The sequence below is a fragment of the Variovorax sp. Varisp41 genome (assembly GCF_047325085.1).
Classification (GTDB): domain Bacteria; phylum Pseudomonadota; class Gammaproteobacteria; order Burkholderiales; family Burkholderiaceae_C; genus Variovorax.
The window spans coordinates 6,399,881-6,454,523 of the sequence record NZ_CP168540.1 but is presented as its reverse complement, the minus strand read 5'-3'; the positions used below and the strand labels follow the sequence as shown (position 1 = coordinate 6,454,523).

At 71.2% G+C, this 54,643-nt stretch carries 54 protein-coding genes (2 of these 54 cut by a window edge); 26 read left to right on the top strand and 28 right to left on the bottom strand.

The window, feature by feature from the left end:
* The 4 genes from ACEN9J_RS29870 to ACEN9J_RS29855 all read right to left on the bottom strand — a co-directional run.
* On the bottom strand, positions 1-110 hold the beginning of the coding sequence (locus ACEN9J_RS29870; protein ID WP_057595625.1) for an SDR family oxidoreductase. It extends 598 nt beyond the left edge of the window; only the first 110 of its 708 coding nucleotides appear in the window; its start codon is at positions 108-110; its stop codon lies off the left edge, out of view.
* 37 nt (positions 111-147) lie between these two features.
* Complete coding sequence (locus ACEN9J_RS29865; protein ID WP_413762805.1) at positions 148-1,563, bottom strand: MATE family efflux transporter; 1,416 nt, start codon at positions 1,561-1,563, stop codon at positions 148-150.
* Between the two features lie 28 nt (positions 1,564-1,591).
* Complete coding sequence (locus tag ACEN9J_RS29860; protein ID WP_057595623.1) at positions 1,592-2,914, bottom strand: MFS transporter; 1,323 nt, start codon at positions 2,912-2,914, stop codon at positions 1,592-1,594.
* A 109-nt stretch (positions 2,915-3,023) separates the two neighbouring features.
* Positions 3,024-3,479: a MarR family winged helix-turn-helix transcriptional regulator gene (locus ACEN9J_RS29855; protein ID WP_057595622.1), complete on the bottom strand. Its 456-nt coding sequence runs from the start codon at positions 3,477-3,479 to the stop codon at positions 3,024-3,026.
* 56 nt (positions 3,480-3,535) lie between these two features.
* On the opposite strand from ACEN9J_RS29855, the gene ACEN9J_RS29850 reads away from it, so the two are divergent.
* The gene (locus ACEN9J_RS29850) at positions 3,536-4,084 is read left to right on the top strand and encodes a PaaI family thioesterase (RefSeq protein ID WP_413762804.1); all 549 of its coding nucleotides are present in this window, start codon (positions 3,536-3,538) and stop codon (positions 4,082-4,084) included.
* Between the two features lie 27 nt (positions 4,085-4,111).
* Here ACEN9J_RS29850 and argC read toward each other — a convergent pair whose 3' ends face one another.
* The gene (gene argC, locus ACEN9J_RS29845; RefSeq protein ID WP_413762803.1) at positions 4,112-5,041 is read right to left on the bottom strand and encodes an N-acetyl-gamma-glutamyl-phosphate reductase; all 930 of its coding nucleotides are present in this window, start codon (positions 5,039-5,041) and stop codon (positions 4,112-4,114) included.
* Positions 5,042-5,123: 82 nt separating this feature from the next.
* Here argC and ACEN9J_RS29840 point away from each other — a divergent pair, with 82 nt between their 5' ends.
* The 8 genes from ACEN9J_RS29840 to ACEN9J_RS29805 all read left to right on the top strand — a co-directional run bounded on the left by ACEN9J_RS29840 (position 5,124) and on the right by ACEN9J_RS29805 (position 13,791).
* Positions 5,124-6,023, top strand: a complete 900-nt coding sequence (locus ACEN9J_RS29840; protein WP_413762802.1) for a LysR family transcriptional regulator — start codon at positions 5,124-5,126, stop codon at positions 6,021-6,023.
* A 124-nt stretch (positions 6,024-6,147) separates the two neighbouring features.
* Positions 6,148-7,194: a Fe(3+) ABC transporter substrate-binding protein gene (locus ACEN9J_RS29835; protein WP_413762801.1), complete on the top strand. Its 1,047-nt coding sequence runs from the start codon at positions 6,148-6,150 to the stop codon at positions 7,192-7,194.
* A 37-nt stretch (positions 7,195-7,231) separates the two neighbouring features.
* Complete coding sequence (locus ACEN9J_RS29830; protein ID WP_413762800.1) at positions 7,232-8,944, top strand: ABC transporter permease; 1,713 nt, start codon at positions 7,232-7,234, stop codon at positions 8,942-8,944.
* Positions 8,941-9,627 (top strand): ABC transporter ATP-binding protein, encoded by a 687-nt coding sequence (locus tag ACEN9J_RS29825; RefSeq protein WP_261214428.1) that lies wholly within the window; start codon positions 8,941-8,943, stop codon positions 9,625-9,627. Before ACEN9J_RS29830 ends, ACEN9J_RS29825 begins: the two co-directional genes overlap by 4 nt.
* Before the next feature lie 97 nt (positions 9,628-9,724).
* Positions 9,725-10,420, top strand: a complete 696-nt coding sequence (locus tag ACEN9J_RS29820; protein ID WP_413762799.1) for a glutathione S-transferase family protein — start codon at positions 9,725-9,727, stop codon at positions 10,418-10,420.
* Between the two features lie 62 nt (positions 10,421-10,482).
* Positions 10,483-10,896, top strand: a complete 414-nt coding sequence (gene gloA, locus ACEN9J_RS29815; protein WP_093340085.1) for a lactoylglutathione lyase — start codon at positions 10,483-10,485, stop codon at positions 10,894-10,896.
* A 6-nt stretch (positions 10,897-10,902) separates the two neighbouring features.
* Positions 10,903-11,487 (top strand): DUF1697 domain-containing protein, encoded by a 585-nt coding sequence (locus tag ACEN9J_RS29810; protein ID WP_413762798.1) that lies wholly within the window; start codon positions 10,903-10,905, stop codon positions 11,485-11,487.
* 108 nt (positions 11,488-11,595) lie between these two features.
* Positions 11,596-13,791 carry a gamma-glutamyltransferase family protein gene (locus tag ACEN9J_RS29805; protein ID WP_413762797.1) on the top strand — a complete coding sequence of 732 codons (2,196 nt, stop codon included), beginning with the start codon at positions 11,596-11,598 and terminating at the stop codon, positions 13,789-13,791.
* Positions 13,792-13,851: 60 nt separating this feature from the next.
* Here ACEN9J_RS29805 and ACEN9J_RS29800 read toward each other — a convergent pair whose 3' ends face one another.
* From ACEN9J_RS29800 to ACEN9J_RS29785, 4 genes are all read right to left on the bottom strand, one after another.
* Positions 13,852-14,583, bottom strand: a complete 732-nt coding sequence (locus ACEN9J_RS29800) for a haloacid dehalogenase type II (protein ID WP_057597172.1) — start codon at positions 14,581-14,583, stop codon at positions 13,852-13,854.
* A gap of 7 nt (positions 14,584-14,590) precedes the next feature.
* Complete coding sequence (eda, locus tag ACEN9J_RS29795; protein WP_057597173.1) at positions 14,591-15,238, bottom strand: bifunctional 4-hydroxy-2-oxoglutarate aldolase/2-dehydro-3-deoxy-phosphogluconate aldolase; 648 nt, start codon at positions 15,236-15,238, stop codon at positions 14,591-14,593.
* A complete protein-coding gene (gene edd / locus ACEN9J_RS29790) occupies positions 15,229-17,067 on the bottom strand; it encodes a phosphogluconate dehydratase (RefSeq protein ID WP_057597174.1) in 1,839 nt (612 codons plus the stop codon). The genes eda and edd overlap by 10 nt, the downstream gene beginning before the upstream one ends.
* A 218-nt stretch (positions 17,068-17,285) precedes the next feature.
* Positions 17,286-17,840, bottom strand: coding sequence for an OmpA family protein (locus ACEN9J_RS29785; protein ID WP_261214419.1), 555 nt, complete (start codon positions 17,838-17,840; stop codon positions 17,286-17,288).
* 69 nt (positions 17,841-17,909) lie between these two features.
* On the opposite strand from ACEN9J_RS29785, the gene ACEN9J_RS29780 reads away from it, so the two are divergent.
* Together ACEN9J_RS29780 and ACEN9J_RS29775 are read left to right on the top strand one after the other, a co-directional pair.
* A complete protein-coding gene (locus ACEN9J_RS29780; RefSeq protein ID WP_413762796.1) occupies positions 17,910-18,722 on the top strand; it encodes a gamma-glutamylcyclotransferase in 813 nt (270 codons plus the stop codon).
* A complete protein-coding gene (locus ACEN9J_RS29775) occupies positions 18,719-19,261 on the top strand; it encodes a superoxide dismutase family protein (protein WP_057597176.1) in 543 nt (180 codons plus the stop codon). The genes ACEN9J_RS29780 and ACEN9J_RS29775 overlap by 4 nt, the downstream gene beginning before the upstream one ends.
* Before the next feature lie 7 nt (positions 19,262-19,268).
* Here the strand turns inward: ACEN9J_RS29775 and ACEN9J_RS29770 are convergent, their stop codons facing one another.
* Positions 19,269-19,853, bottom strand: a complete 585-nt coding sequence (locus ACEN9J_RS29770; RefSeq protein ID WP_296733785.1) for an NTP transferase domain-containing protein — start codon at positions 19,851-19,853, stop codon at positions 19,269-19,271.
* A gap of 32 nt (positions 19,854-19,885) precedes the next feature.
* Here ACEN9J_RS29770 and pdxH point away from each other — a divergent pair, with 32 nt between their 5' ends.
* Positions 19,886-20,539 carry a pyridoxamine 5'-phosphate oxidase gene (pdxH, locus tag ACEN9J_RS29765; RefSeq protein WP_057598633.1) on the top strand — a complete coding sequence of 218 codons (654 nt, stop codon included), beginning with the start codon at positions 19,886-19,888 and terminating at the stop codon, positions 20,537-20,539.
* A 4-nt stretch (positions 20,540-20,543) separates the two neighbouring features.
* Here the strand turns inward: pdxH and ACEN9J_RS29760 are convergent, their stop codons facing one another.
* The 6 genes from ACEN9J_RS29760 to msrA all read right to left on the bottom strand — a co-directional run bounded on the left by ACEN9J_RS29760 (position 20,544) and on the right by msrA (position 26,477).
* A complete protein-coding gene (locus ACEN9J_RS29760; RefSeq protein WP_413762795.1) occupies positions 20,544-21,752 on the bottom strand; it encodes an OmpA family protein in 1,209 nt (402 codons plus the stop codon).
* Positions 21,752-22,138, bottom strand: coding sequence for a hypothetical protein (locus tag ACEN9J_RS29755; protein WP_413762794.1), 387 nt, complete (start codon positions 22,136-22,138; stop codon positions 21,752-21,754). Before ACEN9J_RS29755 ends, ACEN9J_RS29760 begins: the two co-directional genes overlap by 1 nt.
* A 152-nt stretch (positions 22,139-22,290) precedes the next feature.
* A complete protein-coding gene (locus ACEN9J_RS29750) occupies positions 22,291-23,241 on the bottom strand; it encodes an AEC family transporter (protein WP_057596280.1) in 951 nt (316 codons plus the stop codon).
* A gap of 61 nt (positions 23,242-23,302) precedes the next feature.
* Positions 23,303-25,402 carry a TonB-dependent receptor gene (locus ACEN9J_RS29745; protein WP_261214407.1) on the bottom strand — a complete coding sequence of 700 codons (2,100 nt, stop codon included), beginning with the start codon at positions 25,400-25,402 and terminating at the stop codon, positions 23,303-23,305.
* Between the two features lie 79 nt (positions 25,403-25,481).
* Positions 25,482-25,823 (bottom strand): hypothetical protein, encoded by a 342-nt coding sequence (locus ACEN9J_RS29740; RefSeq protein WP_057596282.1) that lies wholly within the window; start codon positions 25,821-25,823, stop codon positions 25,482-25,484.
* 102 nt (positions 25,824-25,925) lie between these two features.
* A complete protein-coding gene (gene msrA / locus ACEN9J_RS29735) occupies positions 25,926-26,477 on the bottom strand; it encodes a peptide-methionine (S)-S-oxide reductase MsrA (RefSeq protein ID WP_057596283.1) in 552 nt (183 codons plus the stop codon).
* Between the two features lie 99 nt (positions 26,478-26,576).
* Here msrA and ACEN9J_RS29730 point away from each other — a divergent pair, with 99 nt between their 5' ends.
* From ACEN9J_RS29730 to ACEN9J_RS29715, 4 genes are read left to right on the top strand one after another with little or no spacing between them, the layout of a single operon-like run.
* Complete coding sequence (locus ACEN9J_RS29730; protein ID WP_057596284.1) at positions 26,577-27,290, top strand: TetR/AcrR family transcriptional regulator; 714 nt, start codon at positions 26,577-26,579, stop codon at positions 27,288-27,290.
* Between the two features lie 42 nt (positions 27,291-27,332).
* Positions 27,333-28,010 carry a protein-L-isoaspartate O-methyltransferase family protein gene (locus ACEN9J_RS29725; protein WP_057596285.1) on the top strand — a complete coding sequence of 226 codons (678 nt, stop codon included), beginning with the start codon at positions 27,333-27,335 and terminating at the stop codon, positions 28,008-28,010.
* Between the two features lie 14 nt (positions 28,011-28,024).
* Positions 28,025-28,363: a rhodanese-like domain-containing protein gene (locus ACEN9J_RS29720; RefSeq protein ID WP_057596286.1), complete on the top strand. Its 339-nt coding sequence runs from the start codon at positions 28,025-28,027 to the stop codon at positions 28,361-28,363.
* Positions 28,364-28,387: 24 nt separating this feature from the next.
* Positions 28,388-29,926 (top strand): TolC family outer membrane protein, encoded by a 1,539-nt coding sequence (locus ACEN9J_RS29715; protein ID WP_057596287.1) that lies wholly within the window; start codon positions 28,388-28,390, stop codon positions 29,924-29,926.
* Between the two features lie 4 nt (positions 29,927-29,930).
* On the opposite strand, the gene ACEN9J_RS29710 is transcribed toward ACEN9J_RS29715, so the two are convergent.
* A complete protein-coding gene (locus tag ACEN9J_RS29710) occupies positions 29,931-31,361 on the bottom strand; it encodes a 3-deoxy-D-manno-octulosonic acid transferase (RefSeq protein ID WP_261214398.1) in 1,431 nt (476 codons plus the stop codon).
* Between the two features lie 9 nt (positions 31,362-31,370).
* Entirely contained in the window at positions 31,371-32,753 is a 1,383-nt protein-coding gene (locus tag ACEN9J_RS29705; RefSeq protein ID WP_413762793.1) for a phosphomannomutase/phosphoglucomutase, read from the bottom strand.
* 111 nt (positions 32,754-32,864) lie between these two features.
* Here ACEN9J_RS29705 and ACEN9J_RS29700 point away from each other — a divergent pair, with 111 nt between their 5' ends.
* The 3 genes from ACEN9J_RS29700 (at position 32,865) to ACEN9J_RS29690 (ending at position 35,985) form a co-directional block, all read left to right on the top strand.
* Positions 32,865-34,472 (top strand): DNA-3-methyladenine glycosylase 2 family protein, encoded by a 1,608-nt coding sequence (locus tag ACEN9J_RS29700; protein ID WP_413762792.1) that lies wholly within the window; start codon positions 32,865-32,867, stop codon positions 34,470-34,472.
* Positions 34,473-34,478: 6 nt separating this feature from the next.
* On the top strand, positions 34,479-34,976 hold the full coding sequence (locus tag ACEN9J_RS29695; protein WP_057596290.1) for a methylated-DNA--[protein]-cysteine S-methyltransferase: 498 nt from the start codon (positions 34,479-34,481) through the stop codon (positions 34,974-34,976).
* 76 nt (positions 34,977-35,052) lie between these two features.
* Complete coding sequence (locus tag ACEN9J_RS29690; RefSeq protein WP_413762791.1) at positions 35,053-35,985, top strand: DMT family transporter; 933 nt, start codon at positions 35,053-35,055, stop codon at positions 35,983-35,985.
* Positions 35,986-35,992: 7 nt separating this feature from the next.
* Here the strand turns inward: ACEN9J_RS29690 and ACEN9J_RS29685 are convergent, their stop codons facing one another.
* Entirely contained in the window at positions 35,993-36,655 is a 663-nt protein-coding gene (locus ACEN9J_RS29685; RefSeq protein WP_057596292.1) for a DUF1345 domain-containing protein, read from the bottom strand.
* A 190-nt stretch (positions 36,656-36,845) separates the two neighbouring features.
* On the opposite strand from ACEN9J_RS29685, the gene ACEN9J_RS29680 reads away from it, so the two are divergent.
* The 3 genes from ACEN9J_RS29680 to ACEN9J_RS29670 all read left to right on the top strand — a co-directional run bounded on the left by ACEN9J_RS29680 (position 36,846) and on the right by ACEN9J_RS29670 (position 39,992).
* Positions 36,846-37,595 carry a c-type cytochrome gene (locus ACEN9J_RS29680; protein WP_057596303.1) on the top strand — a complete coding sequence of 250 codons (750 nt, stop codon included), beginning with the start codon at positions 36,846-36,848 and terminating at the stop codon, positions 37,593-37,595.
* A 10-nt stretch (positions 37,596-37,605) separates the two neighbouring features.
* Complete coding sequence (locus ACEN9J_RS29675; protein WP_057596293.1) at positions 37,606-38,898, top strand: c-type cytochrome; 1,293 nt, start codon at positions 37,606-37,608, stop codon at positions 38,896-38,898.
* A 263-nt stretch (positions 38,899-39,161) separates the two neighbouring features.
* The gene (locus ACEN9J_RS29670) at positions 39,162-39,992 is read left to right on the top strand and encodes a hypothetical protein (RefSeq protein WP_261214386.1); all 831 of its coding nucleotides are present in this window, start codon (positions 39,162-39,164) and stop codon (positions 39,990-39,992) included.
* Between the two features lie 45 nt (positions 39,993-40,037).
* Here the strand turns inward: ACEN9J_RS29670 and ACEN9J_RS29665 are convergent, their stop codons facing one another.
* Genes ACEN9J_RS29665 through ACEN9J_RS29655 form a run of 3 tightly spaced genes read right to left on the bottom strand, consistent with a single transcriptional unit; the run spans position 40,038 to position 43,592 of the window.
* Positions 40,038-41,591: an AMP-binding protein gene (locus ACEN9J_RS29665; RefSeq protein ID WP_413762790.1), complete on the bottom strand. Its 1,554-nt coding sequence runs from the start codon at positions 41,589-41,591 to the stop codon at positions 40,038-40,040.
* 5 nt (positions 41,592-41,596) lie between these two features.
* Positions 41,597-42,733 carry a DUF5938 domain-containing protein gene (locus tag ACEN9J_RS29660; RefSeq protein ID WP_413762789.1) on the bottom strand — a complete coding sequence of 379 codons (1,137 nt, stop codon included), beginning with the start codon at positions 42,731-42,733 and terminating at the stop codon, positions 41,597-41,599.
* Positions 42,734-42,788: 55 nt separating this feature from the next.
* On the bottom strand, positions 42,789-43,592 hold the full coding sequence (locus tag ACEN9J_RS29655) for an SDR family NAD(P)-dependent oxidoreductase (RefSeq protein WP_093340144.1): 804 nt from the start codon (positions 43,590-43,592) through the stop codon (positions 42,789-42,791).
* A gap of 213 nt (positions 43,593-43,805) precedes the next feature.
* Between ACEN9J_RS29655 and ACEN9J_RS29650 the strand changes: the two genes are divergently transcribed.
* Positions 43,806-44,489: a TetR/AcrR family transcriptional regulator gene (locus ACEN9J_RS29650; protein ID WP_413762788.1), complete on the top strand. Its 684-nt coding sequence runs from the start codon at positions 43,806-43,808 to the stop codon at positions 44,487-44,489.
* Between the two features lies 1 nt (position 44,490).
* Here the strand turns inward: ACEN9J_RS29650 and ACEN9J_RS29645 are convergent, their stop codons facing one another.
* From ACEN9J_RS29645 to ACEN9J_RS29630, 4 genes are all read right to left on the bottom strand, one after another.
* Positions 44,491-45,453, bottom strand: coding sequence for a LysR substrate-binding domain-containing protein (locus ACEN9J_RS29645; protein ID WP_057596299.1), 963 nt, complete (start codon positions 45,451-45,453; stop codon positions 44,491-44,493).
* 92 nt (positions 45,454-45,545) lie between these two features.
* Positions 45,546-47,165 (bottom strand): tannase/feruloyl esterase family alpha/beta hydrolase, encoded by a 1,620-nt coding sequence (locus ACEN9J_RS29640; RefSeq protein WP_413762787.1) that lies wholly within the window; start codon positions 47,163-47,165, stop codon positions 45,546-45,548.
* Positions 47,166-47,200: 35 nt separating this feature from the next.
* Entirely contained in the window at positions 47,201-48,616 is a 1,416-nt protein-coding gene (locus tag ACEN9J_RS29635; protein ID WP_413762786.1) for an FAD-binding oxidoreductase, read from the bottom strand.
* Positions 48,617-48,690: 74 nt separating this feature from the next.
* Positions 48,691-50,007 carry an MFS transporter gene (locus ACEN9J_RS29630; RefSeq protein ID WP_413762785.1) on the bottom strand — a complete coding sequence of 439 codons (1,317 nt, stop codon included), beginning with the start codon at positions 50,005-50,007 and terminating at the stop codon, positions 48,691-48,693.
* A 197-nt stretch (positions 50,008-50,204) separates the two neighbouring features.
* Between ACEN9J_RS29630 and ACEN9J_RS29625 the strand changes: the two genes are divergently transcribed.
* Positions 50,205-51,161 carry a TIGR03571 family LLM class oxidoreductase gene (locus ACEN9J_RS29625; RefSeq protein WP_413762784.1) on the top strand — a complete coding sequence of 319 codons (957 nt, stop codon included), beginning with the start codon at positions 50,205-50,207 and terminating at the stop codon, positions 51,159-51,161.
* Between the two features lie 3 nt (positions 51,162-51,164).
* On the opposite strand, the gene ACEN9J_RS29620 is transcribed toward ACEN9J_RS29625, so the two are convergent.
* Together ACEN9J_RS29620 and ACEN9J_RS29615 are read right to left on the bottom strand one after the other, a co-directional pair.
* On the bottom strand, positions 51,165-52,418 hold the full coding sequence (locus tag ACEN9J_RS29620) for a M20/M25/M40 family metallo-hydrolase (protein ID WP_413762783.1): 1,254 nt from the start codon (positions 52,416-52,418) through the stop codon (positions 51,165-51,167).
* A 112-nt stretch (positions 52,419-52,530) separates the two neighbouring features.
* Positions 52,531-53,379, bottom strand: coding sequence for an IclR family transcriptional regulator (locus tag ACEN9J_RS29615; protein WP_413762782.1), 849 nt, complete (start codon positions 53,377-53,379; stop codon positions 52,531-52,533).
* A gap of 171 nt (positions 53,380-53,550) precedes the next feature.
* Here ACEN9J_RS29615 and ACEN9J_RS29610 point away from each other — a divergent pair, with 171 nt between their 5' ends.
* Entirely contained in the window at positions 53,551-54,540 is a 990-nt protein-coding gene (locus ACEN9J_RS29610) for a Bug family tripartite tricarboxylate transporter substrate binding protein (RefSeq protein WP_413762781.1), read from the top strand.
* A 26-nt stretch (positions 54,541-54,566) separates the two neighbouring features.
* Positions 54,567-54,643: the start of a cytochrome P450/oxidoreductase gene (locus ACEN9J_RS29605; protein WP_413762780.1), read on the top strand. Its footprint extends 2,281 nt past the window's final position; only the first 77 of its 2,358 coding nucleotides appear in the window; it begins with the start codon at positions 54,567-54,569; the stop codon falls past the right edge of the window.

Here is a 54,643-nt window from a genome sequence, read left to right as displayed (position 1 = left end):
GCGGCGCCGTAGACCTTGCGCGCGCCGGCCGCGAGCGCGGCCTTCGCGAAGGCGAGCCCCAGGCCGCGGTTGGCACCGGTGATGAAGACGACGGAATCCTTGAGGTTCATGGCAGAGCTTTCGAGGGTGTGAACGAAGAAAAACGCTTCAGGCCTGCGCCATGCGCCGCAGCAGCCCGCTGGTGGTGCGCGGCCAGCCGACACGGCCGAACCAGGCACCGCCCGCGATCGCCGAGCCGATGACCAGGCCGTAGACCACGAGCGCGATGCCCTGGGCCGCGAACACGCCCGTGAGCCCCGCGCCCCAGCGCAGCGCCAGCCAGCCGCCGATGCCCGCCACGGCCAGCCGCGCGAGGTTGCCGATCACCGGCCACAGCAAGCGGCCCGCGCCCTGCGAGGCGAAGTACAGCACCAGGCCGACGCCGAAGAAGCCGTAGAGCGGACCGACCACGCGCAGGTAGTGGATGCCGGTGTCGAGCATCGCGGCGTCGTGGCCGAACAGCATCAGCCACGGCCGCGGGAACAGCGCGGCCAGCAGGCCGATGGTCTCGGCCAGCGCGAAGGCCAGTGCGGCGCCGATCCAGGTGGCGCGCAGCGCGCGCTCGCGCTGGCCCGCGCCCATGCAGGTGCCGACCATCGCGACCAGCGGCGCGCCCAGGCCGAACACCAGCGGCACCAGCAGGTACTCGAGTCGCGAGGCCGTGCCGTAGCCGGCCAGGGCCTCGGGACCGAAGTGACCGGTGAGCGCGGTGGCGATGCCGATCGAGAGGTTGGTGGCCACGGTCGACACCGTGCCCACCAGGCCCACGCGCAGGATGTCGCGGAAGAAGGGCCAGCGCAGCTTGAGCGCGGCCAGCGAGGGCTTGAGCAGGCTGCGCGACGAGCGCAGGTAGACGATCAGCGCGATCGAGCCCAGCAGGTAATACAGCAGCAGCGCCATCGCGCCGCCCGCGATGCCCATGCCCGGCAGCGGGCCCCAGCCGAAGATGAGCAGCGGCGAGGCGGGGATCAGGAACACCACGCCCACCACCGTGACGTTGGCCGGCACCGCCATGTTGCCGGTGCCGCGCAGGATCGCCGACAGCGAATTGAACAGCCACACCAGCACCGCGCCCGAGAACACCCAGTTGGAATAGGTCAGGGCCGCCTCGAGCGCCGCGCCGCTGCCGCCCATGATCCCGTAGAGCCAGCGGCCGCCGAACAGCAGCGCGAGCGAGAACAGCACGCCGAAGCCCAGCGCGATGACGATCGCATGCCATACCAGCGAGTCGGCATCGGCGCGGCGGCGCGCGCCGAGCGCGCGCGCGATGGCCGACGAGATGCCGCCGCCCATGGCGCCGCTCGAGGTCATCTGCATCAGCATCACGATCGGGAACACCAGCGCCATGCCGGCCAGTGCGTCGGTGCCGAGCTTGCCGACGAAGTAGGTCTCGATCAGGCCGACCGAGGCCTGCGCCACCATCACGAGGACGTTGGGCGCCGCGAGCCGCAGCAATGTGGGAACGATGGGCGCCTCGAGCAGGCGGCGGGTGCGCGGATCGAGATCGGCGGCGGAAGCGGTCATGGCCTTCGTACTCCGTGGCGTGGGGCGATCAGGCGCGGGCCGCGGCGGCGCCGCCCGTGGCGGGCGCGGCATGGCCCTTGGGCGCGGTGGGGCGGCGGATCGCCATCACGATCGCGGCCGCCAGCAGGCAGGCGCCGCCGGCCACGTAGAGCGCGGGCGTGTAGGTCAGCAGCAGCGTGCGCGCGAAGCCCGCGCCATAGGCCGCGGTGGCGGCGCCGAGCTGGTGGGCGGCGAACACCCAGCCGAACACCATGCCGACCTTGGCCGGTCCGAAGGCGGCGCCCGCGAGCTTGACCGTGGGCGGCACGGTCGCGATCCAGTCGAGGCCGTAGAACATCGCGAACAGGCCGAGGCCGTAGATGGTGAATTCCGAATGCGGCAGCCAGAACAGCGAGAGCCCGCGCAGGCCGTAGTACCAGAAGAGCAGCTTGCGGTTGTCGTAGCGGTCCGACAGCCAGCCCGAGAGGATCGTGCCCACGAAGTCGAAGGCGCCCATCATCGCGAGCACCGAGGCCGCGGGCACCGGGCCCATGCCGTTGTCGCCGCACAGCGAGATGAAGTGGGTCTGCACCAGGCCGTTGGTGCTCAGGCCGCAGATGAAGAAGGTGGCGGCGAGGATCAGGAAGGTGCGGTTGGTCGCGACCTCCTTGAGCACGCGGAACGGCGTGGCGAAGTTGATCGCCGCGGCGGGCGCGGCCGGCGCCTGCGGCGCATCGGGGGCTTCGCCGAAGGGGCGCAGGCCGAGGTCGGACGGCCGGTTGCGCATCAGGCACAGCGCCAGCACGCCGATCAGCAGGCTGCCGATCACGATCGGCACGATGGCCGAGCGCCAGCCCCAGTGCTCGATCATCCAGGCCGCGACCGGCAGGAAGGCCAGCTGGCCGGTGGCCGAGCTCGCCGTGAGCATGCCCACCACCAGCCCGCGGCGCGCCACGAACCAGCGGTTGGCCACCACCGCGCCGAGCACCAGTGCCGTCATGCCGGTGCCCAGGCCCAGCATCAGGCTCCACAGCACGAACAGCTGCCACAGCTGCGAGGCCATCGTCACCAGCGCCATGCCCAGGCCGACCAGCGCGAGCCCGGTGCAGATCACCGCGCGCAGGCCCCAGCGCTCCATCAGCACCGCGGCGAACGGACCCATCAGGCCGAACAGCGCGAAGCGCAGCGCGAGCGAGGACGAGATCTGCTCGGTGCTCCAGCCGAACTCCTTGCCGAGCGGCTGCAGCATCGCGCCGGGCAGGCCCAGCGCGGCCGACATCGTCAGCATGGTCAGGAAGGTGATGGCGGCGACGATCCATCCGTAATGGATGCCGCGGCGCTGCAGCCATGCGGAGACTTGGGTGGCGAACATGGGACCTCTGGAGGAATGGGAATGGAGGAATCGGAGAAAAGAGGGGACTGGACCGCGGGGTCTGCGGGCGTGGAAGGTGCGGGGAAAGGGAAGCCGGTGCGGATGGACGTCAGTCCAGATCGCAGGCCTGGTCGTCCGCGCCGAGCAGCTCGAGCGATTCGTCGATCAGCACATGCAGCGCGAGCACGCGCTCCACGCCCAGCAGCGCATTGAGCTTCTGCTGCGCCGTCTTCCAGTGGGCCTGCGCCTCGCGGCGCTTGGCCTCGCCGCTGTCGGTGAGCTGCACCAGGCGGCTGCGCGCATCGGCGCCGGCGCCCTGCGCGATCCAGCCCGCGGCGATCAGCGGCTGCAGGTTGCGGCTCAGGGTCGAGGGCGTCATCTTGAGTTCGCCCGCCAGGTCGACCGGGCGCGAGGGACCGAGCCGCGCCAGATGCGACAACAGCGAGTACTGCGTAGTCTTGAGTCCGCTGCGCGACACCTCCGCGTCGTAGTGCTGCGAGAGGCGGCGCGAGAGCTGGCGCACCTTGAAACTGGTGCAGCCGCGGGGCTTGGTGGGGGCGTCCATGGGATATTATTGTAGCTGCAACTATTGCATATGCAACCAATTGAAGGAATGACCGCATGACCGAATCCCAGAACCTGCTCGAGACCTGGCTTGCCGAGGAGCGGGACATCATCACGAGGCTCGAAGCCGGCCCGGGCCCCGGCGTGGCCCGCCCCGAGCAAGTGAGCGGCAAGACCGGCCTGGAAATCATGCAGGCCATGCTGCGCGGCGACATCCCCTATGCCGCCATCGCCAAGACGCTGGACTTCACCGTCATCTCGGTCAGCCCCGGCGTCGCGATCTTCCAGGGCACCCCGTTGCCGCAGCACCTGAACCCGCTGGGCACCATCCACGGCGGCTGGGTCGCCACCCTGCTCGACTCGGCACTGGGCTGCTCGGTCCACACGATGATGCCGCCCGGGCGCAGCTACACCACGGCCGAGCTCGGCGTGAACTACGTGAAGGGCCTCACGCCCAAGGTGCAGCGCGTGCGCGCCGAGGGCAAGGTGATCCACTGCGGGCGACAGCTCGCGACGGCGGAAGCGCGGCTGGTGGGCGCCGATGGCACGCTGTACGCGCATGCCACGACGACCTGCTTCGTGTTCGAGATTCCCGCGGGACGCTGAGCTTCGGGGCCCGGGCGGTCGCCGGCCCTACAGCGCGGGCGCCAGCGCCCCCGCCATCAACCGCAGGTTCTGCACGGCCGCCCCCGCGGCCCCCTTGCCCAGGTTGTCGAGCACCGCGCTCAACACGACCTGCCCCGTGCGCTCGTTGAAAGCCACCGCGAGGCTCATGTCGTTCGTGCCGTTGTGGATCCGCGGATCCAGCTCGGTCAAGGGTGCATCGGTAGACAGCGGCAGCACCCGCACATGCGCCGCGTCCAGATAGCGCTCGGCCAGGCACTCATGGATGCGCGCACCCGACACGCCGGCGGGAAGCAGCCGCGCATGCAGCCCGATCGTCAGCACGATCCCCTGCCGATAGCTGCCATAGGCCGGCACGAAGAGGGGCCGCTGCGACAGGCCGGCGTAGGCCTCGATCTCCGGCACGTGCTTGTGTTCGAGCCCCAACCCATAGACCGTCAATGAATGCGCGCCAGCGCCGGCCTCGTGCGCTTCGGCACCCGCCCTGCCCTGGCCCGAATAGCCCGAGACGGCGTGGATGACCAGCGGATAGTCGGCGGGCAGCAGACCCGCGTCCGTCAGCGGCCGCAGCAGCGCGATCGCGGCCGTGGGATAGCAGCCGGGATTCGTGACCCGCGATGCCGAGGCGATGCGTTCGCCCTGCCCCGCGGCCAGCTCCGGCAAGCCGTAGACCCAGCCGGGGCTGGTGCGATGCGCCGAGCTCGCATCGATGACGCGCACCGACGGGTTCTCGATCATCGCCACCGCGTCGCGCGCCGCGGCATCGGGCAGGCACAGGATCGCGATGTCGGCCTCGTTGAGCGCGGCACGGCGCGCGGCCGGGTCCTTGCGCAGGTGGGTGGGCAGGGTGCGGATGCGGAATTCCCCGCCGCGCAGCCGGTTCTGCAGATCGAGGCCGGTGGTGCCCTGATCGCCGTCGATGAAGAGGTGGAGGTCCATGGAGCACGATCGTAGGGAGGGAGCCGCGATGGCTCCAGCTAAATATATGGAACTCCGGATTCAAAAAAGATAAATTGGCGCGATGCGGGAACTGAGCCTCGACCATCTGCGCACCCTGGTCGCCATCGCCGATCTCGGGTCGCTGGCCAATGCGGCGCGCGCGCTGCACCTGGCGGCCCCCACCGTCACGGTGCAGATCGCGGAACTCGAATCGCGCCTCGGCGGCCAGCTGCTGGTTCGCGGGCGCGGGCCCGCGCAGCCGACGGCCCTGGGCGAGCGCTTCATCGCGCGCGCCCGCCGGCTGCTGGCCGATGCCGACGACGCCGTGGAGGACGTGCGGCGCCAGCTCGCGGGGCAGACGGGCCGCGTGCGCGTGGGCGCCTCGACGGGCGCGATCGCGCACCTGCTGCCGCCCGCGCTCGAACGACTGGCGCGCGACCATCCGGGCATCGAGGTCAACGTGCAGGTGCTGACCTCCAACGACAGCATGGCGCGGCTCGCCGCGGGCAGCCTCGACCTCGCGGTGGTGGCACTGCCGCAGCCGCCGGTGCGCGGCGTGCATGTCACGCCGCTGCGGCGCGAGGCCGTGCTCGCTTTCCTGCCGGCGGCCTGGAAGGCGCCGAAGCGCCTCACGCCGCAGTGGCTGGCCGATCGGCCGCTGATCATGAACGACGCCTCCACGCGGCTCTACCGGCAGACGGCCGAATGGTTCTCGGCGGCCGGCGTGCATTGCCGGCCGCGCATCGAGCTCAACTACAACGATGCGATCCGCACGCTGGTGGCCGCGGGCTATGGCGCGGCCCTGCTGCCCGAGGAAGCGGACGGGCGCGCGCCCGATCCGCGCGTCGCGGTCCGGCCGCTGAGCCCGGCGCTGTGGCGGCAGTTGGGCCTCGCGGTCGGCGACCGCGACGTCGGTGGCCCGACGCGCTTCGTGCTCGAGGTCCTGCAGGCGTCGAAGGGTCGCGGCGGCCCGGGCGAGTAGGCCTGCGGCTTGTAAGTCCAAACGACGCGCGCCCACCCTCTCTGTTGATAATCGTTCGCATCGGCGCCGCAGGCCGGCCGCCGCATCGCCCCGAGAACACATCACCGACCTGGAGGATCCCCTCATGACCCAACGCATCGGCGCGCGCGCAGCACACGCCCTGATCGGCGCCACCGGCGCCTGGCTCGCCCTCGCCGCCCTGCCCGCGCATGCGGCGGAAGAGCTCACGCTCTACACCACGCGCGAGCCGGCGCTGATCCAGCCGCTGATCGCGGCCTTCAGCGCGCAGAGCAATATCAAGGTCAACACGGTGTTCGTGAAGGACGGCCTGCTCGAGCGCGTGAAGGCCGAGGGCGCGCGCTCGCCGGCCGACGTGCTGATGACGGTGGACATCGGCAACCTGGTCGACCTGGTCGACGGCGGCGTCACGCAGCCCGTGAAGTCGGCCGCGCTCGAATCGGCGATTCCCGCCAACCTGCGCGGCGCCGACGGCCAGTGGTTCGCGCTCTCGATGCGCGCACGCGTGCTCTACGCCGACAAGGCGCAGCCGCTCACCAATTTCCGCTACGAGGACCTCGCCAATCCCAAGTGGAAGGGCAAGGTCTGCATCCGCGCCGGCCAGCATCCCTACAACACCGCGCTGGTGGCCTCGCTGATCGCGCACGACGGCGAAGCCAAGGCCGAGCAGTGGCTGCGCGGCGTGAAGGCCAACCTGGCGCGCAAGGCCACCGGCGGCGACCGCGACGTGGCGCGCGACATCCTCGGCGGCATCTGCGACGTGGGCCTGGCCAACTCCTACTACGTGGGCCAGATGAAGAGCGCCAAGGAAGGCACCGACGCGCGCAAGTGGGGCGATGCCATCAAGGTGGTGCGCCCGACCTTCGCCAAGAGCGGCGGCACGCACGTCAACATCAGCGGCGCGGCTGTGGCGAAGAACGCGCCGCAGCGCGCCAACGCGGTCAAGCTGCTCGAATTCCTGGTGTCCGAGCCGGCGCAGGCCCTCTATGCCGACGCCAACTACGAATACCCGGTGCGCAAGGGCGTCGCGCTCGACCCGATCATCGGCCAGACCATCGGCGAGCTGAAGGTCGATCCGCTGCCGCTGACCGAGATCGCCAAATACCGCAAGCAGGCCAGCGCGCTGGTCGACAAGGTCGGCTTCGACCAGTGAGGTGCACCGCCGGGTGCCCTGAGTCCAGGGCATCCGCATGCTGATGAGGGCCTCGCGCGGCCCCCGGACGCTGCAGGCGGTGGGCCCGCTGTGGCGCGGGGCCGCGTTCCTCGTGGCGGCCGGCGTGCTCGCGCCGGTGCTCGCCTTGCTGTGGCTCGCGCTCGGGCCCGGCGCCCAGGGCTTCGCGCACTGGCAATCGCTGTTCGCCCATGTGCTGCCGCAGGCCACGCTCAACACGGCCATGCTGCTGGCGGGCGTCGGCCTGCTGGTGCTGATCGTGGGCACCGGTTGCGCCTGGCTGGTCACGGCCTGCGACTTCCCGGGCCGGCGCGTGCTGCACTGGGCGCTGCTGCTGCCGCTGGCGATGCCGACCTACATCGTCGCCTTCGCCTACCTCGACCTGCTGCATCCCATCGGCCCGGTGCAGGGCGCGATCCGCTGGCTGCTGGGCTACGACAGCCCGCGCCAGTTCCGCCTGCCCGACCTGCGCTCGATGGGCGGCGCGGTCTTCGTGCTGGGCTTCGTGCTCTATCCCTACGTCTACATGACGGCGCGCGCGATGTTCATGAGCCAGCCCGCGCACCTGATGGAGGCCGCGCGCATGCTCGGCGAGAACCGGCGCGGCGCCTTCTTCCGCGTCGCGCTGCCGCTGGCGCGCCCGGCGCTGGCCGTGGGCCTGAGCCTGGCGCTGCTCGAGACGCTCAACGACATCGGGGCTTCCGAATTCCTCGGCGTGCAGACGCTCACCGTGGCCGTCTACACGACCTGGATCACGCGCTCCGACCTCGCGGGCGCGGCGCAGATCGCCTGCGCCATGCTCGCCATGGTGATCGCGCTGGTCTGGCTCGAACGCAACGGCCGGCGCCATCAGCGCTACGGCTCGGCGCAGCGCATGCGCGCGCTGCAGCCGCGGCCGCTGCGCGGCGCCATGGCCTGGGCCGCCACGGCGGCGGCCTCGCTGCCGGTGCTGATCGGCTTCGTCGCGCCGGCGCTCTACCTGGTCTGGGAAAGCGCCAAGCGGCTGCGCCAGGGTGGCGGCATCTCGCACGGGCTGCTCGCCAGCCTGGCCAACACCATCGCGCTGGCGGCCGGCGTCACGGCGGCCGCGGTGGCGGCCGGGCTGCTGGTGGCCTGGGCCGCGCGCAACCCGGGCGGCCAGGGCGGCGCCGCGCGGCGCGGCCGCTGGCCCGCGCGCGTGGCCACGCTGGGCTATGCGGTGCCGGGCACCGTGCTGGCCATCGGCCTGCTCACGCCGGCGCTGGCCTTCGATGCCGCGCTCGCCACCGCGTTCGGCTGGCAGGGCCTGCCGCTGATGGGCGCGGGCGTGGTGCTGGTGGTGGCCTGCACCATCCGCTTCCTCGCGATGCCGATCGGCAGCATCGAGGCCGGCCTGGCGCGCATTCCGCCGGCCATCGAGCAGGCCGCGCGCCTGCTCGGCGAGACCGCCCTCGGCGCGCTGCGGCGCGTGCACCTGCCGCTGCTGCAGCCCTCGATCGCCGCCGGCGCGCTGCTGGTCTTCGTCGACGCGATGAAGGAACTGCCCGCCACCCTGCTGCTGCGGCCCGCCAACTTCGACACCCTCGCGACCTGGCTCTATGCCGAGGCCGCGCGCGGCACCTACGAGGAAGGCGCGATCGCGGCGCTGCTGATCGTGGCGGCCGGCCTGCTGCCCGTGATGCTGCTGGCGCGCAGCCAGCTCGCGGCCGCGCACGCGGCCGATCCCCTGCCCGTATCCTCCGCCACGCCATGAGCGCCAACCTGCACATCGACGCCCTCCGCCTCGCCTACGACACGCCGCGCGGCCCGCACGTCGTGGTCGACGGCTTCTCGCTCGCGCTCGCGGCCGGCGAGATCGCCTGCTTGTTCGGGCCCTCGGGCTGCGGCAAGACCACGGTGTTGCGCGCCATCGCAGGCTTCGAGCCGCTGCGCGCGGGCGAGATCCGGCTCGGCGAGCGCACGCTGTCCTCGGCGCGGCAGCACCTGCCGCCCGAGGCGCGGCGCGTGGGCATGATGTTCCAGGAGTACGCGCTGTTCCCGCACCTCGACGCGGCGCGCAACATCGCCTTCGGCCTGCGCCGGCTGCCGCGCGCTCGACAGCAGTCGCGCGTGGCCGAGATGCTGGCGCTGGTCGGGCTGGCCGAGGCCGGGGAGCGCTATCCGCACGAGCTCTCGGGCGGCCAGCAGCAGCGCATCGCGCTGGCCCGCGCGCTCGCGCCCGCGCCGGCGCTGCTGCTGCTCGACGAGCCCTTCTCCAACCTCGACGGCGCCACGCGCGAACGGCTCACGGTGGAGGTACGCGCGATCCTGCGCCAGGCCGGCCAGACCGCGATCCTCGTGACCCACAACGAGGCCGAGGCGCAGGCCATGGCCGACCGCATCGGCGTGATGCATGGGGGCCGCATCACGCGCTGGATCGAGACCTCGGCCCGCTGAGGCTTAGCACAAGACGCGCTTTTGCCGAATGGGCTTTTCGGGAAAAGGTTGTTCGCCCCCGGAAGAATCCGGCCCCACCGATTCATCCGGAGCGCCCATGTCCCAGCCCCTCACCCTCGTCAGCCACCTGCTGTGCCCCTACGTGCAACGCGCCGCGATCGCGCTGCACGAAAAGGGCGTCGCCTTCGAGCGCGTCGTGATCGACCTCTCGGCCAAGCCCGACTGGTTCCTCGCGATCTCGCCGCTGGGCAAGGTGCCGCTGCTGCGCGTGCAACGGCCCGACGGCGGCGAGACCGTGCTGTTCGAGAGCAACGTGATCTGCGAATACCTCGAGGAGACCCAGCCCGGCGCGCGGCTGCATCCCGAGGATCCGCTCGCACGCGCCGAGCACCGCGCCTGGATGGAGTTCGGCTCGGCCATCCTGGCCGACCTCTGGGGCTACGAGACCACCAAGGACGCCGAGGTGTTCGCGCAGAAGCGCCAGGCCCTGGCCGACAAGTTCGCGCGCGTCGAGGCGGCGCTCGGCGCCGGCCCCTTCTTCGCGGGCGAGCGCTTCAGCCTGGTCGACGCGGTGTTCGCGCCGGTGTTCCGCTACTTCGAGGTGTTCGACCGCCTCGTCGACTCGAAGCTCTTCGACGCCCTGCCACGCGTCGATGCCTGGCGCCGGGCGCTGGCCGCGCGGCCCAGCGTGCGCGCGGCGGTGGTGCCCGAGTACCCCGAGCACCTGATGGACTTCCTGCGCAAGCACGAATCGCTGCTGCTCACGCGCGCCGAGGAAGTCCGAGCGGCTTGATCGGGGCGCCGGGAGACCGACAATAGCGGGCTCCCCACGACAACACCCACGGACTCCACGCGATGAGACTCCTCCACACCATGCTGCGCGTCGGCAACCTGCAGCGCTCGATCGACTTCTACACGAAGGTGCTGGGCATGAACCTGCTGCGCACCTCCGAGAACCCCGAGTACAAGTACAGCCTGGCATTCGTCGGCTACGACGAGGGCAACCCCGGCCAGGCCGAGATCGAGCTCACCTACAACTGGGGCACCGAGAGCTACGAGCTCGGCACCGCCTACGGCCACATCGCGCTCGGCGTGCCCGATGCCTACGCCGCCTGCGAGAAGATCAAGGCCGCGGGCGGCAACGTCACGCGCGAAGCCGGCCCCGTGAAGGGCGGCACCACGGTGATCGCGTTCGTGACCGATCCCGACGGCTACAAGATCGAATTGATCCAGCGCGCCGAACAGGCGGCCGGCGGCGGATTGCGCTGATCGGCGATGGCCACGGGTGCCGCGAAGAAGAAGCCGGCCGCGAAAAAGGCCGGTGCCAAGGCCGTGCGCCACGTCGCGCTGCTGCGCGGCGTCAACGTCAACGGCATCACGATCCGCAGCGCCGAGCTGCAAGCGCTGTTCGTCGAGCTCGGCTTCGGCGCGGTGCGCACCGTGCTCGCGAGCGGCAACGTGCTGTTCGACACCGAGGAGACCGACACCGCCGCGCTGCGCCAGCGCATCGAGCAGGCGCTGCGCGAGCGCTTCGGCTACGAGGCCTGGATCGTGTTGCTCGCACAGGCCACGGTGGCGCGCATGGCCGCGGGCTATCCCTTCGAGCGCGTCGACGAGGAGCGCCATCCGTACATCGTGTTCGGCTCCGATCCGGCGATGCTCGACGAGGTGATGGCCAAGGCCGAGGAACTCGAGACGTACACCGACCGGCTGCAGCGCGGCGACGGCGTGCTCTATTGGGAGCTGCCGCGCGGCGAAAGCACCGACACGCCGGTGGCGAAGCTGCTCGCGAAGACGCGCTACAAGTCGAGCACCACCACGCGCAACCTGCGCACGGTCGAGAAGCTGCTGGCAGCTTGAGCCGGCCGGGGCCGCCGCATGCGGGGAACTGCCCCTGCGCAAGGCACGGGATTTGCAATAGATTGAAAGGCCGACCGACGCGTCGGCCTTTTTCATTCGAGCGCCACGATGCACATCTCCAGAATCATTCCAACAGCCATGCTCGCCGTGACCGCGGCAGCGCTTTCCGCCTGCGGCGGCGGCTCCGGCGGCGGCTTCGCCCCGCTTCCCATCGGCAGCGCACCACCGCCGCCGGCGGCGCCACCACCGGCCCCGCCCGGCGCGCGCTTCGATCCCGCGCTGTGCGTGCAGCAGGCCGGCACGCCGCACGGCCAGACGGCCGGCATCAGCGGCACCAGCCTGATGGTGACCTCGGCCCACTACGAAGCCTCGAAGGCCGGCTGCAAGGTGCTGGCGACCGGCGGCAGCGCGATCGACGCGGCCATCGCGGTGCAGGCGGTGCTCGGCACGGCCGAGCCCTTCGCCTCGGGCCTCGGCGGCGGCACCCTGGTCACCTACTACGACGCGGCCACCCGGGCCGTGCGCACCTTCGACGGCCTCTCGGCCGCGCCCGCGGCCACCGGCGGCGCGACCACGCTCTACCAGGCCGTGGCGCAGGACGTGTCGAGCGCCGCGCCCTACAACGTCTGCAAGAGCGGCCTCGCGGCCGGCGCGAGCATCTCCTCGCAGCAGGGCAACACCAACATCTCGGCGCGCGCGGTCGGCATTCCCGGCACGGTGGCGGTGCTCGACCTGGTGCACCGCGCGTACGGTCGCAAGGCCTGGAACGCCCTGTGGGACGACGCGATCGCGCTGGCCGAGAACGGCTTCCCGATGACGAAGTACATGTACGCCACGCTCTACGCCGACAGCGCCGAGTTCGACGACGACGGCAACCCGGTGGCCGCCGGCAGCGGCGTCCCGGCCTGGGTCAACTCGGCCGGCACGGTGCGCGGCGCCGCGCGCTGCAAGTACCCCGACATCGCGAAGCGCTACTGCGACCCGGCCGATGCCACGATGCAGAAGCCGCTGCCGATCGGCACGCTCATCAGGAATCCCGAGCTCGCGCAGACCATGAAGCTGGTGCGCGACGGCGGCGCCGCGGCCTTCTACGATCCGGCCCGGCCCACGGTGCAGGCGATCGTGGAGCGCACCACCACCGGCAGCCTGCCCTGCCGCTCGGTCCTGCCGACCGCGGGCACGCCCGCCAAGCCGGCGGTGGCGACCACCATCGCCTCGATCCCGAGCCTGATGCAGCCGGCCGACTTCGCGGCCTACCGGGCGGTGGAGCGCAAGCCGCTGGTGGGCACGCGCTTCGGCACCACGATCTACACCCAGCCCGCGCCCTCGTTCGGCGGCTTCGTCACGCTCTATTCGCTCGGCATCCTCGAGCGCAAGAAGCTGCAGGACGAGAAGGCGCTCGACACGCCGCGCTTCGTCTACTACGCCGCGGAGGCGAGCCGGCTCGCCAACGTCGACCGGCGCGCCGTGATCGGCGACCCCGCATGGTCGAACGTCAACGCGCGCGCCTCGGTGCTGCTGAGCGAGGCCGAGCTCGACCGCCGCGCGGCGCAGATCGGCGACAAGGCCTTCGACACCGCACCCGCGGGCAACATCGGCAGCTTCGTGGCGGCTGACCCGGCGGGCTACGACACCATGGCCGCGCTCGGCAAGGCGCGCGCCGCCGCGCCGGCCACGCGGCTGGCGCAGGCTCGCCCCACGGCACGCGACGAGGACTGGAACACCACCAGCAACGTGGCGGTGGTCGATGGCTACGGCAATGCGCTGTCGATGACGACCACGACCAACACGCACTGGGGCGCGCACCTCGAGGCGGCGGGCATCATGCTCAACGACGTGATGTCGAACTTCTCGGCCGGCTCGAGCGCGCCGCCGAGCACGGGCTCGGACGTCAACGGCTACCAGGGCACGAAGCGGCCGCGCACCTCGATCGCGCCCGCGATCGCCTTCGATGCCGAGGGCCGGCTGCGGCTGGTCTGGGGGTCGGCGGGCGGCGGCCCGATCCCCGACTACATCGTCAAGACCTTCATGGGCCACGTGGTCTACGGCCTCGACCTGCAGGCCGCGATCAACGCGCCCAACTTCACGGGCCAGAACGGCGTGGCCGAACTCGAGGCCGGCTCGGCGCTGGCGCCGCTGGCCGACGGCCTGCGCGCGAACTATGGCTACGGCAGCGACAACCTGCTCGTGACCGGACTGCTCAGCGGCCTCAGCGGCATCGCGGTGACGCGCGACGCGAACGGCCGCGCGGTCTACAGCGGCGCGGCCGACAACCGGCGCTCGGGCGCGGCCTTCGGCTACTGAGCCCGCGTCGCGCGCACGAAGAAAAGCCTGGCGGTGCCAGGCTTTTTCATGGGGCGCGGATCAGCAGCCGAGCAACTCGGCCAGCTGCAGGATGTCGCGCGCATGCAGGTTGTTGCCAGCCACCGGCGTCACGTCCTTGGGCTGCGCGCGGCCGAACTCGAAGGGCCGCTCGATGTAGCCGGTCTTGAGGCCGCAGGCGCGCGCGGCCGCGAGGTCGTCGTGGTGCGCGGCGGCCAGCATCACCTGGCCCGGCGTGGCGTCGAACACGCCGGCCACGCCGAGGTAGGTGCGCGGGTCGGGCTTGTAGGCCTTGAAGACCTCGGCCGACAGGATGCAGTCCCAGGGCAGGCCCGCGCGCTTGGCCATCTCGGTCAAGAGGCCGATGTTGCCGTTCGACAGCGAGCAGATGGTGAACTTGCGCTTCAGGCGCGTGAGCCCTTCCACCGCATCGGGCCAGGCCGGCAGCCGGTGCCAGGCGCGGCTGAGCTCGCGCCGCGCGGCGGCATCGAGGCGGTCGCTGAGGCCGAAGTCGCGCAGCACCTGCTCGAGCATGCTCAGGTGCAGTTCGTCGAGCAGGGTGAAGCCGCCCTCGCCCGCGGCGATGCGTTCCATCACCTGCTTCATCGCGGGCTGGTAGCCGGCGCGCCAGGCCAGCGCGAAGGTCGCGCCGTCGACGCCCGGCAGGGCCTGCTCGGCCTCGGCGGCGATGCCGCTGTGCCAGTCGACCACGGTGCCGAAGACGTCGAAGGCCACGACCTTGAGGTCGCTGGCGTCGAAATCCGCGTTGCCCATGGCGGCCTCAGCGCGAAAGCTGGCTCGCGGCGCGCGCGAGCTGTTCGATGCGGGCCCAGTCGCCGTCGCGGATGGCGTCGGTCGGCACGATCCACGAGCCGCCCACGCAGGCCACGTTCGACAGCGCGAGGAACTCGGCCGCGTTGCCCGCATGGATGCCGCCCGTGGGGCAGAAGACGACGTCGCCGAACGGGCCCTGCCAGGCCTTGAGCATCGGCAGGCCGCCGGCCTGCAGCGCGGGGAAGAACTTGAGCTGGGTGTAGCCGTCCTCCTGCGCCGACATGATCTCGCTGCCGGTGGCCACGCCGGGCAGCAGCGGCAGGCCGAGGTCGTGGCAGGCCTTGCCGACCGCGCGCGTGTAGCCCGGGCTCACGCCGAACTTCGCGCCGGCCAGCGCCGAGGCCTGGGCATCGGCCGCGCTGCGGATGGTGCCCGCGCCGGCGACGGCCTCGGGCACTTCCCTGGCGATGATCTCGATGCACTCGAGCGCCTGCGGCGTGCGCAGCGTCACCTCGAGCATGCGAATGCCGCCGGCGACCAGCGCGCGCGCGAGCGGCACGGCGTGCTTCACGTCGTTGAGCACGATCACCGGGATCACCGGCGCGTCGCGCATCACGTCGAGGGCAGTCAGTGCGTTCTTGTCGTTTACAGCCATGAGCAGGCTCCTTCTTCAGCAGTCAATGCATTGCGCCGCATGCCGGCGAACAGTTCGCGCCCCAGGCCATGGCCATCGGCGAAGCGCTGGGCCTCCGACAGCGTCGCGGCCTCGCGCTCGGCCCACTCGTCGGCGGGCAGCAGGACCTCGAGCGTACCCGCGACGGCATCCAGGCGTATGACGTCGCCGTCGCGCACCTTGGCCAGCGGCCCGCCCGCGGCCGCCTCGGGCGACACGTGGATGGCGGCCGGTATCTTGCCCGAGGCGCCGCTCATGCGGCCGTCGGTGACCAGCGCCACGCGGAATCCCTTGCCCTGCAGCACCGACAGCGGCGGCGTGAGCTTGTGCAGCTCGGGCATGCCGTTGGCCTGCGGGCCCTGCCAGCGCACCACGCAGACCACGTCGCGCTCGAGCTCGCCGGCCGTGAAGGCCTTCTGCAGCGCGGCCTGCGAATCGAAGACCCGCGCGGGCGCCTCGACCACATGGCGGTCGTCGGGCACCGACGAGACCTTGATCACGCTGCGGCCCAGGTTGCCGCTCAGCAGCTTCAGTCCGCCGGTGGCGCTGAAGGGCGCGGCGGCGGGCCGAGTGACGGCATCGTTCTGCAGCGCGGCGGCCGGCGTCCAGCGCAGGCGCCTGGCATCGGCCTCGCCCTCGAGCGACGGCACGCCGGCGAATTCGCGGATGCCGCCCGAGCGCACCGTCAGCACGTCTGCATGCATCAGGCCGGCCTCGACCAGCTCGCCGATCACGAAGCCGGGACCGCCCGAGGCCTGGAACTCGTTCACGTCGGCGCTACCGTTGGGGTACACGCGCGTGAGCAGCGGCACCACGTCCGACAGCTTCGAGAAATCGTCCCAGTCGATCACGATGCCCGCGGCGCGCGCCACGGCCACCCAGTGGATCAGGTGGTTGGTGGAGCCGCCGGTCGCGAGCAGCGCGGCCATGGCATTGACGATGCAGCGCTCGTCGACCATCTCGCCGATCGGCGGGCACTGGAAGGCGGCTTCGCCGGCCTTGCCCAGTACCGTGCGCACCGCCTCGCGCGTGAGCGTCTCGCGCATCGCGTCGCCGGGCTGCACGAAGGCCGTGCCGGGCACGTGCAGGCCCATGGCCTCGAGCAGCATCTGGTTGCTGTTGGCGGTGCCGTAGAAGGTGCAGGTGCCGAGCGTGTGATAGGCGGCCATCTCGGCCTCGAGCAGGCCCTGACGGCCCACGAGCCCCTGCGCGGCCTGCTCGCGCACCTTCGACTTCGCGTTGTTCGACAGGCCCGAGGGCATCGGCCCCGCGGGCACGAACACGGTGGGCAGGTGGCCGAAGTGCAGCGCGCCGATCAGCAGGCCCGGCACGATCTTGTCGCACACGCCGAGCATCAGCGCGGCATCGAACATGTCGTGCGTGAGCGCGACCGCGGTGCTCATCGCGATCAGGTCGCGGCTGAACAGGCTCAGCTCCATGCCGGGCGTGCCCTGCGTCACGCCGTCGCACATGGCGGGCACGCCGCCGGCCACCTGCGCGGTGGCGCCGAGGCGGCGCGCCTCGTGCTTGATGATGTCGGGATAGCCCTGGTACGGCGCATGGGCCGAGAGCATGTCGTTGTAGGCGGTGACGATGCCGATGTTGGGCGCGCGCTCGGCGACCACGCGGAACTTGTCGTTGGCCGGGATGCCGGCCACGGCATGCGCCACGTTGGCGCAGCCCATGCGGTCGGAGCCGCGGTCGCGCTGGCGCAGTTCGGCGAGGCGCGCGAGGTAGGCGCCGCGCTGCGCCTTGCTGCGATCGCGGATGCGATCGGTGACGTCGAGGACGGTGGGGTGTGTGCTGCTCATGGGGATGTTGTCGGTGGCTCTGCCGATGGGGTCGCCACTGTCGCGTGGGCGACCTCGAGATGGGTTCATCGTAGCAAGGACGACGCCAGGCCTCGATGGAAATCGGGCACCGTGCCAATACGAATCCACGCCCGGATACGGATGCTTGCAAAACACCCGGACGCGGGCGCGCGCGCGCCCGCGTGGCGGCGCATTCCGCGCGCCGCGGCGGCCTCGAATCAATCGAGCAGCTTGACCTCGACCCGGCGCGCCTGCGCGTCGTTGCCGCTGCCGGCCGTGACGGGCGGGCGCAGCAGGTCGATCCTGTCGGCCGGCACGCCGAGGCCGACGAGCACGTCGCGCACCGTCTCGGCACGCTTCTTGGCGAGCTGTTCGTTGACCGCCGCATCGCCGGTGGTGTCGTGGAAGCCCGAGACCACCGCCTTGCGGCCGGCCTCCACGCCCTTGATGACCGCGGCCAGCGCTTCCGCCGCGCCGGGCGCGAGGTCGGCGCTGCCGGTGGCGAAGTAGAAGTTCACCACGCCGTTGGCGACGCGGATGCTGGCGCCGTCGGGGATCGTGACGGTGACCGTCTCGGTGACCTCGGCCACCGTGGTCTGGGTGGCTGGCGCCGCGGCCGGCACCGTGATGGCGGTCTGCGCAGTCGCGGACGCCCGGGCGGGCGTCTTGTGCCACGCCGCGAAGCCGATCACGCCACCGACGATCAGCACCAGCAGGATCGCGAGCAGTCCGAGGGCGAAATTCTGCTGGCTGTCGTCGGTGGTGTTCGTCACGCGTGCTCCGTAGGATGAAAGCGGCCGGTAAATAATGGGGTGGTCAACCATGATCAGGAAATTGTAGGCATGGGTCCTTCTCCCGACACTGTAGGCGCTGGCCCCACCTCGGGCTCGGACCCGGCGCCCAATCCCGGGCCGCCGGGTCTGGATCCGCTGCCCAAGCCGCTGCGCGATCCCCAGCCGATGCTCGAGCGCACCATCGCCGAATGGGGCGGCCACGAGGACCTCTGGCTGTTCGGCTACGGCTCGCTGATCTGGCGGCCCGAGTTCGATTTCATCGAGCGCCGTCCGGCCTGGGTGCGCGGCTGGCACCGCGCGCTGAAGATGTGGAGCCGCGTCAACCGCGGCAGCGTGCAGACCCCGGGCCTGGTGTTCGGCCTGCTCTCGGGCGGCAGCGTGCGCGGCATGGTGTTCCGCGTACCGGCCGCGCAGGGCCTGGACACGCTGCGCCGGCTCTGGCTGCGCGAGATGCCCACCGGCGTGTACGACCCCAAGTGGCTGCGCTGCGCCACGGCCTCGGGGCCGGTGAGCGCGCTGGCCTTCACGCTGTCGCGGCGCAGCCCCAACTTCACGGGCGAGCTCAGCGACGAGCGCTACCGCCACATCTTCGCGAATGCCGTGGGCCGCTACGGCAGCTCGCTCGACTATGCGCAGCAGACGCTCGAGGAGCTGCGCCGCCATGCGATCCACGACGCGGCGCTCGCGCGGCTGGTGGCGCTGGCCGTGCCGCCGGGCGACACATCGGCGGGGCACACTGCATCGCCGGCCCCGACCGATTGCGATGTGGTGCCGCCTCCGGTATACGTCGCAGGGTCTTCCGACAAGAAATCCTCTCAACCTTCCGGACCCTCCGGATCTCCCGACAAGGACCAACAATGAAGAACTCCTCCCGCCGCCTCGCCGGCGCCGCCACCGCCGTGCTCGCGGCCTCGCTGCTGGCCGCCTGCGGCACGCTGGGCGGCAAGCCCGCCACCACCGTCGAGCTGGTGCCCACCGGCGCGATCACGCCGAACCCGACCACGGGCACCGTCACCTTCACCGCGCTCGAGCATGGCGTGCGCGTGGCCGGCATCGTGCGCGGCCTGCCGCCGAACACCGAGCACGGCTTCCACATCCACGAGAAGGGCGACTGCGGCGACAACGGCAATGCCTCGGGCGGCCACTTCAACCCCAGCGGCGGCACGCACGGCAAGTTCGCCGCGCCGGGCAGCCACGCGGGCGAACTGCCGAGCCTGGTGGCCAACGGCGCCGGCGAGGCACGCTTCAGCGTCGAGAACCATGCGATCTCGCTGACGCCGGGCGCCGCCAACAGCGTGATCGGCCGTGCCCTCGTGGTGCACCGCGACAAGGACGACTTCACGACCCAGCCGGCCGGCAACTCGGGCCCGCGCATCGCCTGCGCGGTGATCGGCAAGTAAGAAGGGTTCAGCCGGCGCGCGGTGCGCCGGCCGCCTCGCGCGCGCGCCACAGCGCCTCGGCGCGCGCCAGGGCATCGGGGGTGTCGATGTCGGTCACGACGCCGGCGTCGTCGAGCGGCAGGTCGGCCACCGAACCCGCCGCGCGCAGCGCGCGCAGGACGGGCGCCGCGCCGAAGTTGCCCTCGAGCGCGGCGAGCGCCGCCTGGCAACCGGCGGCAAAGCCCACCGGATGCCCGCGCTCCCCCTGGTAGCTGGGCTGCGCCGCCTGAGCCCCGCCCGCGAGCGCGGCCGCCACCGCCTGCATCGTCCGCGGCAGCACCAGCGGCAGGTCGCCCGGCAGGATCAGCCAGCCGGACGCACCCGAAGTGGCGCGCACCGCGGCCGCGATCGAATCGCCCATGCCCGGATGGCCCGCGTCCTCCACGTGCCAGGGCAGGCCGCTCGCGCGCACGGCGTCGAGCGTGCGTTCGAGCACCGGCTTGCCGGCCAGCGGCGCGCGCAGCTTGGAACCGCTGCCGCCGGCGGCCACGAAGCGCTCGCCGCGGCCCGAGGCCAGCACGATCACGGTCGGGGGATTCGCGAGGGAGGTCACGGCGCGAGTATCGCTTGGGCAACAATGCCGGCATGACTTCCCCGACTTCCCAAGAATCGCTGGCCGCGCTGCGCAAGAGCTACGAGCGCGCCGAGCTCGGCGAGGCGCACAGCGCCGACGATCCGCTGCGCCAGTTCGAGCGCTGGCTCGACGAGGCCATCGATGCCCAGGTGCCCGAGCCCAACGCGATGACCTTGTGCACGGTCGGCAGCGACCTGCGGCCCTCGAGCCGCATCGTGCTGATCAAGGGCTACGACGCGCGCGGCCTGGTCTGGTACACCAACTACGAGAGCCGCAAGGGCCGCGAGCTCGCGGGCAACCCCTACGCCTCGCTGCAGTTCCACTGGGTCGAGCTCGAGCGCGTGGTGCGCATCGAGGGCCGGGTCGAGAAGGCCGGCGCCGACGAGAGCGACGCCTACTACGCGAGCCGCCCGCTCGATTCGCGGCTGGGCGCCTGGGCCAGCCCGCAGAGCGAGGTGATCGGCGGGCGCGAGGTGCTGGTGAAGAATGCCGCCGTGGCCGCCGCGAAGTACCTGCTCTCGCCGCCACGCCCGCCGCACTGGGGCGGTTACCGGCTGGTGCCCGACCGCTGGGAATTCTGGCAGGGCCGCAAGAGCCGGCTGCACGACCGGCTGCGCTACCGGCTCGAGGCCGGCCAGTGGGTGCGCGAGCGGCTCGCTCCCTAAGCGGTCAGGCCTCGCAGGCCGCCACCTTGAATTCGACGCGGCGATCGAGCGCGTCGCTCGCATCGTCAGCGCCCGTGCCCACGATGTTCTCGCGGAAGCCGGCGCCGGCTTCGCGCAGCTTCTTCGCCAGCGGCGGGGCCTCGCCCACCAGCCGGGTCTTGACGATCACCGCGCGCTGCAGCGACAGCCGCTCGTTGACTGCCTCCGAGCCCGTGCGGCTGGTGTGGCCGGTCACGACCACGCAGGAATCGATCTGCGCCGCCTGGCGCGCGATCTGGCGCAGCCACATCGGGTAGGCGGCACTGATCTTCGGGTCGGCCAGGAAGTCGGTCGAGCCCGGCTTGAACAGGAACTTCACGCTGAGGTTGTTGCTTTCGAGCCCCAGCCGCGCGAGCGTGCCGAAAGTGCGCTCGGCGTCGGCGGTGCGGCCCAGTTGCGACTGCGTGAGGTACAGGCCGCTGTAGACGCGCAGCTGCTGGCCGTCGGGGCGGCGCGAGGCGGCCTCGTAGCGTGCCAGCGCCTCCTGCAGCCGGCCGGCCTCGTAGGCGGCGGTGGCCTCCTGCATCACGGTCGCGGTCGGCAGGCGCTCGAGATAGAGCGCGTCGGCGGCCTGGCCCGGCTGGGTCTCGGCGGTGCGGATGTAGCCCTCGACGCCGCGGTCCTTGCCGTTGACCGGGCTGTCGCGGAAGAAGGCGGTGGGCCGGGTGTCGAGCGTCGCGTCGCTGATGCGCGCCGTCGACTGCGCGATCACGGTGCCGCCCTTGATCTCGGTCAGCGCGAGGTTCAGCCGGTAGGGCGAGCCGCCCGCTTCCTTGTCGCGCACCAGCGTGCCGTTGAGCACGTACTGCGCGGTGGCGATCTCGGTGCTGTTGAACGGCGTCACGGTGAACTGCTTGAACTGCGCCTGCATGCGCTGGACGATGCGCTGCTCGGCCACGCGCGTGACCTCGGTCTGCTGGCCGCTGGCGCTCTCGAGCAGCGGATCGATGACGATGCGGCTCTGCTTCATCGAGGACTCGACCTTGGCGAGGAAGCCCGGCAGCTTCTTGGTCTGCACCATCAGGTCGTCCACCGCCTGGTCGACGGCCTGGTCGAAAGGCATCGCGTTGCCCGGCTGCGGGCGTTGCGCCGCGCAGGCCGCGAGCAGCACGGCGGCGGCGCCGAGCGCCATCGCGCGTAGCGCGCCGCGCAGGCTGGAGGGGATCTTCATCATCAGCATTGGCTCCTCAAGTACGTCATGTCCTGGTCCGACAGCGGCTCGCCCACGGCGGCGCGCATGTTGATCTCGGTGCAGCGCTTCGTCGGCGCCGGCCGGCGCGCGGGGGCGGGCCGGTCGGCCTCCTGTTCCGCCACGCGGGCCGGCGGCGCCTCGGCCGGCGCGCGCGGCTTGGGCGGCGGCCGCGCGGCCGCCCTCTCGCTCGGCCGGTCGACCGCTGCCGGCGGCTTCGCCGGTTCGGGCGCCGGTTTTTCCTCCGGCCTGGGCACGGCGAGACAGGGCGTGCGGCATGGCTTGGCCTGCGCCGCCGCCGGCGTGGCCGCGCCCAGCAGCAGCCACGGCGCGATCGCCGTCGCGACCAGCACCATCGCAACAACGGGCATGGATCGCGTCTGGCAAATCATCAGCGGGGAAATGTAGAGCGGCGCGCGGCGCTCCACATCTCGCCAAACGGCCACCCTGCCGAACGGCATAGGGGGCACGAGGCGGCGAGAAAGATCGAAGGGCTACGGTTTCGCGTGGCCCGCGGCCAATGTCAGGGCAGCCACTGCACCCAGAGCATCACCAGCGTGAGCGTGACCAGCGCGAGCAGCGTGGAGACCGCGACGCTGGCGGTCACCAGGTCCTCGGCGCTGCGGTAGCGCTGCGAGAACAGGAACACGTTGGCGCCGATCGGCAGCGCGGCTGCGACCACCATCACCGTGAGCGGAATGCCGCGCACGCCGAGCGCCCAGCCGATGATCGCCACCAGCAGCGGATGCAGCAGGTTCTTGACGCCGGCCTGCACCAGGGCACTGCGCCAGTGGCGCCCCACCGGCGTGAGCGCCAGCGTGATGCCCACCATCACCAGCGCCACCGGGCCGAAGGCCTGGCCCAGCAGCTCGATGGTGCGGTCGACCGGCTGCGGCATGACCCAGCCGCTCTGCGCGAACAACAGGCCCGCGATGATCGGCAGCGGCACCGGATGGATGATGGCGTTGCGCAGCGCGCGCAGCACGGTGCGCAGCATCGAGCGCTTCTCGGTGCCGCCCAGCACCGCATGCTCGCGCGCCACCGCGAGCTCGAGCACCACGGTGGCGCTGGTCATCAGCACCAGCGAATGCAGCGAGATCAGCGTCAGCAGCACCACCATGCCGGCCTCGCCATAGGCCAGGCCGACCAGCACGATGCCGATCATCACGGTGTTGCTGTAGGTGTTGGCGAGCGCGAGCACCGCGCCCGTGCGGTTGAAGCCGCGCAGCGCCAAGGTGGCCGCGAACAGCAGCCCCGAGGCGATGAAGTAGGCCGCCACCGGCTTGAAGCGCAGTTCCTCGACATGCACGCCGCTCATCGCGCGGAACAGCAGCGCCGGCGCGAGCAGCAGGAAGATGAGATTGGAGAGGTCCTTGACCGCATTGCCGCCGATCCAGCGGCGCCTCCCGGCCAGGTAGCCCGCCGCGATCAGCAGCACGACGGGCAGGAGGGATGAGATGACGAACGAATTCACCGGTCGAGGATAGCCGAGCGATTGCCGCCCTCCCCCGCGGGGAAGGGCGGCACATGCACGGTCAGAAGGTCACGCGCACGCCCACCTTCAGCGAGCGTCCCGGCAGCGGCGCGGCCGGGTACACCGTCGTCGTCAGGATCGAGGTCGGGCTGTAGGCCAGCTTGTTGCCGATGTTGTCGATGCGCGCATACCAGGTGAGGTTGGCGCGCTGCACCTTCATGCGGTAGGCGATCGAGGCATTCCACAGCGTGTAGGCATCGGTCTCCCGCGCGCCGACGCCGGGCACGCGGTGCTGCGCGGCGTTGTAGTCGAAGCCGACGCGGCCGCTCCACGGGCCGTTGCCGTAGACCAGCGTGGCGCCCAGGCGCAGCGGCGCGATGCGCGGCAGCGGTTCGCCGGTGTCGGTGTTCTTCGCGCGCACCAGGTCGCCGCGCCACTCGAGGTCGAGCGTGCCGGCGTCCGCCATGCGCGCGAAGCCGTCGCTGCCCAGCAGGCGCAGGTTGCCGCTGGCCTCGATGCCGGTGAAGCGCGCGCGCACGCCGTTGTAGAGGTACTCGGCCAGCGTGTCGGTGACCTCGGGATCGGTCACGACCTGGCCCTCTCCGTCGAGCGTTCGGCCCGAGGCGGTCAGGCCGATGTAGTTGCGAAAGCGCGTGACGTAGGCGTTGACGCGTGCCGTGTTCGGCCCCGACTTCCATTGCGCGCCGAGGTCGAAGCCGGTCGATTGCTCCTTGCTGAGGTTCGGGTTGCCGACCTCCCACGCGGCCGTGGCCACGTGCGGGCCGTTGGCCAGCAGCTCGTAGTCCTTGGGCGCGCGCTCGGTGTAGGCGATGTTCGAGGTCAGCTGCCACTGCGGCGCGAGGTTGACCAGGGCGCCGAAGGCGGCGCTGTTCGGGTTGAAGGTGCGCTCGCCGATCGCGAAGCGGTCGATGCTCGGATCGTCGGGATAGCCGAGCGATCGCACGGTGACGCGCTCGGTGCGCGCGCCGAAGCTCAGCTTGCCCCACGAGGTCCCCATCTCCTCGTAGAGGAACAGCGCGCGCGAGCGCGTGCGGCTGTGCGGCGCGAAGGCCTCCTCGCCGTCGGCGGCGAAGCGGTTGGTCTCGGCGCTGAAGCCCATCAGGCCTTCCAGCGGCCCGATCTTCTCGTGCCGCACCTCGACGCGCAGGTCGTTGCTCATGTTCGAGAAGGTGGTGCCGGCTTCGGCGCCCTCGAACTCGGTGTGGCGGTAGTTGGTGTGGCTGAGCTTGGCGTGGACGCTGCGGATGATGCCGCCCGGGCGCCACTCGCCCTCGATCGCGTAGCGGTCGGACTTCATCGCGATGGTCACGTCGTCCTCGGCCACGGTGCCGTAGTTGCTGCGGTAGGTGCTGGCCGAGGCGCCGATCCAGCCCTGGTCGAAGAACAGCGTGCCGCCGATCGCGCCGCCATGGGCCTCGTTGGCCGAGTTGCAGATCTTGCGCGCGCGCCAGGGCGAGCCGGGCTTCTCGCAGTTCAGGTCGATCGGCACCGAGACGTCGCTCGAGTCGCGCTTGAAGGCATCGGCATGCAGCGCGAAGCGGCCGTTGCCGCCCTCGAGCATCACGGCGCCGTTCTTCTCGCGGTTGCCGGTGGCGTAGCCGAGGTCGGCACGGCCGCCGAAGCCCTCGATCGGCTCGCTCGGGATGCGGTTGTCGATCAGGTTGACCACGCCGCCGACCGCGCTGCCGCCGTACTGCAGCGCCGACGGGCCGCGCAGCACCTCGACGCGCTCGGTGACCAGCGCGTCGACCGGCACGGCGTGGTCGTAGCTCAGCGCCGAGGCGTCGGGCGCGCCGCCGCCGTTCTGCAGGATGCGGATGCGGTCGCCGTCCTGGCCGCGGATGATCGGGCGGCTGGCATTGGGACCGAAGTAGGTGCTGCTGACGCCGGGGATGTTGTCGAGCGTCTGGCCCAGCGTGGACTGCGAGCGCAGCAGCAGTTCATTGCCCGAGAGCGTGGTGGTGGGCGCGATCAGGTCGCTGGCGCCCAGCGGATTGCCGGTGACGGTGATCTCGCGCAGGCTGGTGGTGGGTTGCGGGTTCGGCGAGGGATCGGCGGGTGCGGTCTGGGCCAGGGCCGCGGCCGAGGCGAGCGAGAGGACGGCAGCGCCGATGGCGTTGCGACGGAATTGGGGGGTCATGAATGAAAACTCGTTGAATCGATGAACGACCGCCGGCCACCCGTGCGCAACGGGTGGCGGCGAATCGGAAACGGGGGATTCAGCGAGCCGGAGGCGGGCCGCGCGCGTCGAACAGCGCGACCCAGCGCGCCAGCGCCTCGCCCTGCAGCCAGGCGAAGGTGGCCGCGGGCAGCAGCACCGGCAGCACCACCAGCGGCACGCCCGGCGCGCTGGCGCCGTGCGCGAGCTGGTCGTAGAGCCGGCACTCGGCATCGGTGTGCAGCCCGAACAGGCTGGCGATGCCATGCGGATGCACATGGGCCTGCGCGGCCGGTGCCTGGACCGCGGCCGCCGGCGCGGGCAGGCCGGGCACGTGCAGCGTGCGGTGCATCAGGCCGAGCGTGCCGGACAGCCACAGCGCCACCGCCAGCACGACGAGCATCGCGCGGGCGGAAACGGGGACGGGACGGCGAAGCGTGTGCACGAGGGAAAAGCTGGCGGGAATCGGGCCAGGGCGGCCCGGAGCGGCAGGGTCAGTCCTTCTTCACTTCTTCACGCGCGCGGCGAAGGTCTTCTGGAACTTCTCGACCTTCGGTCCCACGACGAAGGCGCAGTAGCCCTGGTTCGGGTGGTTCAGGAAGTAGTCCTGGTGGTAGGCCTCGGCGGTCGAATAGTTGTCGAGCGGCTTGACCTCGGTCACTACCGGCGAGGCGTAGGTCTTGCCGGCCTCGATCTCGCGGATGACCTCCTCGGCCACCTGCTTCTGCGCCTCGGTCGTGTAGTAGATGCCGCTGCGGTACTGGGTGCCGACGTCGTTGCCCTGGCGGTTGAGCGTCGTGGGGTCGTGCACCACGAAGAAGATCTCGAGGATCTCGCGCAGGCCGATCTGCGCCGGGTCGAAGCTCAGCTTCACGACCTCGTTGTGGCCGGTGCGGCCGGTGCAGACCTGCTCGTAGCTGGGGTTGACCGTCTGGCCGTTCGCATAGCCCGATTCCACGTCGACCACCCCCTGCACGCGGTCGAACACCGCCTCGGTGCACCAGAAGCAGCCGCCGCCGAGCACGATGGTTTCGGTGGTGGAAGGCGAAGAGGACATGGGAAGGCTCCTGAGGAACTGACAAGCGAACCCGATATTGTCGCGGCTTGACGCATCCGATGCGGCTCACTACATTACTAACCCGCGAGTCATTAAACAATGCCCACTCCCCGATTCCTTGCCGACAAGATCTGCCCGGTCCGCGCCAAGCGCGAACGGCGCAAGGAGGCGCGCCCCGGCGAACTGCTGGCGGCCGCCCTCGATCTGTTCGTCGAGAAGGGCTATGCCGCCACCCGCTCGGAAGAGGTGGCGGTGCGCGCCGGCGTCTCCAAGGGCACGCTGTTCCTCTATTTCCCGAGCAAGGAAGAGCTGTTCAAGGCCGTGGTCATCGAGAACCTCGGCGGCCGTTTCACGGAGTGGAACCAGGAATTCGAGACCTTCGAGGGCACCACGGCCCAGATGCTGCGCTACTGCATGCGCGTGTGGTGGGAGCGCGTGGGCCTGACCCAGGCCTCGGGCCTCACCAAGCTGATGATGAGCGAGGGCGCCAATTTCCCCGAACTGGCCGCTTTCTACCGCCAGGAGGTGGTGCAGCCGGGCCATGCGTTGCTCCGGCGCATCATCCAGCGCGGCATCGACCGCGGCGAATTCCGGCCGGTCGACGTCGACCACACCATCTACTCGGTGGTCGCGCCGATGATCTTCCTGATGCTCTGGAAGCACTCGGCCAACCTCTGCGTCGACGAGGGCGGCAACTTCGACCCCCTGCGCTACATCGAGGCGCAGGCCGACGCGGTGCTCTACGGCCTCAGCACCCGGCCGCGGGCGCAGGCCGAACCCGACGAAGCCGCTGGCCCGTCGGGTGCCGCCTAAAATTGAAGGTTTGTCCTGACCCGCCCCCCAGAAGGAAAACCCATGAGCACCGCCCCCACCCTCGAGCGCTTGCGCTTCAACATGATCGAACAGCAGATCCGCCCCTGGGATGTGCTGGATATGGAAATCCTCGACCTGCTCGCGGCCATCCGCCGCGAGGACTACGTGCCCGAGGCGCACCGCGCGCTGTCCTTCTTCGACATGGAGCTGCCGCTGCTCGACGGCTCGGTGCCCGGCGAATTCATGCTGTCGCCCAAGGTCGAGGCCCGCACGCTGCAGGACCTGCACGTGCAGAAGCACGAATCGGTGCTCGAGATCGGCACCGGCTCCGGCTTCATGGCCGCCCTGCTCGGCGCCCGCGCCGCCAAGGTGCTGTCGCTCGAAATCAACCCCGAGCTGGCCGCCCGCGCCGCCGAGACGCTGCGCCAGAACGGCGTGACCAACGTCGAGGTGCGCCATGCCGACGGCGCCGTGCCGCTGCCCAGCGGCCCGAGCTTCGACGTGATCGTGCTCAGCGGCTCGGTCGCGCGCATTCCGCAAAACCTGCTCGGCTCGCTCAAGGTCGGCGGCCGCCTGGCGGCGATCGTCGGCGACGAGCCCATGATGCGCGCCCACTTCGTGACCCGCACCAGCGAGAGCAAGTGGGACACGATCCAGCCCTGGGACACGGTGGCGCCGCGCCTCCTGAACTTCCCCGAGCCGTCGCGCTTCGCGTTCTGATCCGGGTCCACCGCATGATCGATCAAGTCCGCCCCGCCGACCTCGCCGCCTGGTTTGCACAGGACGCCGACGCACCCGCCGTGCTGCTCGACGTCCGCGAGCCCTGGGAGCTGCAGACCGCGAGCGTCGCCCCGGCGGGCTTCACGCTGCTGGCGATCCCGATGAACGAGATCCCCGCGCGCCTGTCCGAGCTCGACGAGAACCAGCGCATCGCCTGCCTGTGCCACCACGGCGCCCGCAGCCAGCGCGTGGCCGCCTTCCTGCACCAGAACGGCTTTGCGCAACTGGCCAACGTGGCCGGCGGCATCGACGCCTGGTCCGCGCAGCACGACCCCGCCGTGCCGCGCTACTGATTCTTCTCCCCCCAAGGACTTTCAATGCCTCCCAGGCCCCGGCTCCTGCCTCTTTCCGCAGCCATCGCAAGCCTTCTTGCCACGCTGCTCGCATCGCCGGCCCAGGGCCAGACACTGAACGAACTCTACGAATCGGCGCGCGGCTTCGATGCCACCTACCAGGGCGCGCGCGCCCAGTACGACGCCACCGTGGCGCGCGCCGCGCAGGCCAGGGCCGGCATCCTGCCGGCCGTCGGGCTCAGCGCGGGCGTGAACCGCAACAACCTCGACATCGACGTCATCACGGGCAACCAGCAGGGCAGTTCCTCGCGCGACTTCACGCAGCAGAACATCGGCATCAACGCCACCCAGCCGCTGTACCGGCCCGCCAACTGGGCCACCTGGGAACAGGGCAAGCGCCAGGCCGAGATCGCGCAGTCGGTGTTCACCATCGCCGAACAGGACCTGATCGTGCGCGTGAGCCAAGCCTACTTCGACGTGCTCGCGAGCCAGGACAGCCTGGCGCTGGTGCGCGCGCAGAAGGCGGCCGTGTCCGAGCAGCTCGCCTCGGCCAAGCGCAACTTCGAGGTCGGCACCTCCACCATCACCGACTCGCGCGAGGCCCAGGCCCGCTACGACCTCGTGGTGGCGCAGGAGATCGCGGCCGAGAACGACCTGCGCGTGAAGAAGATCGTGCTCGACCAGCTGGTCGGCCGCCCCGGCAGCGTGCCGGTGCCGCTGGCGGTGCCGGTGGTGCTGCCGACCGCGCAGCCGGCCGACATCGAGGCCTGGGTGGCGCAGGCCGACGCCGGGCATCCGGCGATCCGTCAGGCGCAGCTCGGCGTCGACGTGGCGGGCCTCGAGATCGAGAAGGCGCGCGCCGGCCACAAGCCCACGCTGGACGCCAACCTCGGCTACAACGTCACGCGCAACCCCAACGGCACCAGCACCAGCAGCGTGGGCACGCGCATCAACGCCGCCACCGTGGGCGTGACCTTCAACCTGCCGCTGTTCGCGGGCTTCGCGACCGAGAACCGCATCAAGGAAACGCTGGCCCTCGAGGACCAGTCGCGCAGCGTGCTCGACGGCACGCGCCGCAACGTGGCGCAGGCCACGCGCGCGGCCTACCTCGGGCTGGTCTCGGGCGCGGGCCAGGTCAAGGCGCTCGAGGCCGCCGAGGCCTCGAGCCAGAGCGCGCTCGACGCCAACCGCCTGGGTTACCAGGTGGGCGTGCGCATCAACATCGACGTGCTCAATTCGCAGAGCCAGCTCTACCAGACCAAGCGCGACCTCGCGCAGGCGCGCTACAACGTGCTGCTGGGCAACCTGAAGCTGCGCCAGGCCAACGGCACGCTGAGCGTGGCCGACATGGACGCCATCAACGCCACGCTGGCGAAGAACGGCAGCGTGCCCGCGGTGCCGGCCCCGTCGACCGCGCCGGCCGATCCGAACGCCGTGGCCGTGCCGCCCGCGCGGCCCAGCGTGCCGGTGGTGCCGCCGGTGCCGGTGGCGCCGTTCAATCCGCCGCCGCCCGCGATCCCCGTGGCACCGCCTCCGCCGCCGGTGCTGAACCCGGGGCGCTGAAACCCTAATCGAGCGTCGGCTCCGCGCGCTCGCGCGGACCTTCCGGCGCGGGCTGCGCGGCCTGGACCGGCGGCTTCGCGGGCTCGTCGGCCAGCGCGGGCTCCACCGCTTCCTCGGGCTCGGCCGCCATCGCGATCGCGAGCACCGCAGCCGCCGTGCGCTCGGCCGCGCCGCGATTGGAGGACGAGAAAGCCTGCGCGGCCTGCGACATCGCCTCGCGGCGCTCGCGGTTCTCGACCAGCTTGAGCGCGCTGGTCACGGCCTGCTCCATGGTCTCCACGCGCAGCGAGGCACCGGCCGCGAGCGAGAGCTGCGCGGCTTCCGCGAAATTGAAGGTCGACGGCCCCATCACGACCGGGCAGCCGCAGGCCGCGGGCTCGATCAGGTTCTGGCCGCCCAGGGGCTCGAAACTGCCGCCGAGCAGCGCGACGTCGGCCAGGCCGTAGTACAGCGCCATCTCGCCGAGCGAGTCGCCGAGCCAGATCTCGGACTCGGACGGCTGGCCCGCGGCGCTGCGGCGCGCCACGGCGAAGCCCTCGGCCTCGATCAGCGCGGCCACCTCGTCGAAACGCTGCGGATGGCGCGGCACGATCATCCACTGCACGTCGTGCACCCGCTTCGAGATCGAGCGGACCGCGCCCTGCTCGGGCGGCACCGGCGCGGTGGCGCCGAAGCGGCGCAGCACCTCGAGCAGCAGGCGTTCCTCGCCGTCGCGCGAACTGGCCAGCACCACGATCGGCTTGGGCAGCGTGCCGCGCAGCCGGGCGGCTGCATGGAGCTGGCGCACGTCGGGCGTGGCGTCGAACTTGAGGTTGCCGTAGATGCCCGAGACCTTGGCGCCCAGCGACACCAGCCGGTGCGCGTCGGCCTCGGTCTGGGCCCAGACCGCGCTGAGCGCCGAATAGGCCGGCCGTGCCAGCCAGCCCAGCCGCTCGGCCGAGGCCAGCGATTTCTCGTTGAGCCGGGCGTTGGCCAGCACCAGCGGGATGCGGCGCTCGGCGCAGGCCGCGGCCATCTCGGGCCAGACCTCGGTTTCCATCAGCACGCCGATGCGCGGCTGGAAGCGGTCGAGGAAGCGCGCCACGGCGCCCGGCGTGTCCCAGGGCTGCCAGACCTGCGTGTCGCCCTCGCGCAGCAGCTTGGCGCCCTCCTCGCGGCCGGTGGCGGTGCCGTGCGTGAGCAGGATCGGAATCTCGGGGAACTGGCGCCGCAGCTCCTCGATGAGGATGGCGGCGGCGCGCGTCTCGCCGAGCGAGACCGCGTGCACCCAGCACTGGGCGTGGCCGGTGGTGGCGGTGTCGTAGTGGCCGAAGCGCTCCTCGACCGCCACCGCGTAGCCGGGCTCGGCCGCCGCGCGGCGCCGCAGCTTGCGGCGCACCAGGGGCTGGGCCAGGGTGGTGAAGGCGCCGTACAGGCGCAGCAGCAGCGAACGCACGGCCAAGGTCTAGTGCGCCGCTTCGGCGAGCGTGGCGTCGGGCTTCACGGTCTTGAGCAGCGCCAGCATGCGGGCCTCGATGCGCTCGAGCGCCGCCTGGGTCTGGCCCTCGAAGCGCAGCACCAGCACCGGCGTGGTGTTGGAGGCCCGGATCAGGCCGAAGCCGTCGGGCCAGTCCACGCGCAGGCCGTCGATGGTCGAGACCTTGGCCGGGGCCTCGAAGCTCGCCTCCTTCAGCAGCCGCTCGACCACCGCGTGCGGCTCGCCCTCGGCGCACTTCACGTTGAGCTCGGGCGTCGAGAAGCTCGTGGGCAGCGCGTTGAGCACGTCGCTGGCGTTCGGGCTCCTGCTCAGGATCTCGAGCATGCGGCAGCCCGCATAGGTGCCGTCGTCGAAGCCGAACCAGCGCTCCTTGAAGAAGATGTGGCCGCTCATCTCGCCGCCCAGCGGCGAATCGAGTTCCTTCATCTTCGCCTTGATCAGCGAGTGGCCGGTCTTGAAGATCAGCGGCTGGCCGCCCGCGGCCTCGATGGCCGGGCCCAGGCGCTGCGAGCACTTCACGTCGTAGACGATGGTGCCGCCCGGCACGCGCGACAGCACGTCCTGCGCGAACAGCTGCATCTGGCGGTCGGGGAAGATGTTCTGGCCATCCTTGGTGACGATGCCCAGGCGGTCGCCGTCGCCGTCGAAGGCCAGGCCCAGTTCGGCGTCGCCCCGCTCCAGCGCGGCGATCAGGTCCTTGAGGTTCTCGGGCTTGCTGGGATCGGGGTGGTGGTTCGGGAAGTCGCCGTCGACCTCGCTGAACAGCTCCGTCACCTCGCAGCCCAGGGCGCGGAAGATCGCCGGGGCCGAGGCGCCGGCGATGCCGTTGCCCGAATCGACCACGATCTTCATCGGCCGGGCGAGCCGCACGTCGCCCACGATGCGCTGCGTGTAGGCCTCGGTCACGTCGACCTGGCGCACCGAACCGCCCGCGGCGAGCGTCGCGCTGCCGTCCTCCATGGTGCGGCGCAGCGCCTGGATCTCGTCGCCGTAGATCGCGCGGCCGGCCAGCACCATCTTGAAGCCGTTGTAGTCCTTGGGGTTGTGGCTGCCCGTGACCTGGATGCCGCTGGTGGCGAGCGTGTGGGCCGCGAAATAGAGCATGGGCGTGGTGACCGCGCCCACGTCGATCACTTCGACGCCGGTGGCCACCAGGCCGCGGATCAGCGCTTCGGACAGCGAAGGCCCCGACAGGCGCCCGTCGCGCCCCACGGCCACCGACTTCTCGCCGGCGGCCCGCGCCGCGCTGCCGAAGGCCCGGCCCAGGGCTTCCGCCACCTCGGGGTTCAACGTGGAGGGCACCACGCCGCGAATGTCGTAGGCCTTGAAGATCGACGCGCTGAGCTGCATGAAAAAGGATTCCCTGTGATTCGTGGACCGGGGGATTGTAGGCACCCGCCATGGGGCGCACATGTCCGAAAACGGCCAGTCGAAACGCCTCGAAACCTTAATATTTGGCCCATGACGAACGCCAATGCCTCCCCCGAAGAGCTCGAGAGCGATGCCTGCTACCTGGCGCTGAAGACGCACGACGCGCGCTTCGACGGCTCGTTCTTCACCGCCGTGACCTCCACCGGCATCTACTGCCGGCCGGTCTGCCGCGTGAAGCTGCCGCGGCGCGAGAACTGCCGCTTCTTCCGCCACGCGGCCCAGGCCGAGGCCGAGGGCTTCCGCCCCTGCCTGCGCTGCCGGCCCGAACTGGCGCCGCGCCCCATGGGCACGGCCAACTGGTCGACCGAGGACGCCTCGCGCATCCTCGCGCAGCAGGCGGCGCGGCTGATCGACGAGCCCGACGCCTGGACCGACGAGGACCCGGGCGCCGCGCAGATCGCGGCCCGGCTCGGCGTCAGCGACCGTCACCTGCGCCGCATCTTCGAGGCCCAGTTCGGCGTCTCGCCGCTGCAGTACCTGCAGACGCGCCGCCTGCTCGCGGCCAAGCAGCTGATCGCCGACACCCGCCTGCCGATGACGCAGGTGGCGCTGGCCAGCGGCTTCGCGAGCGTGCGCCGCTTCAACGCGGCCTTCGTCGAGCACTACGGGCTCAATCCGAGCGCCTTGCGGCGCGCCGGCGGCACCGAGGGCGGCGACGGCCGCGCGATCGAGGTGCGGCTGGGCTTTCGCCCGCCCTACGACCCGAGCGCGATGCTGGGCTTCTTCGCGCGGCGCGCGCTGCGCGGGGTCGAGCGCGTGACGGCCGAGGACGGCAAGGTGCCGGCGGTGGGCAAGAACACCCGGGCCCCGGCCTTCACGCGGCTGGCGCGCACGCTGCGCGTGCAGCACGGCGCGCAGGTGCATGCGGGCTGGCTGCAATTGCGCTTCGACATGGCGCGCGAACAGATGCTGCTGTCGGTCAGCGACTCGCTGGCGCCGGTGCTGCCGGTGGTGATCAGCCGCGCCCGCGCCATGCTCGACATCGACGCCGACCCGATGGCCATCAACGCCGCGCTGCACGACGCCTTTCCGCACGGCGACGGGCTGCGCGTGCCGGGCACGGTCGACGGCTTCGAGCTCGCGGTGCGCGCGGTGCTGGGCCAGCAGATCACGGTGGCCGCGGCACGCACCCTGGGTTCGCGGCTGGTCGAGGCCTTCGGCGAACCGATCGCCACGCCCGTCGACGGGCTCGACCGCCTGTTCCCCACGCCCGCCGCCATCGCGGCCGCCAGCGGCGATGCGCTGGGCCAGCTCGGCATCGTGCGCCAGCGCCAGGCCGCGCTGCATGCGCTGGCGCGCGCCGTGGCAGAAGGCCGGCTGCCGCTGCATGCGGGCGCCGACGTGCCCTCGACCATCGCCGCGCTGCAGGAACTGCCGGGCATCGGCGCCTGGACCGCGCAGTACATCGCGATGCGCGCGCTGCGCTGGCCCGATGCCTTCCCGGCCGGCGACGTCGCGCTGCAGAAGGCGCTGGGCGTGAGCACCGCGCGCGCCGCGAGCGAGGCCTCGCAGGCCTGGCGCCCGTGGCGCAGCTATGCCGTGCTGCGCGCCTGGCACGCACCCGTCCCTTCCACGCCGTCCGCCGAGCCAGCCGCCGCGGACATCCCCTCCACTCCCACGGCAGGCCTCACCGCCTGAGAAGCCATGAAGTTCAAGAAGACCGTCATCTACACCTCGCACTACGACAGCCCGCTCGGCGGCATCACCATGGCCGCCACCGACGCCGGCCTGGCCGGTGTCTGGTTCGACCAGCAGCGCCACTGGCCCGACACCACGGGCTGGCAGACACGCGACGACCACCCGGTGTTCGTCGAAACCGCCGCGCAGCTGCGCGACTACTTCGCCGGCAAGCGCGACCGCTTCGAACTGCCGCTCGACCTGTCGCACGGCACTGCGTTCCAGCAGAGCGTGTGGCAGGCACTGCTCGCGATCCCCGCGGGCGCCACCACCAGCTACGGCGCGCTGAGCGCGAACGTCGGCAACCCGGCCGCGGTGCGCGCGGTGGGCGCGGCCGTGGGCCGCAACCCGATCAGCGTGATCGTGCCCTGCCACCGCGTGCTCGGCGCCGACGGCTCGCTGACCGGCTATGCCGGCGGGCTCGAGCGCAAGAGCGCGCTGCTCGAGCTCGAAGGCGTGCGGTAGGCTCGCGGGTCGGGAGCGCGCGGCCGCACACGGATCCGCAGCCGCGCGCCAGAGGAACACACAACGACAACACCGCATGACCACCACAACCACCACCGCCGCCGGCGCATCCAAGCCCAAGGGCTGGCTCGTCGACCTCGTGCTGCTCGGCGCGCTCTGGGGCGCCTCCTTCCTGTTCATGCGCATCGGCGCCGCCGAGTTCGGCGCGCTGCCGACCGCGGCCGTGCGCGTGAGCATCGCCGCGCTGTTCCTGCTGCCGATCGCGCTGCTGCGCGGCCAGGGTCCCGCGCTCGCGCGCCACTGGAAGCCCAGCTTCTCGGTCGGCGTCTTCAACTCGGGCCTGCCCTTCGCGCTGTTCAGCTTCGCGGTGCTCAGCATCAACAGCAGCCTCGCGGCCGTGCTCAACGCGGCCACGCCGATGTTCGGCGCGCTGGTGGCCTGGGCCTGGTTCCGCGAGCGGCCCGACGGCTCGCGGCTGGTCGGCCTCGTGATCGGCTTCATCGGCGTCGCCATGCTCGCCAGCGGCGGTGCCGGCCTGCACACCGGCGCCAGCAATCTCGCGGCGCTGTGGGCCATGCTGGCCTGTCTCGCGGCCTGCCTGTGCTACGGCATCTCGGCCAGCGCCACGCGGCGCTTCCTCACCGGCGTGCCGCCGCTGGCCACCGCCACCGGCAGCCAGATCGGCGCCTCGCTGTTCCTCGCCGTGCCCGCGATCTGGCTCTGGCCCGCGCAGATGCCCGGCGCGCGCGCCTGGCTCGCGCTGCTCGCGCTCGGCATCGCCTGCACCGGCGTGGCCTACATCCTGTTCTTCCGGCTGATCGAACGCGCCGGCCCGGCGCGCGCGCTGACCGTGACCTTCCTGGTGCCGGTGTTCGCGGCCTTCTACGGCGCGGTGTTCCTCGGCGAGACCATCACGCAATGGATGCTGACCTGCGCCGTGGTGATCGTCTGCGGCGTGGCGCTGTCGACCGGCCTCGTCAAGCTCGGGCCGCGCGCCGCCAAGGCCTGATCCGCGATCAGATCGCGCCGGCCACCACGTTGACCGACAGCGCGAGCACCAGCATGTTGAAGGCGAAGGCCAGCACGCTGTGGATCAGCGTGATTCGCCGCATCTCGCGCGAGGTGGCCTGCACGTCCGACACCTGCGAGGTCATGCCGATCACGTAGGCGTAGTAGAGGAAGTCGAAGTAGTCGGGGTCTTCCTTGCCCGGGAAGTCCAGCCCGCCCGCATCGGGCCCGCGGTGCTTCTCGTCGTTGTAGTAGCGGTGCGCGTAGTGGAAGGCGTAGATGGAATGCATCATCAGCCACGAGCCCGCGAGCGCCACCAGCCCGAGTCCGATGTGGACCGCGCGCTCGATGCCGCTCAGCTGCTTCACCTGCTGCAGCAGCATCGCGATCGCCACCACGCTCGCGCCCACCACCACCAGCATCGACACCAGGATCATCAGGTTCGGCTGGTCGAGCGACTGCGCGCGCTCGCGCGTGCGCTGGGCATCGAAGGTGTCGGCCAGCCACCAGGTCAGCACCTGGTAGACCAGCACGGCCGCGCACCAGCCGGCCAGCCCGCGCGCCATCAGGCCCAGCGGCCAGGGGATCGCCGCGACGGCGACGCCGACAATGCCGCCATACAGCAGGCGCTGCGGACCGGTGGTGGTGGACAGGGGATGGAGCGTGGACATGGGGCGCAGCTTAGCGCCGTGGCCACGGCGCTGCGCGGTGCGGCGCGAGCGATGGGACTTTTTGTCCCAGCGCACGCCGCCGCGCGCGGGCGCTGGTATGGTCACGACGTCCCCGGGGCACCGCGCCGGGCCCGACGACGTTTTCCCACGAAGCAACGACGTGCGGCCGATGCAGCCGCGCCCTTCCGCCATGAGACACGTGCGACTTCCTTCGCGACCCCTGCACCACGGGCTGCGCGCCACGCTGGCGGCACTGGCCGTCGCGACCTTCGGCCTGCTCGGCCTCCAGTCCGCGCGCGCGGCCGAACCGGCCGGCGTTCCCGACACCATCGAGCAGCGCGTGGCCGCCTGCATCGCCTGCCATGGCCGCCAGGGCTCGACCGGCAACGCGGCCTTCTTCCCGCGGCTGGCCGGCAAGCCCGCGGGCTACCTGTTCAACCAGCTGCGCAGCTTCCGCGACGGCCGGCGCTCCAACACCGACATGAACTACATGGTGCGCCACATGTCCGACGCCTACCTGCAGGAGATCGCGGACTACTTCGCCGGCCTCGACCTGCCCTATGCCGCGGTCTCGCCGACCAGCGACGCGGCTCCCGCGCAGCTCGCGCGCGGCCGCCAGCTCGCGCTCGAGGGCGACGCCGCGCGCAGGATCCCGGCCTGCGTGCACTGCCACGGCGCCGCGCTCACGGGCGTGCAGCCCGCCATCCCGGGCCTTTTGGGACTGCCACGGCTGTACGTCTCCTCGCAGCTCGGCGCCTGGCTCACCAACGAGCGCCATGCGCTCGCGCCCGACTGCATGGCCGAGATCGGAGGCCGCATGACCACCGCCGACATCAACGCCGTCGCGAGCTGGCTCGCGGTGCAGCCGATGCCCGCCAACCCCAAGCCGGTGTCCGCGCCGGCCGCGCCGCTGCCGATGGCCTGCGGCGGCATGCAGTGAGGCCGCGACGATGACCGCGCTCAAACGCCTCTGCTGGACCCTGCTGGTGCTCGTGCTGCTGCTGGCCGCCGTGGCCGGCGGCGTGGTCGCGCTCAACCTGCGCGGCGAGGCCGCCATCCCCGAGCAGGCCGAGGCCTTCGAGGCCACGCCGCAGCGCATCGAGCGCGGCCGCTACCTCGCGCTGGCCGGCAACTGCGCGGGCTGCCACACCACGCGCGGCGGCCAGGCCTACGCGGGCGGCCTGCCGATCGAGACGCCCTTCGGCACCATCCACTCGACCAACCTCACGCCCGATGCGCAGCACGGCATCGGCGGCTGGAGCAGCGCGCATTTCTGGCGCGCGATGCACAACGGCCGCTCGAAGGACGGCCGGCTGCTCTATCCCGCCTTCCCCTATCCGAGCTTCACGCGCGTCACGCGCGAGGACTCCGACGCCATCTACGCCTACCTGCGCAGCCTGCCCGCGGCCGACACGCCGAACCGGCCGCACCGGCTGCGCTTCCCCTACGACACGCAGGCCGCGCTCGGCGTCTGGCGCGCGCTGTTCTTCACGCCGCAGACCTTCGTCGCCGACGCGGGCAAGCCGGCCGAGTGGAACCGCGGCGCCTACCTGGTCGACGGCCTGGGCCACTGCATCGCCTGCCACGGCAGCCGCAATGCCTTCGGCGCCACCGAGACGCAGCGCGGCCTCTCGGGCGGCCTGATCGCGGTGCAGAACTGGTACGCGCCCTCGCTGGCCGATCCGCGCGAGGCCGGCGTGTCCGGCTGGCCCGCCACCGAGGTGGTGGCGCTGCTGAAGAACGGCAGCGCGCCGCGCGGTTCGGTGATGGGCCCGATGGCCGACGTGGTGTTCGAGAGCACGCAGCACCTGTCCGAGGCCGACCTCTCGGCGATGGCCGCCTACCTCAAGGACCTGCCGGCCGTCGCGCAGGAGGCAGCAGACGCCAAGCCCGCGCGCCCCGCCACCTACCGGCGCGATGCCGGCGAGATGGCGCGCGGCAACCGCATCTACGACCAGCGCTGCGCCTACTGCCATGGCGACCAGGGCCAGGGCGCGCCGGGCGCCTACCCGCCGCTCGCGGGCAGCCGCGCCGTCAACATGGCGCGGCCCGTCAACCTGATCCAGGTCGTGAGCCATGGCGGCTTCCTGCCGACTACCGCGGGCAATCCGCGCCCCTACGGCATGCCGCCCTTCGGCGAGACGCTCGACGGCACCGACCTCGCGGCCGTGCTGACCTACATCCGCGGCTCGTGGGGCAACGACAGCGCGCCGGTCACGCAGCTCGACATCGCGCGGCGCTGAGGCGCGAACCGCGTCGCGCCCTAGGCCGGCGCGCGGCACATTACCGTCGGCTGAAGGCGAACGCGGGCATGGCGAATCTCCTACAGGCGCTGGCGGCTTCGACGCATACGCGCTATGGGCCGCACCTAATAACTTGGGGGTCAACAACAGGGAGCAGCGCCCCGGACACCGAGCGACACCGCAGGCCGGCACCGGCCTTCGCGGTACGGCGATCGAAGGTCCGAGGGTTCCATTTTTTGCCTCTTCTTCGAAGGACCTTCTTCATGCCCTTGCCCCGCTCGCGCGCCCGCGGCCACGCCACCCTCGTCGCCGCCCTGGCCGGCGGCGGCCTGCTCGCAGCCGCCACGCCCGCCCTCGCCGACCCGTCGCCGGCGCTCGACCGCTTCAGCCTTTCCGTCGGTGCCTATGGCGCCGACCCCAAGTTCGACGCCTCGGTGGGCACGCCCTACGGCGCGCTGCGCACCGGCGACATCAAGCCCGGCCGCGTGACCATGCCGCGCATCACGGCCGACGTGCTGCTCGGCGACACGCAGGGCCTCTCGTTCGACTACTTCCGCTACAAGCGCGACTACTTCGGCGGCCTCTCGGGCGGCACCTCGCTCGGCGGCCTCGGCACCATCGCGGCCTTCGGCAATGCCAACGTCGACACGCAGGTCGATTTCGCCAAGCTCTCGTACAAGTGGTGGATCGGTTCGGGCAACACGGTGCTGGGCCTCGGTGCCGGCGCGGCCTACTACCGCATCAAGCTCGGCGTGAGCGCACTCGCGGGCGTCAACGGCCAGTTCGGCACGCTCAGCGAAAGCTCGAGCCGCGATGCGATCGCGCCGCTGCTCGAGATCGGCGTGCGCCACGCGATCACGCCCGACCTGCGGCTGTTCGCCGACGCCTCGGGCGTGTGGAAGAACGGCGGCAGCTCGCACGGCAACATCTACAACGCCGCGGCCGGCGTGGAGTGGTTCCCGGTCAAGAACGTGGGCCTGGTGCTGGCCTACAACGTGACCAACATCGACATCACGCGCGACAGCGGCTTCGCCGACGCGCGGCTGAAGATCCGCCTGCAGGGCCCGACGGCCTCGCTCAAGGCGCGCTTCTGATCGGAGGCCCGCCGGCGGCAGCGCACCGCCGCCGGTCGGCCGCTCCTATTCGCCCGGCTCGCGCGTCAGCGCCGCGAGCAGGATGGTGCGCACGTCCTTTTTGAGCACCTTCCCCACCTTCGATCGCGGCAGGTCGGCCCACACCTCCACCTGCTTGGGTGCCTTCACGCTGCCGATGCGCGCCTTGACGAAGGCCTTGATCGCCTCGGCGTCGATGCTGCGGCCCGCCTGCGGCTGCAGCACCGCCACCACGCGCTCGCCCCACTTCTCGTCGGGCAGGCCGATCACCGCGCTGTCCTGCACGTCGGGGTGCTGCATCAGCGCCTGCTCGACCTCGGCCGAATAGACGTTGAAGCCGCCCGAGATGATCATGTCCTTGGCGCGGTCGACGATGTAGAGGAAGCCGTCGTCGTCGAGCCGGCCGATGTCGCCCGTGTGGTGCCAGCCGAAGCGCGAGGCCTCCTGCGTGGCCTTCGGGTCCTTGTAGTAGCCCTGCATCACGAGCGAGCCGCGCACCACGATCTCGCCGCTCTCGCCCACGGGCAGCAGCTCGCCCTCGGCGTTCATCACGCCCACCTGCACCAGCGGCCCGGGCCGTCCCGCCGAGGCGAGGCGGTGCTTCGCCACCGAGCCGTCGGCATTGAAGTGCTCGCGCGGCGACATCATCGAGATCATCATCGGCGCCTCGGTCTGGCCGAAGAGCTGGGCCATCACCGGGCCGATCTTCGTGAGCGCCTCCTCGAGCCGCGCGGCCGACATCGGCGCGGCGCCATACCAGAAGCACTGCAGCGAATCGCGCTTCGTCGCCGCGAGTTCCGGATGCTGCAGCAGCATGTAGATCAGCGTCGGCGGCAGGAAGGCGTGGGTGATGCGGTGGCGCTCGATCAGCGCGAGGAACTCGCCGAGGTCGGGCTTGGGCATGATGACCACGCGCCCGCCGAGCGCCATCACCGGCAGGCACAGCACGCCGGCCGCGTGCGTGAGCGGCGCGAGCGCGAGGTAGGCGGGCCGGCCCTCGAAGGGATAGCCCATCAGCGTGAGCGCCGACATCGCCTCGAGGTTGCGCCCCGTGAGCATCACGCCCTTGGGCTGGCCCGTGGTGCCGCCGGTGCCCGCGATCATCGCCACGTCGTCGGGCGGCGCGATGTCGAGCGGCGCGTCGTCCAGGCCCTCGAGCCAGTCGTCCATCGACGGCGCGAAGGGTTGCCGCGCATCGAGGCAGACCAGCGCGCGCAGCTTGGGCAGCTGCGAACGCATCTGCTCGACCATGGGCGCGTAGTTGCCGTGGAACACCAGACAGGCGCAGTCGAAGGCATCGAGCACGAAGGCGTTCTCGCTCGCTTCGTTGCGCGGGTTGATCGGGCACCACACGCCGCCCGCGCGCGAGATGCCGAACACCGTGGCGAAGGCCATCGCATCGTTGCTCGAGAGCACCGCCACCTTGTCGCCCGGCTGCAGGCCCGCGCGCTGCAGGCCCCGCGCCACGCGCCAGCTGATGCGCTGCACCTGGGCGTAGCTGAGGTCGGCCTCGCCCAGGGTCAGGCAGGGCGCATCGGCGCCCAGCTGGGCGCCCTTGTCGAGGTAGTCGACGAGACGCATCGGGGTCAGCCCATGCGCGTGATCACGGGCTCCTGCACCAGGCCGAAGCCGCGCAGCGCACCCAGCAGCTCGCGATGGCCGAAGGCCTGGCAGCCCGAGGCGAAGCCCGCGCGGCGCGGCGGCTGCTGCAGCAGCGAGGCCGCCGCATAGGCCTGCAGCAGGCCGGTCTGCTTGTAGTTGCAGTTGCCGAAGATCACGCAGTGCACGCGGCCCAGCGGACCCGAGGCATGCACCGAGTCGACCGACTTGTTGATGCGCGGGTTCTCGCGCGGCGGCATGGTGTTCATCACGCTCGACGCGGTCTTGGCCAGCGCCTCGTAGCGATCCTGCTCGTTCATGCCCTCGGTGGCCTTGAGCGCGGCCGCCACGATCTGCGGCACGCCCATCATCAGCGGCTTGTTGAAGACGCCGCCGAGCACCTTCACGTTGGCCACGCGCGGATCGCGCTTGAACCACACCGGGTGCGAGGTGCCGCCCCAGGGCAGCGCAAGCGCCGCCTCGTGCTGGCCCGGGATCGACAGGTGGTAGAGGCCGGCATCGGGCTGCCACTCGACGTACTCGTTCTGCTCGAGGTAGTAGGCCTTCGACGTCGCCGCATTGACCAGGATGGTCTGCGTCGACGCGATGGTCGGGCTGCCGCCCCAGAACACGGCGATGTCGAGCGTGTCGAGCCCGGGCGTCTCGAGGCACAGCTGCGCCGCGATCTCGCCCGTGGTGTACATGTGGGCCAGGCCCGGCGAGAGCAGCAGCCCCGCGGCGGCGAACTTGGCGCCCCATTGCTGGTCGAGCGTGATCAGCCAGTCCTGCTCGCCCGTGGTGTCGGTGTAGTGGCAGCCGGCGTTGAGGCAGGCCTCGACCACCTCGGGGCCGAACTTGGCGAACGGCCCCACGGTGTTGAGCACCACCGAGGCGCCGGTGAAGAGCTCGGTGAGCGCCTCCACCGAATGCGCCACCTCCACCACCTCGTAGCGCGCGGTCTCGATGCCGGGCACGTTCGATTTCATCGCGGCGTCGAGCTTCTCCTTGCTGCGGCCCGCGGCGATGAACGGGATGTTGTATTCGCGCAGGTACTCGCAGACCAGCCGCCCGGTATAGCCCGAGGCGCCGTACACGATGACCGGCTTCTTGTTCTTGCTGCTCATGTCGTCTCTCCTTTTTCTTGCCTGATGTGTGACTCGTTCTGTTCGCGCATGGCCTTCACATGCCCATGCCGCCGTCCACCGCGAGGCCGGCGCCGGTGATGAACCGGGCCGCGTCGGAGCAGAGGAAGACCACCACGTCGGCCATGTCGCCGACCTCGCCGAGCCGGCCCAGCGGCGTCTGGCCGATCACGTCGCCGACGGCCGCCTCCACGCTGGGCGCGAGGCCCGCGGCGACGATGTCGTTCGCGAGCTTCATGCCCATGTCGGTGGGCACCAGCCCCGGGTAGATGCAGTTGACGCGCACGCCGTAACCCAGCTTGCCGGACTCCATCGCGGCCACGCGGGTCGCGCGGTCGACCGCCGACTTGGTGGCCGAGTAGCCCGCGATGGCGGGAAAGGCGATGGTCGCGGCGACCGAGGCGATGTTGACCACCGCGCCGCCCGCGCCCGCGGCGCCGCCGGGGCGCATCGCGCGGAACGCGTGTTTCATGCCGAGCAGGGTGCCGGTCACGTTCACGTCGAGCATGCGGCGCAGGTCCTCGGCCTGCACGTCGACCACCAGCGAGGTGATCTCGATGCCCGCGTTGTTGACCACGATGTCGAGCCCGCCGAGTTCCTTCACCGTGGTCTCGACGGCCGCGGCCCAGGCCGCGTCGTCGGTGACGTCGAGCGGCACGAAGCCGGCCTTCGCCCCGCCGCTCGAGAGGCGCTGGGCGGTCGCCCGCCCCACGTCGGCGAGCACGTCGCCGATCATCACCGCCGCGCCGGCCTCGGTCAGCGCCTGCGCAATGCTGGCGCCGATGCCGCGCGCGCCACCCGTCACGAGCGCCTTGCGCCCCTTCAGATCGAACTGTCCCATCGCTTGTCTCCTGTGGTCTGGTTGTGAGATGGAGCGGTCATCCTAGAAATCGTCTTGACGAGTGTCAAGAATTTCTTTGACGAGTGTCCAGATTTTTTAGAATGGGGGCCGGCACGGGCTGGAACGCCGTTTCGCACGGGCGTGCCATGCGTGCTATGGTTTGCAGATCAACGGACAACGAGAGCGGCTCGCGCATCGCGCGGCGCGGTGGAAATGACGACACGACAGCAGGAACAAGCGTCGACGGCCCGGGTGCCGAAGGCCAGGGTCGACAAGTTCGAGGAGCGGCGCGCCGAGCTCGGCGAGGCCGCGCTGACCACGCTCGCCACGCTCGGCTACGCGCGCACCAGCCTGCGCGAGATCGCGCAGAACACCGAGTTCTCGCACGGCGTGCTGCACTACTACTTCACCGACAAGGTCGACCTGATCGTCTGCAGCGTGAAGCAGTACAAGGCGCGCTGCGTCAAGCGCTACGACCATGCGGTCGACAGCGCCACCACCTTCGACGAACTGACGGAGGGCTTCCTGCAGAGCCTGGCCGACACGCTGCGCGACGAGGGCCACATGCACCGCCTGTGGTACGACCTGCGCTCGCAGGCGCTGTTCGAGGCGGCCTTCCGCGACGACGTGACCGAGATCGACAAGAGCCTCGAGGCGATGATCTGGCGCATCATGGCCCGCTTCGAGGAGCTCGCGGGCGTGCCTACGGGCCTGCCGCCCGCCGCGGCCTATTCGCTGTTCGACGGCCTGTTCCAGCAGGGGCTGCTGCGCCACCTGTCGGGCGAGGCCGATGCGGCCGAGCGCATGAAGGACGACGTGCGCGCGGCGATCCTGCGCCTGTTCCCGCGGCCCGCCGAGCTCCGCAAGCCGGCGGTCGCGCGCAAGCGCCGCGCCTGACTCAGGCCTTCGTTTTCCTCGCGGCCTGCACGGCCCGCGCGCCGGCCCATTCGCCCGACGCGCACAGTCCCTGCATCACCTCGGCGATCAGCGCGCAGATGGCGCGCTTGGCGTTGCCGGTCGGCAGGTGCACCGAGACGCACAGCCCCAGCGTGCGGAACATCGCGCCGGAGGCGATGCGGTGCGCCGCGAGCCGCCCTTCGCTCACCTCGCGCTGCGCGAGCCCCAGCGGCATGATGGTCGGCCCGAGCCCCGCCTCGACCGCGGCCTTGAGCGTGTAGACCGAATTGATCTCGGCCGCCACGCGCGCGGCCGGCTGTCCCGCGGCCTCGAGCACCGCGTCGACCAGCCAGCGCGTGCAGTGCCCGTGCGCATTGGCGGGCCACACCAGCGGCCGCGCGGTCGCCTGCTCGATGCTCACCTCGCCCTCGGGCAGCGCATGCGGGCTCTGCGGCGATTCGAGGAACACGAAGTCCTCCTCCACGAGCGGCGTGAAGGCCACGTCCTCGGCCGGCATGGTCGGCGAGAACACGGCCACGTCGACCCGGCCGCGCGTGAGCTGGTCGGCCATGTTGCCCGTGAGCTCCTCGTTGAGGTGCAGCACCACGTCGGGATAGCGGCGCGCGGCCGCGCGCATCAGCGGCAGCGCGATCATCGGCGACACGCTCTGCGGCAGCGCCGCCACCACCGAACCCACCACCGAGTCGGCCGCCACGTGCACCGCCGCGCGCGCATCGCTGACCTGCTTGGTGATGCCTTGCGCGTATTCGTAGAACACCTTGCCGGCCTCGGTCATCGCCACGCCGTTGCGGCTGCGCAGCAGCAGCTGGGTGTCGAGCTCGGCCTCGAGTTCGGCCATCTGCTTGCTCAGCGCCGACTGCGCCACGTAGAGCTGCTGCGCGGCGCGCGAGAGGCTGCCGCAGTCGACGATGGCAACGAAATACTTGAACTGGCGCAGTTCCATCGGCGGGGGGTCTCCGGCCATTCGCCACAGGGTTGCGGGAACGGCCGGCCATTCTAGGCCGCGCGTTCGCGGCCCATGGGTCGGACAAGGCCTCAGTTCACGCAGTCGAAGCTCGTCGCATCCTTCGTGTCGCCCGCGCCCTTGTAGCGCGGGTACGCGGGGTACTTGCACATCGGCCGCGCGAGCGCGGTGGCGCCCGTGGCCGCGTCGAGCTTGCGTTGCACCAGGCCCTGGGCCGACGCGGGCACGCCCTGCTCGACCCAGGTCGCCATCGCCTTCAGCAGGTCGACCTTGTCGGCGCCCGGGCCGCCCGCGCAATGGCCCACGCCCGGCGCGAGGAACAGTTCGACGGTCTGGTCGGCCTTGGGCTGCCCCAGCTTGCCGACCACCTGGTCGTAGTAGCGCGAGGTGTCGCGCGCGCTCACCGAGGTGTCGTTGGTGCCGTTCCACAGGATCAGCTTCGCACCGCGCGCATGCAGCCGCTCCAGGTCGGGATCGGCCGCGCTGAACAGGCCGCCGACCACGCCCATGCGCGCGAGCCACTGGTCGGGGTTCCAGGCCAGCGTGTCGAAGGCCGGGTCCTGCGTGATGAACGAGCGCACGAAACCGTCCGAGAACATGCCCTGGATCGAGTTGCCGCCGAGCGCCGCCTGCGGCCAGATGTAGGAGCCCCAGCCATCGGCCGTGTTCTCGAGGCCGAAGTTGTAGCCCGGGTGCGACCAGGCGCCGTCCGAGGTGGCGACCGGCGAGGTGATGGTCTTCACCGCGGCGATCTGCGCGTCCGACAGGCAGGCATCGCCGGTGTCGGCGCCGCCCGCGCAGCGCAAGGGCGCGGGGTCGTAGTTGCAGGCCGCGGGTTTCGAGACGATGCCGTCGGCCACGCCGTCGAGCGCATCGCACTGCGCGAGCACCGCGTTGGCCAGCAGGGTCTGCTTGGCCGGGTTCAGCGTGTTCGCCGGCACGCGCACCTGCTTCGAGATGCGGTTGAACTGCACGAACAGGCCCATGATGTTGCCGGCCGGCGCGCGCGCCACGATGCCGTCGAAGTCCTCGGGAAAGCGCTGCGCGAGCATCAGCGCGTCGTGGCCGCCCATCGAGCAGCCCTCGAAATAGCTGCGCGCGGGGCCGCTGCCGAAGAAGGCCGCGATCAGTTCCTTGCCCGGCGGCAGCGCGCGGTGCTCCGACTGCTGCGTGAAGTCGAGCAGCTTCGCGGGATCGGCCGCGAAGCGCGCCGCGAAGTAGCCCGCGTCGCGCACGCCGGGGTAGTCGTAGCCGCCGTTGGTGCCGATCGTGGCGTAGCGCTCGCTGAAGATCGAGGCGCTGAACTGCGGATCGGCCGCGCTGGGCAGCGCGCCATCGAAGCCGCCACCGCCGATGAAGGCCAGCTTGCCGTTCCAGCCCGAGGTCGGCAGGCGCGCCTCGAAGCGCAGGCTCGAGCCCTGGAAGCTCGCGGTGAGCACGCAGTACTCGGGCTGCACGCCGGTGGCGGCGACCAGCTTCGCGTCGTCGACGCGCACCGTGCCTTCGGCCACGGCGCGGCCCTTGAAGGAGGGGCATTTCTCGGCCAGCGACTGCGCGGGCGGCGGTGCCGGTGGCGCGCTCGCCGGCGGCACCAGCGGCACGAAGCCGGATCCACCGCCTCCGCCACCACATCCCGCGATCAACGCTGCCACCGCCATCGCGACCCATGCCTGTCTGTGCGAACGCTTCATCGTCTTGTCTCCTGTGTTGTCGTATTCGGGGGTACTCAGACCGCGGCGTGGCCCACGACCTTGCCGGGATTGAAGATGTCGTGCGGATCGAGCGCGCGCTTGATCGCGCGCATCAGCCCCACTGCCTGCGCGCCGTGCTCCTCGACCAGGTACTGCATCTTGTGCAGCCCCACGCCGTGCTCGCCGGTGGAGGTGCCGCCATGGCGCAGCGCACGCTGCACCAGCCGGTGGCTGAAGGCCTCGGCGGCGGCGTTCTGCGCGGCATCGTCGGGGTCGACCAGCACCAGGCAATGGAAGTTGCCGTCGCCCACATGGCCGAACACCGGCGCCAGCAGCCCGTGTTCGGCGATGTCGGCCTGGGTCTCGTCGATGCACTGCGCCAGCGCCGACAGCGGCACGCAGGCATCGGTCGTGAGGCTGCGGCAGCCGGCCCGGAGCTGCAGGCAGGCGAAGTAGGCGTGGTGGCGCGGCGTCCACAGCCGCGAACGCTCTTCCTGCCGCAGCGCCCACTGGAAGGCACCGCCGCCATGGCCGGCCACGATCTCGCGCACCAGCTCGGCCTGTTCGTCGATCTGCGCCTTGCTCGCGCCGAACTCCAGGAACAGCGTCGGCTGCTCGGCCAGCGTGGTGCGGCTGTGGGCATTCACGGCGCGGATGGTGAGCGCGTCCAGCATCTCGGCGCGCGCGAGCGGCACGCCGAGCTGGATCGCCTCGATCACCACGTCGACCGCCGCGCGAACCGAGGGGAAATGCACCACCGCCGCCGCATGCGCCTCGGGATGCGGATGCAGCCGCACCGTGGCCTCGGTGATCAGCCCCAGCGTGCCTTCGGAACCGCAATAGAGCTGCGTGAGGTTGTAGCCGGCCGAGCTCTTGCGCGCCTGCGTCGCGGTGCGCACCACCTCGCCGTCGGCCGTCACCACCGTGAGGTTCACGAGGTTGTCGCGCATGGTGCCGTAGCGCACGGTGTTCGTGCCCGAGGCGGCGGTGGCGACCATGCCGCCGATCGAGGCGTCGGCGCCGGGGTCGACCGAGAAGAAGAAGCCGCTGTCGGCAAGCGCCGCGTTGAGCTGGCCGCGCGTCACACCGGCCTCGACCGTGGCCGTGAGGTCGCCGCCGCGGATCGCGAGCACGCGGTTCATGCGCGAGAAGTCGATGCACACGCCGCCCTGCACCGCGAGCAGATGGCCTTCGACCGACGAGCCCACGCCGAAGCCGATCACCGGCACGCGCTCTCGTGCGCAGGCGCGCACCACGAAGGCGACTTCGTCGGTGCTCTGCACGAACACCACTGCATCGGGCGGTTGCGGCGCATAGGCCGATTCGTCGGTGCCGTGCTGCAGCAGCACGGCCTGGCTGGTCGACAGGCGTTCCTCGAAACGCCGCTGCAGGAGCGCGAGAAGGTCGGCAGAAGGCGAACGACGCGCAGGGGAGATCACGACCGCATCCATGGGGTGGGACTTTCTGTGGGAAACCGGGAATGAAGCGCCGCGGGCGAACGCCGCGGCGCGAAAAAGACGAAGACTCAGCGCCGCGCGGCGGCCGGCTTGACCAGCAGCACCAGCACCGCGCCCGCCACCAGCAGGCCCGCGAGCATGTGCAGGCCCGCGTCGGTGCTCTGTGTCGCGTCCTTGATCAGGCCGATGAGGAAGGGCGCGCTGAAGCCCGAGAGGTTGCCGAAGGAGTTGATCAGCGCGATGCCCGCGGCGGCGGCCGCACCGCCAAGAAAGGCCGTCGGCATGCCCCAGAAGATCGGCAGGGTCGACATGATGCCCATGGTGGCCAGCGTGAGCCCGGCCATCGCGAGCACCGCGTTGCCGTGGAAGGCCACGCTGAGCACCAGCCCGATCGCGCCCACGATCGCGGCCAGCGCGCTGTGCCAGCGGTACTCGAGCCGGCGGTCGGCGCTGCGCGCCATCAGGTACATCGCGATCACGCCGAAGGTCCACGGGATGGCGCTCAAGAGGCCGATGTCGAGCGCGCCCTTCACGCCGATCGCCTTGATGATGCTCGGCAGCCAGAACGAGATGCCGTACAGGCCCGAGGTGTAGGCGAAGTACACCAGCGCCAGCAGCCAGACGCGGCCGTTGCCCAGCACCTCGAGGATGCGCGGCTCGGCCTTGCCCTGGTTCTCGGCCGCGATGTCGCGCGCGATCAGCTCGCGCTCGGCGGTGCTGAGCCACTGCGCGTCCTTCACGCGGTCGTCGAGGTAGCGCCACACGACCAGGCCCAGCGCCACGGTCGGCAGGCCCTGCAGCAGAAAGAGCCATTGCCAGCCGGCCCAGCCGTTGACGCCGCCCATGCCCTGCAGGATCCAGCCCGAGATCGGACCGCCGAGGATGCCCGCGAACGGGATCGCCGCGAGGAACAGCGAGGTCGCCTTGCTGCGCCGCGCGGCCGGGTACCAGTAGGTCAGGTACAGGATGATCCCGGGGAAGAAGCCCGCCTCGGCCGCGCCCAGCAGGAAGCGGATCACGTAGAAGGACATCGGCGAGCTCACGAACATCGTGGCGGCCGACAGCAGGCCCCAGGTGATCATGATCCGCGCGATCCAGCGGCGCGCGCCCACGCGGTGCAGGATCACGTTGCTCGGCACCTCGAACAGGAAGTAGCCGATGAAGAAGATGCCCGCGCCCAGGCCGTACACCGCCTCGCTGAACTGCAGGTCGCCCTGCATCTGCAGCTTGGCGAAGCCGACGTTGACGCGGTCGAGGTAGGCCACGATGTAGCAGACGAAGAGCAGCGGGATGAGCCGCCAGCCGACCTTGCGGTAGACGGCATCGGCGCCGCCGTCCTCATGCGCCGCCGCTGCCCGGGGCCGTGTGATCGCGCTCGTGTTCATGGAGTGGGTGTCTCGCTGTGCTGGTGATTCGGTGCGCCGATGGTCGCGGCGGCACGCGAAGGCACCGCAGCGGGTTTACGCGCAAGATTCATATGGATTGAAGATCGGCGCATCTCCGATCGAGATGCTCGCCATGCCCCCATGGCGCGCCGGGCGGCATGCGCATGCGATCATTTCCTTCGTCTCATCCTGCCGCCATGCCCTCCTTCAACCGCGCCTACCAGCAGACCCTCCAGGCCGGCCGACTCACGCTCGGCCTCATGACACCGATCGCGCGCCCCGACGAGGCGATGGCCGACCTCGCCGTCGAGCGCAATCTCGCGCAGCGTGCCGACGCACTGGGCTTCGCGGCGCTGTGGACGCGCGACGTGCCGGTGCTCGCGCCGCAGGGCGAGCGGATGATGCCGACGGCCCCGCTCGACGAGCCCTTCCTCTGGCTCGCCACGCTGGCCGCGGCCACGCAGCGCATCGCGCTCGGCACGGCCGCCGCGGTGCTGCCGCTGCGCCAGCCGCTGCACCTGGCCAAGGCCGCGCTGTCGCTGAACCGGCTGTCGGGCGAGCGCTTCATCCTCGGGCTCGGCTCGGGCGACCGCGAGGCCGAGTTCGCGATCTTCGGCGAGGACATCGCGCGGCGCGCCGAGACCTTCCGCGAGCGCTGGACGCTGGTGCGCTCCGGCCTCTCGCCGCTGGCTGCCGAACGCGCCGTGCTGCGCGAGGCCACGGCGGGCCACGAGCTGATGGCGGCGCCGGCCGAACGCATCGGCATGGTGGTGGTGGGGTCGGCGCGGCAGTCGCTGCAATGGACCGCGGCCCATGCCGACGGCTGGGCCACCTACCACCGCGACGAGGCGCGGCAGCAGGGCCGCATCGGCCTGTGGCAGACCGCGCTGCGCGAGCGCGCGGGCGGCGAGGCCAAGCCCTTCATCCAGTCGCTGCAGCTCGAATTGCTCGAGCGTGCCGACGCGCCGGCCGAGCCGATCGAGCTGGGGCTGCGCACCGGGCGCGACGCGCTGGTGGCCTACCTCGACCGGCTGGAGGACGCGGGCGTGGCCCATGTGCTGATGAACATCGCGCGTGGACCGCGCGACGCGCGCGAGATCGTGGAAGAACTCGGGCGCGAGGTGCTGCCGCGTCTGAAGAGCGCAGCGGCCTGAACCTCAGTTCGCGCTCAACGCCATCAGCATCCGTGACAGCAGGTACAGCCGCGGCACGATGCTCTCGACCTCGGCGTATTCCTCGGGCGTGTGGATGCCGCCGCCCACGATGCCGAAGCCGTCGAGCACCGGCACGCCGACACCGGCCACCAGGCTCGCATCGGCCGCGCCGCCGCTGCTCTCGATGGTGAGCTTCTTGCCGATCTCGGCATAGATGCCCTCGGCGGTCGCCACCAGCTTGTCGGAGGCGGGCGAACGCGGCATCGGCGGCAGGCCGCGGATCAGGCGCACCTTGACCTCGGTGTCGGGGATCAGCTTGTTCTGCGAGATGCGCTGCAGGTCCTTCTCGACGCGGTCGAGCTCCTCGGGCGTGGCGGCGCGCACATCGCCGCGCGCGCTCGCGGTGGCGGGGATCACGTTGGTCGGGCCGTTGGCGGTCAGCACCGTGAAGTTGACGGTGGTCTTCTTCGCGGCATCGGCGGTCTTCGACAGCTGCAGCACCTGGTGCGCCACCTCCATCGCGGCATTGCGGCCGGCCTCGGGCGCCACGCCCGCATGCGCGGCCAGGCCCTTGACCTCGATCAGCGCGGTGGCCGAGCCCTTGCGCTCCACCACCAGGCCGTCGGCCGGACGGCCCGGCTCGAGGTTCAGCGCCACGTCGTGCTGCTTCGCTACGCGCTCGATCAGCGCGCTGGTGCCGACCGAACCGGTCTCCTCGTTGGTGTCGATCAGGAAGGTGAGCTGGCCGTAGTCCTTGAAGCCCAGCTGCCGCAGGATCTTGAGCGCCTGCAGGCCCGCGACCACGCCGCCCTTGTTGTCCATCACGCCCGGGCCGTAGGCGCGGCCGTCCTTCACGTGGAAGGGCTTGGCGGCCGCGGTGCCGTCCTTGAACACGGTGTCGATGTGGGCCAGGATCAGGATCTTCTTCTTGCCCGTGCCGGTGAAGGTCGCGACCACGTTGCTGCCCGGATGCGGTTCGGCCGGGAAGGTCTCGATGCGCGCGCCGAGCTGGCGCAGTTCGTCCACCACCAGCGTGCGGACCTTCTCGAGGCCCTCGGCATTGGTCGAGCCCGAGTCGATGTTGACCAGGCGCTCGAGCAGCTTGAGCGTCTCTTCCTTCTTCTGCGTGGCGGCGTCGAGCACGGCCTGGTTCGGCTGCTGCGCCGAGGCGGCGCCCGAGAAAGCGCCCACGAAGGCGAGCGCGCAGGCCAGCGCGATGGCCGGGGTGCGAAGGGAGGGGAAGGCGAAAGTCTTCATGTCTTGTTGTCCGTTCTTTGTCGATGGCTGGTGGCTCCGCGAGGAGGCGCGCCGCTCCCCGCGACGCGCCGCCGCAGCCTATCGCCCCGGTCGCACGCGGGTCAAGCGCGGCTCAGCATTCCTTCGCCGCGACGTACCCCAGCACCTCGCTGGTGGTCGCCGCCTCGCGCAGCACGGCCGTCGCGATCTCGCCATCGGCCGAGGGATCGAAGCCGCCGCTCGCGCCCAGCGCAGTGATGACGGCGCACACGCGTCCCGTGAAGTCGTGGACCGGCGCCGCCACCGCGCTGATGCCGCGCAGGTAGGTGTCGCGCACCACCGCGCAGCGCAGCGCGCGCACCTCGGCGCGCAGGGCCTCGATCGGCTGCTTCGCGTCGAGCTGCGCGCGCATCTCGCGCGGCGCCGCGGCGAGCTCCTGCTCGGCCAGCTCGCGCACGCTGCGCTCGTTGAGCAGGCCGAGGAAGGCGCGACCCGTGGCCGACCACAGCATCGACATCACCGAGCCCGCGCGCACGTTGACCGTGACCGGCAGGCCCGGCTCCTCGAAGCGCATCACGGTCGGACCCTTGTTGCCCATCACGGCGACGAAGCAGGTGACCTCGAGCCCTTCGCGCAGCCGCACCAGCGCGGGCTCGGCCGCGCGCACCGGATCGGACTGCCGCATCGCGGCCAGCCCGATGTTGATGGCCTCGGGGCCGAGCCGGTAGCGCTGCGAATCGACGTCCTGCGCCACCAGCCCTTCCTGCACCAGGCTCGCGAGGTAGCGGTGCACCTTGGCCGGGCTCTCGCCCACGTGCGCCGCGAGGCCCGACAGGCCCGCGTTGCCGCCCATGCGCGCCAGGCCCTTGAGCACCGCCATGCCGGTCTCGGCCGACTGCACGCGCTGGCGCCGCTCGCGCGGCGCGGGCGTGGCGGGCAGCTTGGCGGCGGCGGGCGCTTTCTTCTTCGGGGTGGAAGCCATGTGCTGATCGTCTCGTTCTCGAAAAAAGTGGGGGGCACCCGATGGTAAGTACGGTGGCTTGAGGGCTTGCCTCGCGATTTACGCTATGCGTACAATCATTACGCAAAACTCGCCGTCGCGGATTTTGACCCCGGATTGCGCTTCCCAGAACCCTAGAAACCAGGAGACACGATGAAGAAGTTCCTGGCCGGCTGCCTGCTGGCCCTCCCCGCGCTCGCCGTCACGAGCACCGCCTTCGCCCAGGCCGCCGCTCAACCCACCGCATATCCCGCCAAGCCGATCCGCTGGCTCGTGCCCTATGCCGCCGGCGGCGGTTCCGACTTCCTCGCGCGCACCATCGGCCAGACGCTGTCGACGCAGGCCGGCCAGCCGGTCCTGGTGGACAACAAGCCCGGCGGCAACACCGCCATCGCGGCCGCGGAGACCGCGCGCTCGGCGGCCGACGGCTACACCGTGCTGTCGGCCGACAACGGCACCATGGTGTTCAATCCGTCGCTCTACAAGACGCTGTCGTACAGCCCCACCAAGGACCTCGCGCCGGTCACGCTGATGGGCCGCTTCCCGATGATCCTGGTGGTCAATCCGGCCAGCGGCATCGCCGACGCCAAGACCTTCATCGCCCAGGCCAAGGCCAAGCCCGGCAGCTTCTCGTACGCATCGGCCGGCGCGGGCAGCCCGCACCACCTGGCGATGGAACTGCTGAAGACCGAGGCCGGCCTGTTCATGGTGCACGTGCCCTACCGCGGCGCCGCACCGGCCCTCACCGACGTGGCCGGCGGCCAGGTGCAGGCCATGATGGTCGACCTCGCCGCGGGCGCGGGTTTCATCAAGGGCGGCAAGGTCAAGGCCATCGCCGTGGCCAACGCCACGCGGCTGCCGCAGTTGCCCGACGTGCCCACCTTCGCCGAGCTCGGCCACAAGGGCGTGGAAGCCGCCGCGCTGGTCGGCATGGTGGTGCCCGCCGCCACGCCGCCCGAGGTGGTGAACGCGCTCAACAAGCGCGTGGTCGCGGCCATCAACGAACCCACGGTGCGCAAGCGCCTCGAGGACTTCGGCGTCGAACCCGTGGGCAACACGCCCGCGCAGTTCGGCGAACTGCTGCGCAGCGAGACCGTGCGCTGGCAGAAGCTGATCCGCGACCTGAAGATCACCCTGGACTGACGCGCCGCGCGGAAGGAGCCTTCTCGATGTCCACCGTTTCCGAAGCCGCCGCCGCGCGCACCGGGGGTTGCCCCGTGGCGCACGGCGAGCTGTCCGCCGAACG

Coding starts and splice junctions, on each gene's coding strand:
- ACEN9J_RS29850 (WP_413762804.1), top strand. CDS start 3,536: ATGACCGAATCCCAGAACCTGCTCGAGACCTGGCTTGCCGAGGAGCGG.
- ACEN9J_RS29620 (WP_413762783.1), bottom strand. CDS start 52,418: ATGAAGACTTTCGCCTTCCCCTCCCTTCGCACCCCGGCCATCGCGCTG.
- ACEN9J_RS29855 (WP_057595622.1), bottom strand. CDS start 3,479: ATGGACGCCCCCACCAAGCCCCGCGGCTGCACCAGTTTCAAGGTGCGC.
- ACEN9J_RS29610 (WP_413762781.1), top strand. CDS start 53,551: ATGAAGAAGTTCCTGGCCGGCTGCCTGCTGGCCCTCCCCGCGCTCGCC.
- ACEN9J_RS29660 (WP_413762789.1), bottom strand. CDS start 42,733: ATGAGCAGCAAGAACAAGAAGCCGGTCATCGTGTACGGCGCCTCGGGC.
- ACEN9J_RS29865 (WP_413762805.1), bottom strand. CDS start 1,563: ATGACCGCTTCCGCCGCCGATCTCGATCCGCGCACCCGCCGCCTGCTC.
- ACEN9J_RS29685 (WP_057596292.1), bottom strand. CDS start 36,655: ATGTCCACGCTCCATCCCCTGTCCACCACCACCGGTCCGCAGCGCCTG.
- ACEN9J_RS29740 (WP_057596282.1), bottom strand. CDS start 25,823: ATGCTCGTCGTGCTGGCGGTGGCGCTGTGGCTGTCCGGCACGCTCGGC.
- ACEN9J_RS29760 (WP_413762795.1), bottom strand. CDS start 21,752: ATGATGAAGATCCCCTCCAGCCTGCGCGGCGCGCTACGCGCGATGGCG.
- ACEN9J_RS29720 (WP_057596286.1), top strand. CDS start 28,025: ATGATCGATCAAGTCCGCCCCGCCGACCTCGCCGCCTGGTTTGCACAG.
- ACEN9J_RS29665 (WP_413762790.1), bottom strand. CDS start 41,591: ATGCGTCTCGTCGACTACCTCGACAAGGGCGCCCAGCTGGGCGCCGAT.
- ACEN9J_RS29810 (WP_413762798.1), top strand. CDS start 10,903: ATGGCCACGGGTGCCGCGAAGAAGAAGCCGGCCGCGAAAAAGGCCGGT.
- ACEN9J_RS29635 (WP_413762786.1), bottom strand. CDS start 48,616: ATGGATGCGGTCGTGATCTCCCCTGCGCGTCGTTCGCCTTCTGCCGAC.
- ACEN9J_RS29835 (WP_413762801.1), top strand. CDS start 6,148: ATGACCCAACGCATCGGCGCGCGCGCAGCACACGCCCTGATCGGCGCC.
- ACEN9J_RS29615 (WP_413762782.1), bottom strand. CDS start 53,379: ATGGCTTCCACCCCGAAGAAGAAAGCGCCCGCCGCCGCCAAGCTGCCC.
- ACEN9J_RS29725 (WP_057596285.1), top strand. CDS start 27,333: ATGAGCACCGCCCCCACCCTCGAGCGCTTGCGCTTCAACATGATCGAA.
- ACEN9J_RS29730 (WP_057596284.1), top strand. CDS start 26,577: ATGCCCACTCCCCGATTCCTTGCCGACAAGATCTGCCCGGTCCGCGCC.
- ACEN9J_RS29630 (WP_413762785.1), bottom strand. CDS start 50,007: ATGAACACGAGCGCGATCACACGGCCCCGGGCAGCGGCGGCGCATGAG.
- ACEN9J_RS29670 (WP_261214386.1), top strand. CDS start 39,162: ATGCCCTTGCCCCGCTCGCGCGCCCGCGGCCACGCCACCCTCGTCGCC.
- ACEN9J_RS29695 (WP_057596290.1), top strand. CDS start 34,479: ATGAAGTTCAAGAAGACCGTCATCTACACCTCGCACTACGACAGCCCG.
- ACEN9J_RS29745 (WP_261214407.1), bottom strand. CDS start 25,402: ATGACCCCCCAATTCCGTCGCAACGCCATCGGCGCTGCCGTCCTCTCG.
- ACEN9J_RS29650 (WP_413762788.1), top strand. CDS start 43,806: ATGACGACACGACAGCAGGAACAAGCGTCGACGGCCCGGGTGCCGAAG.
- ACEN9J_RS29840 (WP_413762802.1), top strand. CDS start 5,124: ATGCGGGAACTGAGCCTCGACCATCTGCGCACCCTGGTCGCCATCGCC.
- ACEN9J_RS29715 (WP_057596287.1), top strand. CDS start 28,388: ATGCCTCCCAGGCCCCGGCTCCTGCCTCTTTCCGCAGCCATCGCAAGC.
- ACEN9J_RS29820 (WP_413762799.1), top strand. CDS start 9,725: ATGTCCCAGCCCCTCACCCTCGTCAGCCACCTGCTGTGCCCCTACGTG.
- ACEN9J_RS29860 (WP_057595623.1), bottom strand. CDS start 2,914: ATGTTCGCCACCCAAGTCTCCGCATGGCTGCAGCGCCGCGGCATCCAT.
- eda (WP_057597173.1), bottom strand. CDS start 15,238: ATGGCTGTAAACGACAAGAACGCACTGACTGCCCTCGACGTGATGCGC.
- ACEN9J_RS29625 (WP_413762784.1), top strand. CDS start 50,205: ATGCCCTCCTTCAACCGCGCCTACCAGCAGACCCTCCAGGCCGGCCGA.
- ACEN9J_RS29640 (WP_413762787.1), bottom strand. CDS start 47,165: ATGAAGCGTTCGCACAGACAGGCATGGGTCGCGATGGCGGTGGCAGCG.
- ACEN9J_RS29825 (WP_261214428.1), top strand. CDS start 8,941: ATGAGCGCCAACCTGCACATCGACGCCCTCCGCCTCGCCTACGACACG.
- ACEN9J_RS29690 (WP_413762791.1), top strand. CDS start 35,053: ATGACCACCACAACCACCACCGCCGCCGGCGCATCCAAGCCCAAGGGC.
- msrA (WP_057596283.1), bottom strand. CDS start 26,477: ATGTCCTCTTCGCCTTCCACCACCGAAACCATCGTGCTCGGCGGCGGC.
- ACEN9J_RS29830 (WP_413762800.1), top strand. CDS start 7,232: ATGCTGATGAGGGCCTCGCGCGGCCCCCGGACGCTGCAGGCGGTGGGC.
- ACEN9J_RS29755 (WP_413762794.1), bottom strand. CDS start 22,138: ATGCCCGTTGTTGCGATGGTGCTGGTCGCGACGGCGATCGCGCCGTGG.
- ACEN9J_RS29780 (WP_413762796.1), top strand. CDS start 17,910: ATGGGTCCTTCTCCCGACACTGTAGGCGCTGGCCCCACCTCGGGCTCG.
- ACEN9J_RS29775 (WP_057597176.1), top strand. CDS start 18,719: ATGAAGAACTCCTCCCGCCGCCTCGCCGGCGCCGCCACCGCCGTGCTC.
- gloA (WP_093340085.1), top strand. CDS start 10,483: ATGAGACTCCTCCACACCATGCTGCGCGTCGGCAACCTGCAGCGCTCG.
- ACEN9J_RS29705 (WP_413762793.1), bottom strand. CDS start 32,753: ATGCAGCTCAGCGCGTCGATCTTCAAGGCCTACGACATTCGCGGCGTG.
- ACEN9J_RS29800 (WP_057597172.1), bottom strand. CDS start 14,583: ATGGGCAACGCGGATTTCGACGCCAGCGACCTCAAGGTCGTGGCCTTC.
- ACEN9J_RS29645 (WP_057596299.1), bottom strand. CDS start 45,453: ATGGAACTGCGCCAGTTCAAGTATTTCGTTGCCATCGTCGACTGCGGC.
- edd (WP_057597174.1), bottom strand. CDS start 17,067: ATGAGCAGCACACACCCCACCGTCCTCGACGTCACCGATCGCATCCGC.
- ACEN9J_RS29805 (WP_413762797.1), top strand. CDS start 11,596: ATGCACATCTCCAGAATCATTCCAACAGCCATGCTCGCCGTGACCGCG.
- ACEN9J_RS29675 (WP_057596293.1), top strand. CDS start 37,606: ATGACCGCGCTCAAACGCCTCTGCTGGACCCTGCTGGTGCTCGTGCTG.
- argC (WP_413762803.1), bottom strand. CDS start 5,041: ATGGACCTCCACCTCTTCATCGACGGCGATCAGGGCACCACCGGCCTC.
- ACEN9J_RS29655 (WP_093340144.1), bottom strand. CDS start 43,592: ATGGGACAGTTCGATCTGAAGGGGCGCAAGGCGCTCGTGACGGGTGGC.
- ACEN9J_RS29700 (WP_413762792.1), top strand. CDS start 32,865: ATGACGAACGCCAATGCCTCCCCCGAAGAGCTCGAGAGCGATGCCTGC.
- ACEN9J_RS29680 (WP_057596303.1), top strand. CDS start 36,846: ATGAGACACGTGCGACTTCCTTCGCGACCCCTGCACCACGGGCTGCGC.
- pdxH (WP_057598633.1), top strand. CDS start 19,886: ATGACTTCCCCGACTTCCCAAGAATCGCTGGCCGCGCTGCGCAAGAGC.